Origin of the sequence: Oceanibaculum pacificum (genome assembly GCF_001618175.1) — a bacterium.
GTDB classification, from domain to species: domain Bacteria; phylum Pseudomonadota; class Alphaproteobacteria; order Oceanibaculales; family Oceanibaculaceae; genus Oceanibaculum; species Oceanibaculum pacificum.
The window spans coordinates 1-55,689 of record NZ_LPXN01000127.1 but is presented as its reverse complement, the minus strand read 5'-3'; the positions used below and the strand labels follow the sequence as shown (position 1 = coordinate 55,689).

The 55,689-nt window shown below is 65.5% G+C and carries 57 protein-coding genes, 1 tRNA gene and 1 riboswitch (1 of these 59 only partly in view); of the genes, 29 read left to right on the top strand and 29 right to left on the bottom strand.

Going from position 1 to position 55,689, the window contains the following annotated elements:
• Positions 1-148: the end of an ABC transporter substrate-binding protein gene (locus AUP43_RS13320; RefSeq protein WP_067557978.1), read on the top strand. It extends 800 nt beyond the left edge of the window; only the last 148 of its 948 coding nucleotides appear in the window; its start codon lies beyond the left edge, outside the window; it ends in the stop codon at positions 146-148.
• 78 nt (positions 149-226) lie between these two features.
• Here AUP43_RS13320 and AUP43_RS13315 read toward each other — a convergent pair whose 3' ends face one another.
• Positions 227-1,669 (bottom strand): sodium:proton antiporter, encoded by a 1,443-nt coding sequence (locus AUP43_RS13315; RefSeq protein ID WP_322096433.1) that lies wholly within the window; start codon positions 1,667-1,669, stop codon positions 227-229.
• A gap of 289 nt (positions 1,670-1,958) precedes the next feature.
• Here AUP43_RS13315 and AUP43_RS13310 point away from each other — a divergent pair, with 289 nt between their 5' ends.
• From AUP43_RS13310 to AUP43_RS13270, 9 genes are all read left to right on the top strand, one after another.
• Positions 1,959-2,666, top strand: a complete 708-nt coding sequence (locus AUP43_RS13310; protein ID WP_067557971.1) for an SRPBCC family protein — start codon at positions 1,959-1,961, stop codon at positions 2,664-2,666.
• A 181-nt stretch (positions 2,667-2,847) separates the two neighbouring features.
• Positions 2,848-3,321 carry a (2Fe-2S)-binding protein gene (locus AUP43_RS13305; protein ID WP_067557968.1) on the top strand — a complete coding sequence of 158 codons (474 nt, stop codon included), beginning with the start codon at positions 2,848-2,850 and terminating at the stop codon, positions 3,319-3,321.
• Between the two features lie 112 nt (positions 3,322-3,433).
• Positions 3,434-5,815, top strand: a complete 2,382-nt coding sequence (locus AUP43_RS13300; protein WP_084462800.1) for a xanthine dehydrogenase family protein molybdopterin-binding subunit — start codon at positions 3,434-3,436, stop codon at positions 5,813-5,815.
• Positions 5,816-5,843: 28 nt separating this feature from the next.
• On the top strand, positions 5,844-6,641 hold the full coding sequence (locus AUP43_RS13295) for an FAD binding domain-containing protein (RefSeq protein ID WP_067557962.1): 798 nt from the start codon (positions 5,844-5,846) through the stop codon (positions 6,639-6,641).
• 81 nt (positions 6,642-6,722) lie between these two features.
• Positions 6,723-7,646 carry an AAA family ATPase gene (locus AUP43_RS13290; RefSeq protein ID WP_067557959.1) on the top strand — a complete coding sequence of 308 codons (924 nt, stop codon included), beginning with the start codon at positions 6,723-6,725 and terminating at the stop codon, positions 7,644-7,646.
• 16 nt (positions 7,647-7,662) lie between these two features.
• Positions 7,663-8,910 carry a vWA domain-containing protein gene (locus AUP43_RS13285; protein ID WP_456093696.1) on the top strand — a complete coding sequence of 416 codons (1,248 nt, stop codon included), beginning with the start codon at positions 7,663-7,665 and terminating at the stop codon, positions 8,908-8,910.
• The gene (locus AUP43_RS13280; protein WP_067557953.1) at positions 8,907-9,230 is read left to right on the top strand and encodes an XdhC family protein; all 324 of its coding nucleotides are present in this window, start codon (positions 8,907-8,909) and stop codon (positions 9,228-9,230) included. Before AUP43_RS13285 ends, AUP43_RS13280 begins: the two co-directional genes overlap by 4 nt.
• Position 9,231: 1 nt before the next feature.
• A complete protein-coding gene (locus tag AUP43_RS13275; RefSeq protein WP_067557950.1) occupies positions 9,232-9,939 on the top strand; it encodes an XdhC family protein in 708 nt (235 codons plus the stop codon).
• The gene (locus AUP43_RS13270) at positions 9,936-11,534 is read left to right on the top strand and encodes an NTP transferase domain-containing protein (protein ID WP_067557947.1); all 1,599 of its coding nucleotides are present in this window, start codon (positions 9,936-9,938) and stop codon (positions 11,532-11,534) included. The genes AUP43_RS13275 and AUP43_RS13270 overlap by 4 nt, the downstream gene beginning before the upstream one ends.
• Here AUP43_RS13270 and AUP43_RS13265 read toward each other — a convergent pair.
• The 4 genes from AUP43_RS13265 to AUP43_RS13250 all read right to left on the bottom strand — a co-directional run bounded on the left by AUP43_RS13265 (position 11,531) and on the right by AUP43_RS13250 (position 14,143).
• The gene (locus AUP43_RS13265) at positions 11,531-12,037 is read right to left on the bottom strand and encodes a flagellar basal body rod C-terminal domain-containing protein (RefSeq protein WP_067557944.1); all 507 of its coding nucleotides are present in this window, start codon (positions 12,035-12,037) and stop codon (positions 11,531-11,533) included. The two genes, AUP43_RS13270 and AUP43_RS13265, sit on opposite strands and share 4 nt — an antisense overlap.
• Before the next feature lie 81 nt (positions 12,038-12,118).
• Positions 12,119-13,030 carry a DMT family transporter gene (locus AUP43_RS13260; RefSeq protein ID WP_067557941.1) on the bottom strand — a complete coding sequence of 304 codons (912 nt, stop codon included), beginning with the start codon at positions 13,028-13,030 and terminating at the stop codon, positions 12,119-12,121.
• A 111-nt stretch (positions 13,031-13,141) separates the two neighbouring features.
• Positions 13,142-13,837, bottom strand: coding sequence for a putative metalloprotease CJM1_0395 family protein (locus AUP43_RS13255; RefSeq protein WP_084462798.1), 696 nt, complete (start codon positions 13,835-13,837; stop codon positions 13,142-13,144).
• Positions 13,838-13,942: 105 nt separating this feature from the next.
• The gene (locus tag AUP43_RS13250; RefSeq protein WP_067557934.1) at positions 13,943-14,143 is read right to left on the bottom strand and encodes a hypothetical protein; all 201 of its coding nucleotides are present in this window, start codon (positions 14,141-14,143) and stop codon (positions 13,943-13,945) included.
• Between the two features lie 163 nt (positions 14,144-14,306).
• Here AUP43_RS13250 and AUP43_RS13245 point away from each other — a divergent pair, with 163 nt between their 5' ends.
• The 4 genes from AUP43_RS13245 (at position 14,307) to AUP43_RS13230 (ending at position 17,386) form a co-directional block, all read left to right on the top strand.
• Positions 14,307-15,761 (top strand): phospholipase D-like domain-containing protein, encoded by a 1,455-nt coding sequence (locus AUP43_RS13245; RefSeq protein WP_084462797.1) that lies wholly within the window; start codon positions 14,307-14,309, stop codon positions 15,759-15,761.
• A 43-nt stretch (positions 15,762-15,804) separates the two neighbouring features.
• Positions 15,805-16,092, top strand: coding sequence for a ferritin family protein (locus AUP43_RS13240; protein WP_067557928.1), 288 nt, complete (start codon positions 15,805-15,807; stop codon positions 16,090-16,092).
• Positions 16,093-16,268: 176 nt separating this feature from the next.
• Positions 16,269-16,808, top strand: coding sequence for a thiamine pyrophosphate-binding protein (locus tag AUP43_RS13235; protein WP_067557925.1), 540 nt, complete (start codon positions 16,269-16,271; stop codon positions 16,806-16,808).
• Positions 16,805-17,386, top strand: a complete 582-nt coding sequence (locus tag AUP43_RS13230; RefSeq protein WP_157089352.1) for a thiamine pyrophosphate-dependent enzyme — start codon at positions 16,805-16,807, stop codon at positions 17,384-17,386. Before AUP43_RS13235 ends, AUP43_RS13230 begins: the two co-directional genes overlap by 4 nt.
• 36 nt (positions 17,387-17,422) lie before the next feature.
• On the opposite strand, the gene AUP43_RS13225 is transcribed toward AUP43_RS13230, so the two are convergent.
• From AUP43_RS13225 to AUP43_RS19285, 3 genes are read right to left on the bottom strand one after another with little or no spacing between them, the layout of a single operon-like run.
• Entirely contained in the window at positions 17,423-18,319 is an 897-nt protein-coding gene (locus AUP43_RS13225; RefSeq protein ID WP_067557920.1) for a DMT family transporter, read from the bottom strand.
• Between the two features lie 54 nt (positions 18,320-18,373).
• On the bottom strand, positions 18,374-18,751 hold the full coding sequence (locus AUP43_RS13220) for a VOC family protein (RefSeq protein WP_067557917.1): 378 nt from the start codon (positions 18,749-18,751) through the stop codon (positions 18,374-18,376).
• Between the two features lie 11 nt (positions 18,752-18,762).
• Entirely contained in the window at positions 18,763-18,927 is a 165-nt protein-coding gene (locus AUP43_RS19285; RefSeq protein ID WP_198154908.1) for a DUF6726 family protein, read from the bottom strand.
• A 127-nt stretch (positions 18,928-19,054) separates the two neighbouring features.
• On the opposite strand from AUP43_RS19285, the gene AUP43_RS13215 reads away from it, so the two are divergent.
• From AUP43_RS13215 to AUP43_RS13205, 3 genes are read left to right on the top strand one after another with little or no spacing between them, the layout of a single operon-like run.
• The gene (locus tag AUP43_RS13215) at positions 19,055-19,588 is read left to right on the top strand and encodes a PAS domain-containing protein (protein ID WP_067557914.1); all 534 of its coding nucleotides are present in this window, start codon (positions 19,055-19,057) and stop codon (positions 19,586-19,588) included.
• Between the two features lie 50 nt (positions 19,589-19,638).
• Entirely contained in the window at positions 19,639-20,844 is a 1,206-nt protein-coding gene (locus tag AUP43_RS13210) for a TIGR03862 family flavoprotein (protein WP_067557911.1), read from the top strand.
• 45 nt (positions 20,845-20,889) lie between these two features.
• A complete protein-coding gene (locus tag AUP43_RS13205; RefSeq protein WP_067557908.1) occupies positions 20,890-21,582 on the top strand; it encodes an EthD domain-containing protein in 693 nt (230 codons plus the stop codon).
• Here AUP43_RS13205 and AUP43_RS13200 read toward each other — a convergent pair.
• From AUP43_RS13200 to AUP43_RS13160, 9 genes are all read right to left on the bottom strand, one after another.
• Positions 21,571-22,311, bottom strand: coding sequence for a sulfite exporter TauE/SafE family protein (locus tag AUP43_RS13200; protein ID WP_067557905.1), 741 nt, complete (start codon positions 22,309-22,311; stop codon positions 21,571-21,573). The two genes, AUP43_RS13205 and AUP43_RS13200, sit on opposite strands and share 12 nt — an antisense overlap.
• A 23-nt stretch (positions 22,312-22,334) precedes the next feature.
• Positions 22,335-23,822: an SLC13 family permease gene (locus tag AUP43_RS13195; RefSeq protein ID WP_067557902.1), complete on the bottom strand. Its 1,488-nt coding sequence runs from the start codon at positions 23,820-23,822 to the stop codon at positions 22,335-22,337.
• Between the two features lie 106 nt (positions 23,823-23,928).
• Positions 23,929-25,023 carry a ribonucleotide-diphosphate reductase subunit beta gene (locus tag AUP43_RS13190; protein ID WP_198154907.1) on the bottom strand — a complete coding sequence of 365 codons (1,095 nt, stop codon included), beginning with the start codon at positions 25,021-25,023 and terminating at the stop codon, positions 23,929-23,931.
• Positions 25,014-26,972, bottom strand: coding sequence for a ribonucleoside-diphosphate reductase subunit alpha (locus tag AUP43_RS13185; RefSeq protein WP_067557896.1), 1,959 nt, complete (start codon positions 26,970-26,972; stop codon positions 25,014-25,016). The genes AUP43_RS13190 and AUP43_RS13185 overlap by 10 nt, the downstream gene beginning before the upstream one ends.
• 101 nt (positions 26,973-27,073) lie before the next feature.
• Positions 27,074-27,283: riboswitch (cobalamin riboswitch) on the bottom strand.
• A gap of 54 nt (positions 27,284-27,337) precedes the next feature.
• Positions 27,338-27,490 (bottom strand): cbb3-type cytochrome oxidase assembly protein CcoS, encoded by a 153-nt coding sequence (ccoS, locus tag AUP43_RS13180; RefSeq protein WP_067557893.1) that lies wholly within the window; start codon positions 27,488-27,490, stop codon positions 27,338-27,340.
• A complete protein-coding gene (locus AUP43_RS13175) occupies positions 27,487-29,817 on the bottom strand; it encodes a copper-translocating P-type ATPase (protein WP_067558026.1) in 2,331 nt (776 codons plus the stop codon). Before AUP43_RS13175 ends, ccoS begins: the two co-directional genes overlap by 4 nt.
• Complete coding sequence (locus tag AUP43_RS13170; protein ID WP_067557890.1) at positions 29,814-30,305, bottom strand: FixH family protein; 492 nt, start codon at positions 30,303-30,305, stop codon at positions 29,814-29,816. The genes AUP43_RS13175 and AUP43_RS13170 overlap by 4 nt, the downstream gene beginning before the upstream one ends.
• Positions 30,302-31,750, bottom strand: a complete 1,449-nt coding sequence (gene ccoG / locus AUP43_RS13165; RefSeq protein ID WP_067557887.1) for a cytochrome c oxidase accessory protein CcoG — start codon at positions 31,748-31,750, stop codon at positions 30,302-30,304. Before ccoG ends, AUP43_RS13170 begins: the two co-directional genes overlap by 4 nt.
• Positions 31,747-32,535, bottom strand: coding sequence for a sulfite exporter TauE/SafE family protein (locus AUP43_RS13160; protein ID WP_067557884.1), 789 nt, complete (start codon positions 32,533-32,535; stop codon positions 31,747-31,749). The genes ccoG and AUP43_RS13160 overlap by 4 nt, the downstream gene beginning before the upstream one ends.
• Positions 32,536-32,663: 128 nt before the next feature.
• Here AUP43_RS13160 and AUP43_RS13155 point away from each other — a divergent pair, with 128 nt between their 5' ends.
• From AUP43_RS13155 to ccoP, 6 genes are read left to right on the top strand one after another with little or no spacing between them, the layout of a single operon-like run.
• Positions 32,664-33,449, top strand: a complete 786-nt coding sequence (locus AUP43_RS13155) for a DUF2189 domain-containing protein (protein WP_157089350.1) — start codon at positions 32,664-32,666, stop codon at positions 33,447-33,449.
• A 19-nt stretch (positions 33,450-33,468) separates the two neighbouring features.
• Complete coding sequence (locus AUP43_RS13150) at positions 33,469-33,660, top strand: hypothetical protein (protein ID WP_067557881.1); 192 nt, start codon at positions 33,469-33,471, stop codon at positions 33,658-33,660.
• Entirely contained in the window at positions 33,657-35,153 is a 1,497-nt protein-coding gene (gene ccoN / locus AUP43_RS13145; protein WP_067557878.1) for a cytochrome-c oxidase, cbb3-type subunit I, read from the top strand. The genes AUP43_RS13150 and ccoN overlap by 4 nt, the downstream gene beginning before the upstream one ends.
• Positions 35,154-35,164: 11 nt before the next feature.
• Positions 35,165-35,905, top strand: a complete 741-nt coding sequence (gene ccoO, locus AUP43_RS13140) for a cytochrome-c oxidase, cbb3-type subunit II (protein WP_067557875.1) — start codon at positions 35,165-35,167, stop codon at positions 35,903-35,905.
• 8 nt (positions 35,906-35,913) lie between these two features.
• On the top strand, positions 35,914-36,090 hold the full coding sequence (locus tag AUP43_RS13135; protein ID WP_067557871.1) for a cbb3-type cytochrome oxidase subunit 3: 177 nt from the start codon (positions 35,914-35,916) through the stop codon (positions 36,088-36,090).
• Positions 36,091-36,093: 3 nt separating this feature from the next.
• Positions 36,094-36,969 carry a cytochrome-c oxidase, cbb3-type subunit III gene (gene ccoP, locus AUP43_RS13130; RefSeq protein ID WP_067557868.1) on the top strand — a complete coding sequence of 292 codons (876 nt, stop codon included), beginning with the start codon at positions 36,094-36,096 and terminating at the stop codon, positions 36,967-36,969.
• Between the two features lie 3 nt (positions 36,970-36,972).
• Here the strand turns inward: ccoP and AUP43_RS13125 are convergent, their stop codons facing one another.
• A complete protein-coding gene (locus AUP43_RS13125; RefSeq protein ID WP_084462795.1) occupies positions 36,973-37,725 on the bottom strand; it encodes a helix-turn-helix domain-containing protein in 753 nt (250 codons plus the stop codon).
• Between the two features lie 141 nt (positions 37,726-37,866).
• Between AUP43_RS13125 and AUP43_RS13120 the strand changes: the two genes are divergently transcribed.
• From AUP43_RS13120 to AUP43_RS13100, 5 genes are all read left to right on the top strand, one after another.
• Positions 37,867-38,334, top strand: a complete 468-nt coding sequence (locus tag AUP43_RS13120) for a hypothetical protein (RefSeq protein WP_067557866.1) — start codon at positions 37,867-37,869, stop codon at positions 38,332-38,334.
• A gap of 533 nt (positions 38,335-38,867) precedes the next feature.
• Positions 38,868-40,484, top strand: a complete 1,617-nt coding sequence (locus tag AUP43_RS13115) for a BCCT family transporter (protein WP_067557863.1) — start codon at positions 38,868-38,870, stop codon at positions 40,482-40,484.
• Positions 40,485-40,620: 136 nt separating this feature from the next.
• Positions 40,621-41,079: a hypothetical protein gene (locus AUP43_RS13110; RefSeq protein WP_067557860.1), complete on the top strand. Its 459-nt coding sequence runs from the start codon at positions 40,621-40,623 to the stop codon at positions 41,077-41,079.
• Entirely contained in the window at positions 41,076-42,458 is a 1,383-nt protein-coding gene (locus tag AUP43_RS13105) for an FAD-containing oxidoreductase (RefSeq protein WP_067557857.1), read from the top strand. The genes AUP43_RS13110 and AUP43_RS13105 overlap by 4 nt, the downstream gene beginning before the upstream one ends.
• 93 nt (positions 42,459-42,551) lie before the next feature.
• Positions 42,552-43,634: a hypothetical protein gene (locus AUP43_RS13100; protein WP_067557854.1), complete on the top strand. Its 1,083-nt coding sequence runs from the start codon at positions 42,552-42,554 to the stop codon at positions 43,632-43,634.
• A gap of 10 nt (positions 43,635-43,644) precedes the next feature.
• On the opposite strand, the gene AUP43_RS13095 is transcribed toward AUP43_RS13100, so the two are convergent.
• The 5 genes from AUP43_RS13095 to AUP43_RS13075 all read right to left on the bottom strand — a co-directional run bounded on the left by AUP43_RS13095 (position 43,645) and on the right by AUP43_RS13075 (position 49,450).
• Positions 43,645-43,720: transfer RNA gene (locus AUP43_RS13095), tRNA-Glu, on the bottom strand.
• 75 nt (positions 43,721-43,795) lie between these two features.
• On the bottom strand, positions 43,796-45,592 hold the full coding sequence (gene recJ, locus AUP43_RS13090) for a single-stranded-DNA-specific exonuclease RecJ (RefSeq protein WP_067557851.1): 1,797 nt from the start codon (positions 45,590-45,592) through the stop codon (positions 43,796-43,798).
• A gap of 4 nt (positions 45,593-45,596) precedes the next feature.
• Complete coding sequence (gene glpX, locus AUP43_RS13085; protein ID WP_067557848.1) at positions 45,597-46,562, bottom strand: class II fructose-bisphosphatase; 966 nt, start codon at positions 46,560-46,562, stop codon at positions 45,597-45,599.
• A 61-nt stretch (positions 46,563-46,623) separates the two neighbouring features.
• Positions 46,624-47,958 (bottom strand): homoserine dehydrogenase, encoded by a 1,335-nt coding sequence (locus AUP43_RS13080; RefSeq protein ID WP_067557844.1) that lies wholly within the window; start codon positions 47,956-47,958, stop codon positions 46,624-46,626.
• Positions 47,959-48,076: 118 nt separating this feature from the next.
• Complete coding sequence (locus tag AUP43_RS13075) at positions 48,077-49,450, bottom strand: OmpA family protein (protein WP_067557841.1); 1,374 nt, start codon at positions 49,448-49,450, stop codon at positions 48,077-48,079.
• Between the two features lie 127 nt (positions 49,451-49,577).
• Here AUP43_RS13075 and AUP43_RS13070 point away from each other — a divergent pair, with 127 nt between their 5' ends.
• Positions 49,578-51,383 (top strand): PHA/PHB synthase family protein, encoded by a 1,806-nt coding sequence (locus AUP43_RS13070; RefSeq protein ID WP_067557837.1) that lies wholly within the window; start codon positions 49,578-49,580, stop codon positions 51,381-51,383.
• Between the two features lie 3 nt (positions 51,384-51,386).
• Here AUP43_RS13070 and AUP43_RS13065 read toward each other — a convergent pair whose 3' ends face one another.
• Genes AUP43_RS13065 through apbC form a run of 6 tightly spaced genes read right to left on the bottom strand, consistent with a single transcriptional unit; the run spans position 51,387 to position 55,546 of the window.
• A complete protein-coding gene (locus tag AUP43_RS13065) occupies positions 51,387-51,743 on the bottom strand; it encodes a hypothetical protein (RefSeq protein WP_067557834.1) in 357 nt (118 codons plus the stop codon).
• Positions 51,744-51,747: 4 nt separating this feature from the next.
• Positions 51,748-51,951, bottom strand: a complete 204-nt coding sequence (locus tag AUP43_RS13060; protein WP_067557831.1) for a DUF6494 family protein — start codon at positions 51,949-51,951, stop codon at positions 51,748-51,750.
• Positions 51,952-51,978: 27 nt separating this feature from the next.
• A complete protein-coding gene (locus tag AUP43_RS13055; protein WP_067557828.1) occupies positions 51,979-53,004 on the bottom strand; it encodes a DUF6352 family protein in 1,026 nt (341 codons plus the stop codon).
• 16 nt (positions 53,005-53,020) lie between these two features.
• Complete coding sequence (locus tag AUP43_RS13050) at positions 53,021-53,509, bottom strand: DUF6505 family protein (protein ID WP_067557825.1); 489 nt, start codon at positions 53,507-53,509, stop codon at positions 53,021-53,023.
• Positions 53,510-53,562: 53 nt separating this feature from the next.
• On the bottom strand, positions 53,563-54,333 hold the full coding sequence (locus AUP43_RS13045; protein WP_067557822.1) for a biotin/lipoate--protein ligase family protein: 771 nt from the start codon (positions 54,331-54,333) through the stop codon (positions 53,563-53,565).
• 16 nt (positions 54,334-54,349) lie between these two features.
• The gene (gene apbC / locus AUP43_RS13040) at positions 54,350-55,546 is read right to left on the bottom strand and encodes an iron-sulfur cluster carrier protein ApbC (RefSeq protein ID WP_067557818.1); all 1,197 of its coding nucleotides are present in this window, start codon (positions 55,544-55,546) and stop codon (positions 54,350-54,352) included.
• Between the last annotated feature and the right edge of the window lie 143 nt (positions 55,547-55,689).

Sequence of the window (55,689 nt, the reverse complement as noted above, 5' to 3'; positions counted from 1 at the left end):
CTGGTTCGACACGCTCTCGCGCTTCGCCCACCGCCCGGCGGCGATGGACAATGCGCGCTATGACCGCTTCGCCCGCTTCCTGCTCGACGCCAAGCTGATCAAGGAGATCAAGCCGGTTTCCAGCTATGCGGTGGAACTGCCCTACTGATCGCCCGACGGCGGGCACGCTGAAACGGAAAACCCCCGGCCCTGCGGCCGGGGGTTCTTTTTCGCCTGCCGGTTGGCCTTAAGCGAAGAACACCAGCGTGACCAGAATGAAGCACGGCACCAGGATGCCGACCGACCAGGCCATATAGCCGAAGAAGCTGGGCATCTTCACGCCGCGTTCCTCGGCAATCGCCTTCACCATGAAGTTCGGCGCGTTGCCGATATAGGTGTTGGCGCCCATGAACACCGCGCCGGCAGAGATCGCCAGCAGCGTCGAGGCCATCGGGCCGGTCAGGATCGCCGGATCGCCGCCAGCCGTGTTGAAGAACACCAGATAGGTCGGCGCATTGTCCAGGAAGCTGGAGAGGATGCCGGTGAGCCAGAAATACATCACGTTGTTCGGCTCGCCATTCTGGCTGACGGCATCGACCACGAAGCCCAGTGCGCCGCTGCTGCCGGCCTTCAGAATGGCGATGGCCGGCACGATGGTGATGAAGATGGCGGCGAACAGCTTCGCCACCTCGATAATCGGGAACCAGCTAAAGCCGTTGGCGTCGCGGCAATCCTGATCGGTCAGCTTGACCGACAGCAGGGCAATGCCGATCAGCAGCACGTCGCGGGCGATGTTCTGCAACTCGACCGGCACATGGAACACATCGATCGTAATGCCCGGCTTCCAGACGCCGCTCATCAGCACCGCGGCGACGATTCCGCCCAGCAGCAGGAAGTTCACCTTGCCTTCGAGGCCGAGCTTCTCGGCTTCCTTGAATTCGTCCTCGCCCATCGAGAAGGCCGGCTCGTCGCCGGTCGCCTTCTCGCGGCGCCACAGGAAATGATCCAGCGCGAGAAATACCGCCAGCAGGATCGCCGCCACCATGACCATTGGCAGGAACATATGCGTGGTCGGCCAGAAGAACGGCACGCCCTTCAGAAAGCCCAGGAACAGCGGCGGGTCGCCCAGCGGCGACAGCGAGCCGCCGACATTCGCCACCAGGAAGATGAAGAACACCACCACATGCACCTGATGGTCCCGCCCTTCATTGGCGCGCAGCAGCGGACGGATCAGCAGCATCGCCGCCCCGGTGGTGCCGGTAAAGCTGGCCAGGACCGTGCCCAGCGCCAGCATGCCGGTATTCACGATGGGCGTGCCGACCAGGCTGCCTTTCAGGCGGATGCCGCCAGCGACGGTGAACAGCGACAGCAGCAGGATGATGAAGGGAATATATTCCAGCAGGCTGACATGCAGCAGTTCATAGAGCGTCAGGTCGAAGCCGAATTGCAGGAAGAAGGGGACCAGAAAGGCCAGCGCCCAGAAGGCTGAAACCTTGCCGAAATGATGGTGCCAGAAATCCGGCGCGGCCAGCGGGAAAATCGCGATGGAAAGCAGGGCGCCGACAAACGGGATGATCCAGAGCAGATTGAGCGCCGACCCGTCCAGATGCGGCGCCCCCTCCGCCGCCGCCATGGCCACGCCGGGTACCGACACTGCCAGCGCGACCAGCAAAAACCGACACAAGCACACACTTACGCGAAGCATCCGAGCCTTCCTCCCCAAAGCCAAGAACGCCGGGGTATAGCCCGGCTCTGGCGCGCGGTAAAGCGATGGCAGTGTCGCAACCCATTAAAAAATACTGCAAGCAGACTGTGGAATCGCCTCATCACCACATTCTAACGTATTATTTTTACATATATTTCATGCCTAGCATGCGGGGCTGCCCGTGGCTGGTCGCTTGCCGCTGGGCGGTTATCGGGTCTAATCTGGCGATAACACCGTCGGCATCGGCGGCCACGACGGCATGGGAGGGGAAGACATGGAGCTCAAAGGCGAACAACATATTCCCGCACCGCGACAGAGGGTCTGGGAAGCGCTCAACGATCCCGAGGTGCTGAAACAGTGCATCCCCGGCTGTCAGACGCTGGAAAAGCAGGGCGACGACAAATTCACCGCCACGGTGAAGGCCAAGGTCGGCCCGGTGAGCGCCAGCTTCACCGGCGAGGTCACGCTGTCCGACCTTAACCCGCCGGAAAGCTACACCATCTCCGGCGAGGGCAAGGGGGGCGCTGCCGGTTTCGCCAAGGGCGGGGCTAATGTGCATCTGGCCGAGGACGGACCGTCGGCCACGCTGCTGACCTATACGGTGAACGCCAATGTCGGCGGCAAGCTGGCGCAGATTGGTTCGCGGCTGATCGATTCGACGGCCAAGAAGCTGTCCGGCGAGTTCTTCGCGAAATTCTCCGAGGTGGTGGCCAGCAGCGAGTCGACGCCTGCCGCCGCACCTGCCACTGCGCCCGCCGCAGCCATTCAGGAACCCGCGCCGCCGCCGTCGCCGGCTCCGAAGCCGCATCCGGCCGAGGATCACGCACATGCAGCGCCTGCCCCCGCAGCACCCGCACACGAAGCGCCGGTGCATCGGCGCGGGTCGAGCGAAGCACCGCCCTCCTACGACAAGGGCATCCCGCCGATGATCCTGGTCGCCCTGGTGGCCTGCGGAGCGGCGATAGCGCTTTTCTTCATCTAGCACACCAGCCGTCCATCGCGTTGACGCGCGCTTGACCTGCCGTCAGGCGCGCGGGAAACTAAAGGGCGACAGGGCTGGTTCCCACACCCACCTAGAGGCCGCGCGCGGCTTGAAGCGCCGTCCCCACGGTCCAGATCGATAGTGCTCCGGCGATGACGACCGGAATTCCAGGGAGGTAAGTATGACCATCTCCGTTTCCATGACAGTGAACGGCAAGACGGTTTCGGGCGATGTCGAGGGCCGCACCCTGCTGGTGCAGTTCCTGCGCGAACAGCTGCATCTGACCGGCACCCATGTCGGCTGCGACACCAGCCAGTGCGGCGCCTGCGTCGTGCATGTCGACGGCCAGTCGGTGAAGAGCTGCACCATTCTGGCCGCCCAGGCCAACGGGACGGAAGTCGTCACCATCGAGGGCTTGGCCGACGGCGCCACGCTGCACCCGATGCAGGAGGCGTTCCGCGAGCATCATGGCCTGCAATGCGGCTTCTGCACGCCCGGCATGCTGGCCACCGGCTACGACATCGTGCGCCGCCTGCCGGATGCCGACGAAGCCCGCATCCGGCGCGAGCTGTCGGGCAATATCTGCCGCTGCACCGGCTACCACAACATCGTGAAGGCAATCAAAGCCGGCGCCGAGAAGATGAGCGCCGCCTGATCGCATCCCAATCTTTTGGGGAAAGCAAGAACCGGCAATAAACGCCGGCGGACAAGTTCCTGAGCAACCCGCACCCTATTCCGGGGCGGGCAGCCAAATGGGAGGAATGAACATGTCTGCAACTGGCATCGGTGCCTCGGTCCGCCGCAAGGAGGACCTTCGTTTCCTGACCGGTCGGGGCAATTACACCGACGATATCAACCGCCCCGGCCAGACCCACGCCTATATTCTGCGCTCGCCGCACGCCCACGCGAAGATCGAGCGTCTCGACATTTCCAGCGCCCAAGCGGCGCCCGGCGTGATCGCCATCTTCACCGGCAAGGACATGGCGGCCGACGCGCTGGGCGGTCTGCCCTGCGGCTGGCAGATTCATTCGCGCGACGGCAGCCCGATGAAGGAGCCGGCGCATCCGCCGCTTGTCATCGACCGGGTGCGCCATGTCGGCGACCAAATCGCCGTGGTGATCGCCGAAACCCTAGGGCAGGCAAAGGATGCGGCGGAGCTGATCGAGGTCGACTACGCCCCCCTGCCCGCCATCGCCCATCCCGGCAAGGCGCTGGCCAGCGCCGCCCCGCAGGTGTGGGACGAAGCGCCCGGCAATCTCTGTTATGACTGGGTCATTGGCGACGAGGCCGAGGTGGATGCCGCCATCAAGGGCGCGCACCATGTCACACGGATTGAGCTGACCAACAACCGGCTGATCCCGAACGCGATGGAGCCGCGCGCCGCCGTCGGCGAATATGACCGCTCGACCGGCGACTATACGCTCTACACCACCAGCCAGAACCCGCATGTCATCCGGCTGCTGATGGGCGCGTTCGTGCTGCACATCCCGGAGCATCGGCTGCGCGTGGTCGCGCCGGATGTCGGCGGCGGTTTCGGCTCGAAAATCTATCATTATGCCGAGGAGGCCATTGTCACCTGGGCATCGGCCAAGGTGAACCGGCCGATCAAATGGACCGCCGAGCGTTCGGAAAGCTTCATAACCGACGCGCATGGCCGCGACCATGTGACGACCGCTCATCTGGCGATGGACAAGGACGGCAAGTTCCTGGCCTTCAAGGTCGAGACGATCGCCAATATGGGCGCGTATCTTTCCACCTTCGCGCCCTGCGTGCCGACTTATCTCTACGCCACGCTGCTGGCTGGCGTGTACACCACGCCGAAGGTGTTCGCCAATGTGAAGGCGGTGTTTACCCACACCGTGCCGGTCGACGCCTATCGCGGCGCGGGCCGGCCGGAGGCGACCTACCTGATTGAGCGCATCGTCAGCCAGGCGGCGCGCGAGATGGGCCTGGACCAGGCCGAGCTGCGTCGACGCAACTTCATCAAGCGCGAGCAGTTTCCCTACCAAACGCCGGTCGCGCTGGTCTACGATTCCGGCGATCCCGGCGGCTGCATGGAAAAGGCCCTGAAGCTGGCCGACTATTCCGGCTTCGAGGCGCGGCGCAAGGAGGCGGCCGCGCGCGGTAAATATCGCGGCATTGGCTTCTCCACCTATGTCGAGGCCTGCGGCATCGCCCCCTCCGCCGTTGTCGGCTCGCTGGGCGCGCGCGCCGGCCTCTATGAGTGCGGTCAGGTGCGCGTGCATCCCACTGGCAGCGTGACCGTGTTCACCGGCACGCACAGCCACGGCCAGGGGCACGAGACGACCTTCGCCCAGCTCGTCTCCGACAAGCTCGGCATTCCCATCGAGAACGTCGATGTGGTGCATGGCGACACCGCCAAGGTGCCGTTCGGCATGGGCACCTATGGTTCGCGTTCGCTGGCCGTCGGCGGCGTGGCCATCGACCGGGCGATGGACAAGGTGATCGCCAAGGCGAAGAAGATCGCGGCGCATCTGCTGGAAGCGGCCGAGGCCGACATCGTCTTCGAGAATGGCGAGTTCAGCGTGGCCGGCACCGACCGCAAGAAGGCGTTTGGCGAAATCTCGCTGGCCGCCTATGTGCCGCACAACTACCCGATCACCGAGCTGGAGCCGGGGCTGGAGGAGACCGCCTTCTTCGACCCGCTGAATTTCTCCTATCCCGGCGGCGCGCATCTCTGCGAGGTCGAGATCGACCCCGATACCGGCGTGACGCAGGTGATCAACTTCACCGCCGTGGACGATTTCGGCCGCGTCATCAACCCGATGATCGTCGAGGGCCAGGTGCATGGCGGCGTCGCCCAGGGCATCGGCCAGGCGCTGCTGGAAGCCTGCGTCTATGACGAGGAAGGCCAACTCATCACCGGCAGCTTCATGGATTACACCATGCCGCGCGCCGATAATCTGGTCAGCTTCACGCTGGATACGCATAATGTGCCCGCCCCGGATAATCCGCTGGGGGTGAAGGGCTGCGGCGAGGTCGGCGCCATCGGCTCGCCGCCGGCGGTTATCAACGCGGTGATCGATGCGCTCAGCCCGCTGGGCATCACCGATATTTCCATGCCGGCCACCCCGCCCAAGGTGTGGCAGGCGATCCGTTCCGCCCGCCCCCCGCTGGCGGCCGAGTAAAGCCCGCTCTCTGACGAGGAAGCATCCGATGTACAATTTCGAGTATAACCGCCCCGCTTCCCTGGACGACGCGCTGAAGGCGCTGTCCTCCGGCGACGAGGTGAAGCTGATGGCGGGCGGCATGACCCTGATCCCGACGCTGAAGCAGCGCCTGGCGCAGCCGAGCAAGCTGGTCGATCTGTCCGGCGTTGCCGAGTTGAAGGGCATCACGGTGGAAGGCAATGCAGTGGTCATCGGCGCGATGACCACCCACGCCACGGTCGCCGCATCGGCCGAGGTGGCCGCGAAGATCCCGGCGCTGACCAAGCTGGCGCACGGCATCGGCGATCCCCAGGTGCGCAATCGCGGCACGCTGGGCGGCTCGATCTCCAACAACGATCCGGCGGCGGATTATCCGGCGGCGCTGATGGCGCTGGGGGCGACGGTCACCACCAACAAGCGCCAGCTCGCGGCCGACGATTTCTTCGCCGGCATGTTCACCACGGCGCTGGAGGAGGATGAGATCGTCCTGAAGGTCTCCTTCCCGATCCCGGAGAAGGCGGCCTATGCCAAGTTCGCCCAGCCGGCCAGCCGCTACGCCCTGGTCGGCGTGTTCGTCGCCAAGACGGCCGGCGGCGCGCGCGTCGCGGTGACCGGGGCCGGCGAGGATGGCGTGTTCCGCGTCGCGGCCTTCGAGGACGCGCTGTCGAAGAACTTCTCAGCTGCCGCCCTCGATGGCATCGCCATCCCAGCGGAAGGGCTGAACAGCGACATCCACGGTGCCGCCGACTATCGCGCCCACCTGATTGGCGTCATGGCCAAACGCGCGCTTCAGGCCGCCGGCTGATCTCTGCGTTTGTTGCATGGGAGCGCTCTCCACCCGGAGAGTGCTCCTTTTTCTTTGCCCGATCGTGCTAGATAGGTCGACATGACACAGAACCTCCCCGCCTCCATCGACGAGACCGTGGCGCTGCTCGGTCAGGGCGATTACGTCGCCGACCGCAGCCTGTCCACGGCGCTGTTCCTGGCCCTGAAGCTGGGCCGGCCGCTGTTTCTGGAGGGCGAGGCCGGCGTCGGCAAGACCGAAATCGCCAAGGTGCTGGCGGCCACGCTGGGGCGCGACCTGATCCGCCTGCAATGCTATGAAGGGCTGGATGTCAGCTCCGCCGTCTATGAGTGGAATTATCCGCGCCAGATGGTGGAAATCCGCATCGCCGAGGCCGCCGGCGGCAGCGACCGCGACAGCCTGGCCGCCGATATCTTCGATGACAAATTCCTGATCCGCCGCCCCCTGCTACAAGCCTTGCAGCCGCATGCCGGCGGCGCGCCGGTGCTGCTGATCGACGAGCTGGACCGCACCGACGAGCCGTTCGAGGCCTATCTGCTGGAGGTGCTGTCCGACTTCCAGGTGACGATTCCGGAGCTGGGCACGATCAAGGCTGAGACGCCGCCCATCGTTATCGTCACCTCGAACCGCACGCGCGAGATTCACGACGCGCTGAAGCGCCGCTGCTTCTATTACTGGGTGGATTACCCGAACGCCCAGCGCGAGCTGGAAATCCTGCGCGTAAAGGCGCCGACCGCGCCGGAAGCCCTCAGCAGCCAGGTCGTCGGCTTCGTGCAGGAATTGCGCAAGCTGGATTTGTTCAAGCAGCCGGGCGTGGCCGAGACCATCGACTGGACGCATGCGCTGGTGCAGCTCGACCAGCTCAGCCTCGATCCGGAGATGGTGAACAACACGTTGGGCGTATTGCTGAAGTACCAGGACGATATCGCCAAGATCCAGGGTAGCGAGGCGAACCGCATCCTGACCCAGATCAAGAGCGAAATGGCCGCGCACGGCGCGGTCTGACGCGATGGACGGCAGCGTGCCAACGGAAGCCCCTGCCGACTCGCCCCGCGACGGCGGCAAGCTGGTCGCCAACATCATGCATTTCGCCCGTGCGCTGCGCATGGCCGGGCTGCCCGTGGGCCCCGGCAAGGTGTTGGACGCGATTGCCGCCGTGGAGGCCGTGGGCATCGGCCGCCGCGACGATTTCTATTGGGCGCTGCACGCCGTTTTCGTGAACCGGCAGGACCAGCGGGAGATTTTCAACCAGGCCTTCCATGTGTTCTGGCGTAACCCGCGCATCCTGGAACGCATGATGCAGATGGTGCTGCCGCAGATGCGCAGCGAGCCGCAGCCCGAGGGCGAAGAGATGAACCGCCGCCTCGCCGAGGCGCTGCTGCAAGGCCAGGAGGCGGTCCTGGGCGACCAGGCGGACGAGGAGAAGGTGGAGATCGACGCCGCCTTCACCACCTCGGACAAGGAATTGCTGCAGTCGATGGATTTCGAGAAGATGAGCGGGGCGGAAATGCGCGATGCCGAGCGCATGCTGCAACGCCTCGTCCTGCCCATCGCCCAGTTGCCGACGCGCCGCTTCGCCCCGTCCGGCGGCGGTAACCGCGTGGATCTGCGCGCCAGCCTGCGCGGGGCGCTGCGCAGCGGCGGCGACATCATCCCGCTGGCGCTGAAGAAGCGCCGGATGCGCCCGCCGCCGCTGGTGATCCTGTGCGATATCTCCGGCTCGATGAGCCGCTATTCCCGCATGCTGCTGCATTTCATGCATGCGCTGACCAATGATCGCGACCGCGTGCACACCTTCTTGTTCGGCACCCGGCTGACCAACGTCACCCGCCATCTGCGCCGCCGCGACGTGGACGAGGCGCTGGAGCGGGTTGGCACCGCCGTCGGCGACTGGTCGGGCGGCACGCGGATCGGGGCCTGCCTGGAGGATTTCAACCGGCTCTGGTCGCGCCGGGTTCTGGGCCAGGGGGCGGTGGTGCTGCTGATCACCGACGGACTGGACCGCGACGCCGGCGAGGGCCTGTCGGGCGAGATCGAGCGGCTGCGCAAATCCTGCCGCCGCTTGATCTGGCTGAACCCCTTGTTGCGCTTCGATGGCTTCGCGCCCAAATCTTTAGGTGTGCGGGCGATTCTGCCGCATGTGGACGAATTCCGCCCGGTGCATAATCTGGACAGCCTCGGCCAGCTCGCGGCGGCGCTCAGCCGTCCGCCGGCCCGTCGGGGCGAGGCCATGGCGCCCTGGCTGCGCAAGATGGAGGAAGTGGCATGATCAACCCGGCTGAAGACATTTTGGAACAGGCGGCGCGCTGGCGCACGGGCGGCAAGCAGGTCGCGGTGGCGACCGTCGTCAGCACCTGGGGCTCCTCCCCGCGCCCGGTCGGCAGCCAGCTCGCGGTCGATGAGGACAGACGCATGGTCGGCTCTGTCTCCGGCGGCTGCATCGAGGGCGCTGTCGTGCATGAGGCCCTGCAGGTGATGCAGGACGGCAAGCCGCGCCTGCTGGATTTCGGCGTCACCAACGAGCAGGCCTGGGAAGTGGGCCTGGCCTGCGGCGGCAAGGTGCAGGTCTTCGTCGAGCGGGTGGATTGATATGCAGCCCGCCATCCTGAAGCGCCTGCTGGACGAGCGGGCGGAAAAGCGCCCGGTGGCGCTGGTGACCCGCATCGCCGACGGCGTGCAATGCATCGTGACACCCGGCGACATGCTGGGCGAGCTGGTGCTGAACGATGCCGAGCAGGCGACCATCCGCCGGCATCTGGCCGACGATCGCAGCGGCATGGTCGAGGGCGGCTATTTCGTCCATGTGCATAATCCGCCGCTGCGGCTGGTCCTGGTCGGCGCGGTGCATATCGCCCAGGCGCTGGCTCCGATGGCGGCGATTGCCGGCTATCAGGTGGTGATCGTCGATCCGCGCCAGGCCTTCGCCACCGACGAACGTTTCCCTGGCGTCAGTCTGGATGATCGCTGGCCGGACGAGGCGCTGGAAGCGCTGAAGCCGAACCGCCGCACGGCCGTGGTCACCCTGACCCACGACCCGAAGCTGGACGATCCGGCGCTGATCGTGGCGCTGAAATCCGACGCCTTCTATATCGGTTGCCTCGGCAGTCGAAAGACGCATGCCAAGCGCCTGGAAAGGCTGGGAGAGGCCGGTTTCGGCGAGGCGGATTTCACGCGCATCCACGGGCCGCTCGGCCTGAATATCGGCGCGGTGACCCCGGCGGAGATCGCGATTTCCGCCCTGGCGCAGATTACGGAAGTGCTGCGCCGTGCGCCGGAGAGCGAGGCGAAAGCCGCATGATCTTCGGCGACACGCCGCTTGACCAGGCCGAGGGCGCAATCCTGGCGCATAGCCGCCGACTCGCCGGCAAGGCGCTGAAGAAGGGCCGGGTGCTGACGGCCGAGGATATCGCCGCCCTGCGCGCCGCCGGCATCGCCAGCGTGATCGCGGCCCGGCTGGAGCCGGACGACGTGCCGGAGGACAAGGCCGCCGCCCGCCTGGCCGCCGCCTTCGGCGGGGAGAATATCGATGTCGCCGCGCCCTTTACCGGCCGCTGCAATTTGATCGCCCGCGCGAATGGCCTGCTGGTCTACGATCCGGCGGCGCTGGATGCCGTCAATCTGGTTGACGAAGCGCTGACCGTTGCGCTGTTGCCGCTCTATGAGGTGGTGGAAGCCGGGCAGATGGTCGGCACGGTGAAGATCATCCCCTTCGCCGCCCCGGAGCCAGCGCTTGCGGCCTGCGAGAAGCTGGCCTCGGCCGTGCGCATCGCCGCTTTCCGCGCGATTCGCGCCGGGCTGGTGCAAACCGTTCTGCCCGCCACCAAGCCCGGCGTGCTGGATTCCACGGCCGCCACGACGGCGGCCCGGCTGGACCGCCTGGGCGCCGGCCTGGGCGAAGAGCAACGCTGCGCGCATGAGACGGCTTCTGTCGCCCAGGCGATCCGCGCACAGATCGCCGACGGCTGTGACATGGTGCTGCTGTTCGGCGCGTCCGCCGTGGTCGACCGACGCGACGTGCTGCCCGCCGCTATCGTCGAGGCCGGCGGGACAGTCGATCATTTCGGCATGCCGGTCGATCCTGGCAATCTGCTGTTGCTGGGCCATGTCAACGAAACTCCGGTGATCGGCATGCCGGGCTGCGCGCGCTCGCCCAAGCTGAACGGCTTCGACTGGGTGCTGCAACGCCTGGTCGCCGGCGTGCCGGTAAGTCGCGCCGACATCATGCGCATGGGCGTGGGCGGGCTGCTGAAGGAGATCGCCAGCCGCCCCCTGCCCCGGCAATCGGACCGCAAGGCCACCACCAGGAAGGCCCCGCGCATCGCCGCCCTTGTGCTGGCCGCCGGCCAGTCGCGCCGCATGGGGCCGGTGAACAAGCTGCTGGCGGAGATCGACGGCAGTCCGATGGTCGCCCGCGTGGTGGAGATCGTCCGCCAATCCAAGGCCGGGCCGATCACGATCGTCACCGGCCATGAGGCGGAGCGCGTGAAGGCCGCCCTGCCGGCGGAACTGACCTATATCCACAATCCGGATTACGCGGAGGGCCTCAGCACCTCGCTGAAGGCTGGCATCGCGGCCTTGCCGGAGGATATCGACGGCGTGCTGGTGTGCCTGGGCGACATGCCGCGCATCGATGCGGCGATGATCGATCGGCTGATCGCCGCCTTCGATCCGGTCGAGGGCCGGGAAATCTGCGTGCCGACTCATAATGGCAAGCGCGGCAACCCGGTGCTGTGGGGCAAGCGCTTCCTGGCGGAGATGGCGCGGCTGGCCGGCGATGTCGGCGCGCGCCATCTGATCGGCGAGCATGCCGATCTGGTGGTCGAGGTGGAGATGGCGGAGGATGGCGTGCTGATCGATATCGACACGCCGGACGCGCTACGACAGTTCGGCTAGCTGTCGATATCGAGCAGTGAGCGGGTGAGCTGGAAACCGGCCTGCACCGTGCGCAGATTGGCCTCGTACTGGCGCTGGCTGACGATCTGCTGCACCGCCTCGTTGGCCGGGTCGACATTCGGCAGGAAGCTCACATCCTGACCGACGGGGTTGGACGCCAGGCCCGCCTCTCCAGGGTTGCCCTGGAGCGTGCCGTTCTCGATCTGCGCCGCGCGATCCTGCTGGATGCGCGCGGTATCTTCCTGAAGCACCGGGATCGAGGCCGGCTCGATCGGCCGGGTGGTGCTGCGCACGCCGCCGCTGGCGACATTCTGGTCGATGGCCTGCTGTGGCTGGAAGCCCTGAACCTCGCGCTGGCCAGCGGGGTCGTCGCGCACCGCCTGCTGCTCGCGCGGATCGATGCCACGGCTCACAATATTGGCCGTGTTGTTGGCACTGACGGCGAAGCGATTGCTGGCGGCAATGGCCCCGGAAATCCCGTTCGAGATTCCGTCTATCGCCATGATCGGCTCCCGGTTTCACAGTTCATGAGCTTTCCTTATATACCCCTCGCCTGAAAAGCTCAATTCACCGTGGCGTGAGGCCTACCGACGCAGCATCACCACCGACAGGCCGGCCAGCACCAGCACAAGGGCGGCGATTTCGGCAAGGCCGATAGGCTCGCCGAGCACCAGGGCGCTGGAAAGCACGCCAACCACCGGGATCGCCAGCGTGCCGATGGCGGCGATGCTGGCGGGAAACAGCTCGACAATGCGGAACCAGGCCCAATGGCAGAAGATCATCGGAATCAGGGCGGCATAGATCGCCGCCCACAGCACCGTGCCGCTGAGGCCGGTGAAATCCGGCGCGGGGTCGATCAGCAGCGCTCCGATCAGAACCGGGATGCCGCCCAGCGTAAGCTGCCAGCCGGTCAACGCCGCCGTGCCCAGCCGCCAGGGCTGGCGCTTGGTGACGATGGTGCCCATCGCCCAGGTAACCGCCGCCCCCAGCATCAAAAGCGAGCCGATGGGGGCAGCGCCCAGCCCCGCCAGCTCCGGCCCGATCAGCACCGCCAGGCCACTGACGCCCAATATGAGGCCGATCAGCTTGCGCCCGGTAAAGGCCTCCTTTAGCACCAGGCTGGCCAGGATCGACGCCCAGATCGGCATGGTGAAGGCAATAATCGCCCCCCGCCCCGCCGGCACCAGCAACAGACCGTAGGCGGAGAAAATATGCCAGCCGGTGACATTTAGCAGGCTGGCCAGCAGCAGCGGTTTCAGATCGGCCGCTGTTATGCGCACGGACTCCCGCTTCGCCAGCGCGAAAGCCAGCAGCGACAGACCGCCGATGAACAGGCAGATGGTGCGGAAGGTGAACGGCGCGATGCCGGTCAGCGCCAGCTTCATCGCCGGCCAGTTGACGCCCCAGAACAGGGTCAGCAGTACCAGCAGCACCAGCCCGCTGGCCGGCAGCGGTGCGGCACCGGACGGGGCAGAGGTAACCCGCGTATTGGACAAGGAATTCTCCTGGCGGAAAAGGCCGGACGGAAACCAACGAAGCCTATCGGCCAGCAATAGAAATGTTACGCGCGCAGGACAAGTCGCCCGCTGCGCGCGGCTGCCATGTCGTCACGCCGCGATCTGGATCAGGATGGGGGCGATATCGCCGGTGCTTGCCGCCTGGCCGTAGGCGCCGGCCGCCTTGGCGGGATCGCTCTCTCCGCCGAGACCTTGAGCCTCTTCCCTGTCCTGCTGTTGTTTTTCGGCCTGGGCTTGCAGGCGGGCCTGGTCGGCGGCGGCGGCAACGGCGCGGTCCTGTGGCGAGGGTTCGCCGGGCGCCAGGGCCGCGCGCTTCACGATCTCCATTTTCTGGATAGTCGCTTCCGGATCGCCCGGGACTGGCGAGACATCGATCGAGACCGATCCGCCGACGGCATAGCGATTGCCGTCCGGTCCAGACTCATACTCATACACCGGGGAACCGGCATAAGCCCCGCCCACCGCGGCATGCGCCTGTTCGTGCGCGCGCACCTCGCGGTCGCGTTTCTTCAGCTCATCGACGATTTGCTGTTCTTCCTCGGTCAGGCCGAGGGCGCTTTCCTCCGCCTCGGCTTCGCTGGCGGCGGCCAAAGTCCCGCCGGCAAGCAACCCAGCGCGCACGCCACTCAGCCCTTCTTCGGCGGTGGCGGGCGAACTGGTTCGGATTCCGGTATCGGGGAGGTTCGGGAGGCCGGTTGCGGCGGGCGATAGCCACGGCCCCTCCGGCGAGGCAAGTCGCTGAACACCGCCCCCGCTGGAATATGAGCCGGCAATCGCTGCAATCATGCGCGCCACGCCCGTCCGTACAATCTCACTGGTTCTTAGATTCTAAGAACTCGCCGGACGGCTGTCAAAGCGCTCGACGTAAACTTTCCGTGAGGCGCGCCGCTATTAGACGGAGATATCAAGCAAAGAACCGCGGCCAGATTCCTGCGGCGCGGGCGGCGGCGTCTCCTGATTGGAGCGGGCCACCTGGGCGGCGCCCTCCGTAGCATTGCCGACGACTTGGGCCAGAGTCTGGGTCTGCTGCCGTTCGGATTGCAGACCGACAATTGCCAGATTCTGCGCGCCACCTACATTGCCGATCGCCATGTTGTCATCCTCTTCATGTTTCTTAGGGTCAAGGTAGCAGCGATACCCTTAAGGAAATATGAAGCCCGGGGCCAATTTCCACCCTCGAACCATATCTACGGGAACTCACCGGCGTGATGATCGGTTATGTAATGGCTGATACAGCCCCTGACGTGAAGCTCACATGATAACCCACCGACTTTGCTGGCGAAGCGAACGGGCGCGCCAGGCCCGTGTGCTGATCGATGGCGCGGAGTATTTTTCCGCCGTGCGCGAGGCGATGCTGCGCGCCGAGCACTCCATCCATATCGTCGGCTGGGATTTCGACCATCGCTCGCACCTGTTCCGCGACAGCAGCACGCGCGAGGGGCCGCGCCGGCTGGGCACGTTCCTGCGCCATCTGGCGAAGCGCAATCCGGCGCTGAGCATCCGTGTGCTGCGATGGGGTAATTCCGTTCTGCTCAATTTGGGCCGCGAGCTGAAGCATATGTTCCGCGTCGGCTGGAGTTCGCCGCGCAATATCCATTACCACCGCGATATCGGCCATCCGTCCGGCGCGACGCATCACCAGAAGCTGATCATCATCGACGATCAGGTGGCGTTCTGCGGCAGTATCGATCTGGTCGAGGATCGCTGGGATACGCCCGAGCATCTGGACGACGATCCGCGTCGCAAGCTGCGCCGGGGCGGCATCGCCACGCCGCGTCACGAGGTGGCCATGATGGTGCAGGGCCCAATTGCCCGGGCGCTGGGCGACCTGTTCCGCGAACGCTGGCTGATCGCCACGGATTACGACATCGCCGCCTATCACGGCGCGGGCGACCCCTGGCCGCATAGTTACAAGCCGACTTTCGAGAATGTGCCGGTGGGCATCGCCCGCACCAACCCCTCCTGGGGCAAGATGCAGGCGTGCCGGGAGATCGAGGCTTTTCACCTGGCCGCCATCGCTGGGGCGAAGCACTGCCTCTACATCGAGAACCAGTATCTCGCCGGCCGGCGCATCCTGGCGGCTTTGCTGGAACGGCTGGCGGAGCCGGAAGGGCCGGAAATCGTGATCCTGAATCCGGAATCCACCGAATCTTTCCTGGAGGCGGCCGCCATGGGCGTGGCGCGCCTCTATGCGGTGAAGCAACTGCGCGACGGCGACGCCCATGGCCGGCTGGCGATCTACAAGCCGGTGACAGCGAGCGGCCGGCAGATTTATGTGCATTCCAAGGTGGTGATCGTCGATGACCGGGTCCTGAAGATCGGCTCCAGTAACCTCAATAACCGCTCCATGGGGTTCGATACGGAATGCGACCTGATCGTCGAGAGCGAGACCGGCGAGGATGAGCTCGCGGCCGGCATCGCGCGCATCCGGGACACGCTGCTGGCCGAGCATCTGGACTGCCCGCCCGAGGCCGTCGCCGAGGCCATGCGGCGCGAAGGATCGCTGATCCGCGCTGTCGAGAGCCTGCGCACGGCGGAAGGCAAGCGCCTCGAACCGCTGGAGCCCGACTTGCCGAGCAACGCGGAAAGCCTGATGGTCGATCTGCAACTGCTTGATCCGGAGGCCCCGACCCGCCCATTTCGGCTTGCAAAGCTGCATCTGGCACGCAAGCTTGGTCTTCGCCGCGCGCGCTATGGGCGCAAGCGGTAAGGCGCAAAGAGTTACCCAGCCAGCCAACAAAGAGGAAGTATCTATGGCAAGCGATACCCTGCACGCCCCCCGGGAACGTCTCAGCAAGCGGACGCTGACGATGCATCACGCCATCGTCTCGGTCATCGAGGAGCTGGAAGCAGTCGATTGGTACCAGCAGCGCGCCGACGATTGCGAGGACGAGGAGCTGAAGGAAATCCTGCTGCACAACATGCGCGAAGAGATCGAACATGCCTGCATGGGCCTAGAATGGCTGCGCCGGAAAAACGAGCATTTCGCCAAGTACATGGACGAGTTCCTGTACAAGAAGGGCGAGATCGACGACCACTGATCGGGCAATGCCGCGTAACCTCACCGGCATGCATGCGGGCGCTCCCTCAACGGAGCGCCCGTTTTCGTTTGCTTCCCGCTGGCGTCATGCGGCCCTGCGTCCAGGCCGGTTGCGCGCCCGGCCTCGGCTGTTAAGCTCCGGGCGATCCTTGCAATCACGTCAGAGATATCCAGCCCATGACAGCATCCGACAGCAATCCGGTCTCGCCCTGGCCGGAACAGATATTCGACGTTCTGAAACGCGCCGAGGTCCGCCAGGTCGGCTATGTGCCGGATGCCGGGCATAGCCGATTGATCAAGGCATGCCAGGACGAGGGCAGTATGCACACCGTCTCGCTGACCACTGAGGAGGAAGGCATCGCCCTGGCCGCCGGCGCGTGGCTGGGCGGCCAACGCCCGGCCCTGCTGATGCAGAGCAGCGGGGTGGGCAATTGCGTGAACATGCTGTCGCTGATGAAAAGCTGCCGCTTCCCGCTGCTGACCTTGATCACGATGCGCGGCGAGTGGGCGGAGTTCAATCCCTGGCAGATCCCGATGGGCCACGCCACGCCGCAGGCGCTGGAGATGATGGGCGCGCTGGTCTATCGGGTGGACCAGCCCGAGGAGGTGGCGGACACCGTCGAAGCCGCCGCCGACCTCGCCTATAACGGCGACAGCGTGGTTGCCGTGCTGCTCTCGCAGCGTCTGATCGGCCGCAAGCAATGGGTGAAGAAATGAGCCGCGCTAACCTCCTCGACCGTCGCGCCGTCGCCAAGGCCCTGCTGGAGGGCCGCGACGACACTCTGCTGGTCGTCACAGGCCTGGGGTCCACCACCTATGACTGCTTCGCCGCCGGCGACCATGACCTGAATTTCTACCTCTGGGGCGCCATGGGCGGTGCGGCCGTGATGGGGCTCGGCATCGCGCTGGCCCAGCCGGATAAGAAGGTGCTGGTCATCACCGGCGATGGCGAGATGCTGATGGGCATGGGCGCGCTGGCCACCATCGCCCTCCAGAAGCCGGATAATCTGTCTGTGGTGATCTTCGATAATGGCCATTATGGCGAGACCGGCATGCAGCAGAGCCATACTGGGGGCGGCGTCGATCTGGTCGGCGTTGCGAAGGCCTGCGGCATCGGCGATACGCAGGAAATCAATACGATGGAAGGCGTTGCTAAATTGAAGGATCGGGTGCGCACCGGCAAGGGAACGCTGGTCGCCCGGGTCTCCATCGCCGCCGAGGAGACGCCGCGCGCCCTGCCGACCCGCGATGGCGTTGAACTGAAACTGCGCTTCCGCAAGGCGTTGGGGCTGTAATCGCGAATCGCCCCGGGTGGGGACCAGTCTCACCGGCTAGCCGGAAAGGCCGGCCCGCACCCGGGCGCGATAGATCGAATAGAGGCCGGCGGCGACGATCAGGCTGGCGCCGGCTACCGTCATGCTGTCCGGCAGGTCGCCGAATACCAGGAAGCCCAGGATCGTGACCGCCACGAGCTGTGTGTAGGTGTAGGGCTGCAAGGCCGAGGCCGGGGCCAGGGTGAAGGCCTTCATGAACACTGTGTGGCCCGCCGCCCCCAGAATGCCGATGGCCAGCAGCAGCACCCAGCCCAACGCGCTGGGCGGGTTCCAGTGGAACGGCACGACCGCGCTGGTCATGACCAGGCCGATCACCGCCGTCCACAGCGCCGTGGTGGGCGCCGGATCGTAGCGTCCGACGATGCGCAGCATGATCTGATAGACCGCCCACATGGCGGTGCCGATCAGCGTGAGGATGGTGCCCATGCCCATCGTCTCGAAGCCCGGCCGCACGATGATCAGCACGCCGACAAATCCGACCCCCACGGCGCTCCAGCGCCGCCAGCCTACCTTCTCGCCCAGGAACGGCACCGACAGCGCGACCACCATCAACGGCGCGCTGGCGGCAATGGCCTGCACATCAGCCAGCGGCAGATATTGCAGGGCGGCGACGAAAAACCCCATCTCGATCACCAGCAGCGCGGCGCGCACACCCTGCAGCAGCGGCTTCTGGCTGCGCCACACCACCCCGCCCTGTCGCCTGTAGGCCAGCGCCAGCGCGATCGGCACGAAGATCAGGAAGCGGACCCACAGGATCTGCACGATGGTCAGCGTCTGGCCGAGAATCTTGTTCAGCGTGTCGACGCAGGCGAACATCATCACCCCCATCAGCACGATGGCGATGCCGGTCTTCAGATTCGCTTCGGCGCTGCGGTCGGTGGGAAGAATGGACATGGATGCTTGTAGCCCGCCGGGCGTCATCGCGCCAGCGGCCGCGGCGCAAGCCCGCTATTCCCAACGGGTCGATTTTTTCTCGAAATCGCTGCCCCTGGCCTGCACGACGCAAAAACGATGACCGGTCGGCGCCGCCATCACCACCCAGCCCTTGATATCGGCGATGCGTTTCGCGCCCAGCTTCTCCAGCCGCGCAACCTCGGCCGGGATGTCGTCCGTGGCGATGTCGAGATGCACGCGGCTGGGATGATTGACATTTTGCACTTCGATGTTCAGATCGTCGCCGGCATCGAGCTTGATGTATCCCTGATTCTCGGTCCCGCTATCGCGCTTCATCGGCAGGCCGAGCGCAGCGCTCCAGAAGCCGGCGGCGGCGTCCAGATCGTCGCCCAGGCTGTCGATGATGAAACCGTCAAGACGGCTGTGATGCATGTCTTTACTCCTCACGGATCGATGGCTTCGGCGCAGGCATCGGTCGGGACGGCCGCGGCATGCCCCACCCAGGGAATCATCTTCAGCACCAGCGACACGCCCCGGCAAGGCGCGGCGGCCACGCCGCAGCCGCTGAGCGAAAACGCCAGAAGAAGAATGGTGAGGGTGGTGCGCATGCGGGGTTCCTTGCGGCAAAGCGACCGATAGCTGGCTCTATTCTTGGGGAATCGCGCCATTTTACCAATCCTTAAGTTCCCTCGGCATAGGCTGACCCAGCCTTAACGATGCATTGACGGACCAAGAATGACCTCCGACGACTGGTTTGAGGATTTTGGCGGCAAATTGCGCCATCCTCTGCATCTGGGCATCTATGATTATTGGCGGCGGCGCTGCCGGGACGGTCGTATCCCGCTGCGCGCCGACATCGACCCTATCGCCATCGGCGCGGCCATGTTGCCATGGATCATCCTGTATGACGTCGTCTGGGGCGGGGATGGGCCGCGCTTCCGGTTCCGGCTGGTCGGCACCGGCAATGTCGCGCGCTATGGTCGGGATGCGACCGGCCTGTGGTTCGAGGAACTTTATGACGGCGTCGTCCTGGACGAGCAAATCGCCGCTTATACCTGGGTCGCGCGAAAGGCCCTGCCCGACTATTCGGTGCGCCAGATGCCGGTGAAGGATAAGGAATTCATCCCCTATGAGCGGTTGCTTCTGCCGTTCCGCACCGAGCAGGGAACGGTGACTACCATCCTGGGGCTGATGGGCTTTCAGGATGTCTGCCCTGCCGGCCACGAGCATCCCTTCCATCGCCCGATATACCGCGCCCCCCGGCCATAACCTCTGGCGCGCCTCTTGCCCTGTCGGCCGGCGACCGCTATGAGGCGCGGATGACGGATGACACTTCCATGATCGCGATTGTCGGCGGCGGACCGGCCGGGCTGATGGCGGCTGAAACGCTGCTGTCGGCCGGCCTGCCGGTGCAGATCTACGAACGCATGCCTTCGGCCGGGCGCAAATTCCTCATGGCCGGCAAGAGCGGCCTGAATCTGACCCATTCTGAACCCCATGTCACCTTCCTCGGGCGCTACGATGCTGTCGATTGGCTGCGCCCGTTCCTGGATGAGTTTCCGCCGCAGGCGCTGCGCGACTGGGCGGCGGGGCTGGGCGTGGAAACCTTCGTCGGCAGTTCCGGGCGAGTGTTTCCAACCGAAATGAAGGCCGCGCCGTTATTGCGCGCCTGGATCAGGCGGTTGCGGGCGCAGGGCGCGGTTTTCCATATGCGGCATCGCTGGGACGGCTGGGACGATGCCGGGGCGCTGCGCTTCGAGACGCCGGCCGGCCCGGTCAGCATTCGCCCCAAGGCCACGGTGCTGGCGCTGGGCGGCGGCAGTTGGCCGCAGCTCGGCTCCGACGCGGCCTGGATCGGACCGCTGCAAAGCCGGGGCGTCGATTGCACGCCCTTGCGCCCTTCCAATTGCGGCTTCGAAGTTGCCTGGAGCCCGCATTTCCGGCAGCGATTCGCCGGCCAGCCGGTAAAGCCGGTCGCGTTGAGCGTCGACGGGCAGCGCGTGCGCGGTGAATTCGTCATCGCCGATTACGGTATCGAGGGCAGCGGGGTCTATGCGCAATCGGCCGCGCTGCTGCGAGACCCGGTGCTGCGACTGGACCTGGCGCCCGATACGCCGCTGGAGACCCTGCGCCAGGCGCTGGGCCGGCCGCGCGGCAGCCAGTCCTTCAGCAATCATCTGCGCAAGGCTGCCGGCATCGACGGGGTGAAGGCCGGGCTGGTGCATGAGTTCCTGCCGCCCGCCGACAAGGCGGACGCAGCGCGGCTGGCGGACGGCATCAAGGCTCTGCCGGTGCCGATCCTGCGGCCCCGCCCGCTGGCCGAGGCGATCAGCACCGCCGGGGGCATTGCCCGTCCGGCGTTGGATGGGCTGATGCTGCGCGCCCTGCCGGGCACTTTCTGCGCCGGCGAAATGCTGGATTGGGACGCGCCGACCGGCGGTTATCTGCTGACCGCGTGTTTCGCGCTGGGCCGGGCCGCCGGGCTGGAGGCGGTAAAGTGGCTGGCGTCACAAAGAGAACAATGAATCATCGTTCACTTCCGGTAAGATGCGGCAAACCGGAGGAAACTGATGCTCAAGATAATTCACCTCATCAAGCGCAAGCATCCCGGCCTTGAGGAAGGCCAGGTCGAGGCCTTTCAGAAGCGGTGGCGGCAGGGTCATGGTCCCATCGCCGCGCGGCTGCCGGGTTTGCGGCGCTATGTACAGTCGCACGCGCTGGTCCAGGGCTATCGCAAGGGCGAGTTACTATTCGACGGCATCTCGGAATTCTGGTTCGCGAACAAAGCCGACCTCGACGCCGCCAAATCCTCGCCGGCCTGGGATGAGATGGTCGCCGACCTGCATGGCTTCGTCGATACCGGGCGCTGTATCGAAATGCCGATCGAGCTGCATGTCATCAAGGACAATCCGGCGCCGCCGGGCGCGGTGAAGAATATCGAGTTCGTCAATCAGCGCCCTGGCATGGATCGCGCCGAATTCCGCCGCTACTGGCGCGAGGTGCATGGTCCGATCGCAGCGCGCATTCCCGTATTGCATCGCTACGAGCAGAATCATCTGGCGTTGACGGAATATGACCGCCCTTCCCCGCCGCCCTATGACGGGCTCGCGATCACCTGGTTCGCCTCCACCGCCGACATGAAGGCCGGCACCCGGACCGAGGAATATCGCCTCACCCGGGCCGACGAACCGCACTTCCTGCCGGACGGCCACCTGCCGATCATCATCACCCGGGAATATGAGATCGCGCCGTCAGCGGAATAGGCTGACCAGATTCACCAATGTCAGCGTGGCGATTACCGCGCCAACCAGCATGAGCAGCAGGCGCTGCGGCAGCTTCTTGACCAGATAGCCGGCCAGTGGCGCGGCCAGCGCGCCGCCCAGCACCAGACCGCCGATTACCGTCAGATGCTGCGACAGATCGAGTTGGCTGAGAAAGGTCAGCGAGATGGCGATGGTGATGACAAACTCCGCGGTGTTGACGGAGCCGATGGTCCAGCGCGGTTCGTCTCCCTTGGCCAGCAAGGTGGACGTCACGATAGGCCCCCACCCGCCGCCGCCGATCGCGTCGAGGAACGCACCGGCGCTGCCGAGGATGGGTATGGGAATTTCCCAGCGACGACGCAGCTTCGCCGCGATGCGCAGGAAAATCATCACCGCCATCGCCGCCAGATATAGCGTGACCAGCGGCTTGACGATCTCCTGCGGCAATTCCGTCAGCACATAGGCGCCGACCACGCCGCCGATCACGCCGGGTATGACCAGCCGCCGAAACAGCGCCCAATTCACATTGCGGTGCCAGATATGCGAGGCTCCGGAAATGCCGGTGGTGGCGATCTCCGCAGTATGCACGGCCGCGCTGGCGATGGCCGGCGGCGTGCCCAGCGCGATCAGGCTGGAGGTGGAAATGACGCCGAAGGCCATGCCCAGGGCGCCATCCACCAACTGGGCGAAAAAGCCGATGAAGACGAACAGGGCAAAGTCCAGCTCCATACGGCCTCCCGCGCGCGGTTAACTCAGCTGCCGAACAACCATCCAGCCGTGGCGAATGTTGCAATCACGATGACGATGCTGCCGATGATGTTCAAGCCCAGCCCGGCCATCGCCATCTGTTTGATGCTGACATGGCCGCTGGCATAGACGATGGCGTTGGGCGGCGTCGCCACCGGCAGCATGAAAGCGCAGGACGCCGCGAGCGCCAACGGCACGGCCAGAAGCATCGGGTCTAGCCCCATGCCGACGGCGACGGCCCCGCCCAGCGGCAGGAAAGTGGCGGCGCTGGCCGTGTTGCTGGTTATCTCGGTGAGGAAGATCATCGCCACGGCGGCCACCATGACGATCAGCACCACCGGCAGCGTGCCGAAATTCTCTAACAGCGTGCCTAGCCATTCCGCCAGGCCGCTGCCGCTGATCGCGCCAGCCAGGCTCAAGCCGCCGCCGAACAGCATCAGCACGCCCCAGGGCAGGCGCTTCAGATCGTCCCAATCGAGCAGGCGGCGATTGTCGCTCTCCCGCTCCGTCATGCCGGACGGCAGCATGAACAGCAGCAGGGCGCCGGCGATGGCGATCACCGTATCGTCGATGCCGGGAATATAGTCGCTGAACAGTGGCCGGGTGACCCAGGCCAGCGCGGTCAGCACGAAGACCGCCGCGACGCGCTTTTCCGCCGTGCTCATGCGGCCCAGCTTCCGCTTCTCGCCCTCGACCACGCTGCGCGCGCCGTCGCCGATATCGTTGGAGATCGGATAGAGCCGGGTCAGGATCATCCAGGCGGCCAGCAGCATGACGATGGTGACCGGCACGCCGACCGCCATCCATTGCGCAAAGCCGATCTCCACGCCGTGCTCGCGCGCCATATAGCCGGCCAGCAGGGCATTGGGCGGCGTGCCGACCAGCGTGGCGAGACCGCCGATGCTGGCGCCATAGGCGACCGCCAGCATCAGCCCGGTGCCGAAATTCCGTTCCTCGGCCGAGATGCTGTCGCGTGGGCCGGCGCGCTCGTTCAGCAGCGCGGTGACCGACAGCGCCACCGGCAGCATCATGACGGCCGTGGCGGTGTTGGACACCCACATGCTGAGAATCGCGGTGCCCAGCATGAACCCGCCGATCAACCGGCTGGGCCGCGTGCCAATGGTGCTGATCGCGGTCAGGCCGATGCGTTTATGCAGATCCCAGCGCTGAGTCGCTGCCCCGATGATGAAACCGCCCAGGAACAGGAAGATGATCGGGTCGGCATAGGGCGCCGCCGCTTCCTTGGTGTTGGACACGCCGAGCAGCGGCAGCAGGATCAGCGGCAGCAGCGCGGTGGCCGGAATCGGCAGCGCCTCGGTGATCCACCAGATCGCCATCAGAATGGTCAGCGCGGCGACGTTCTGCGCCGCCGGGGCCATCCCGTCCGGCGTCGGCAGCGCGAGGATAAGGGCAAAGGCGGCAAGGCCGGCGAAGAAACCCAGCCAGTTCCTGACGAAACCGGCGGGCTGCGTCGCCTCGTCTGATGCGGACATATTCCCTCTCGAACTTTTCAGGCGGCCCGATTCCACAATCCAGGCCTGTTTCCCTAGGTGAACGTATAGGGTGCTGAAAAGTTCTTACGCGCGCATAACTATTTGTTCAATGCGTGCCCAGCGCCGCCTTCTCGCGCTTTTCGAACATGGCCCACACGCCCTCCTCGCCGTCCCAGCTGCCGCGGCTGGCGCCCTTGGAATATTCGGTGGCGCGCTGCTCGAAGAAATTGGCGTGCTCGACGCCGTTCAGTATTTCCACCAGCCAGGGCAGCGGATGCGGGCGCAGTTGCTTGTAGCCGGTGTCGGTCTGCTCGAAATAGCCGAACACCGTCGGCAGCTTAAGCTGGGTCAGCCGCCAATCCGCGATATAGCGCACATAGGCCTTGATCGCATCGCCGGTCATGCCCTCGATCTGGCCGAGGCCGAAGGCCAGGTCGATGAAACGCTCCTCCAGCCTGACCATGGTCTTGGCGACGTCGATGATGTCGTCGCGCACGGCGGCGGTGACCGCGCCGGTTTCCCGGTGCCATTCATGGTACAGCCGGATGATGCCCTCGCAATGCAGGCTCTCGTCGCGCACCGACCAGGAGACGATCTGCCCCATGCCGTTCATCTTGTTATGGCGGGGGAAGTTCAGCAGCATGGCGAAGCTGGCGAACAGGCTCATCCCCTCAGTGAATGCGCCGAACATGGCCAGTGTGCGTGCCACGTCGGACACGGTGCCGACGCCGAACGTGTGCATGTAATCCGCCTTGGCGCGCATCTCGCCATAGTCGCGGAACGCCTCGAACTCGGATTGCGGCATGCCCAGGGTTTTCAGCAGCAGCGCATAGGCGTCGATATGAACCGTCTCCATGTTGGAGAAGGCGGCCATCATCATCTGCAGCTCAAGCGGCTGGAAGATCGGGATATAGCGCTTCAGGTAATTATCGCCGACCTCGACATCCGATTGGGTGAAAAAGCGGAAAATCTGCGTCAGCAGGGCCCGCTCCGCGTCGGTCACGCGATCTGACGCCCAATCCTTGATGTCGCCGCCCAGCGGCACTTCCTCGCCCATCCAGTGGGTCTGCTGCTGGCGCTTCCAATAATCGTAGGCCCAGCCATAGCGGTTGACGTCATAGGTGCCGGTTGCGGTCAACAGCCCGACCTTGCCGGTGCCGATCAGCGTGCGTGGGTCGAGATTGCCCAAATTCACTGACATGCCAGACACTCCTCGTAATCGGTCGGGTCGGTGTTGTCGAAGGCGGACGCCGCGCCCTCCTCCAGCTTGCCGGCGAAGGCGGCGCGGCTGATCGATTTGGAGCGGCAGTAATACAGGCTCTTCATGCCGCGCTTCCAGGCCGACCAGTGCAGCATGTGTAGGTCCCACTTGGCGATATCGGCCGGCAGGAACAGGTTCAGCGACTGGCTCTGGCAGATGAAGGGCGTGCGGTCGGCCGCCAGGTCGATGATCCAGCGCTGATCGATCTCGAAGGCGGTGCGATAGGTCGCCTTCTCATCCTCGCTCAAACAATCGAGATGCTGGACCGAGCCTTCCTTTTCCACAATGGATTGCCAGATTTCAGGGGTGTTTCGCCCCTTTTCCTCCAGTAATTTCTCAAGATGGCGATTGCGTACCGAGAACGCGCCGGACAGCGTCTTGTGGGTGTATATATTGGCCGGGACCGGCTCGATGCCGGCGCTGGTGCCGCCGCAGATGATGCTGATCGAGGCGGTCGGCGCGATGGCGATCTTATGGCTGAATCGCGCCTTCATGCCGGCCTCCTGCGCGTCCGGGCACGGCCCGCGCTCCTCCGCCAGCGCCACCGAGGCGGCATCGGCCTCGCGCCGGATCTTGCGGAAGATGCGGAAGTTCCAGGATTTCGCCAGCGCGCTCTCGAACGGGATGCCGTTGGCCTGCAGGAAGGAATGGAAGCCCATGACGCCGAGCCCGACCGAGCGCTCCCGCATGGCAGAGTATTTCGCCCGCTCCATGCCATCTGGCGCCACGTCGATGAAGTGGCTCAGCACATTATCCAGAAAGCGCAACACATCCTCGATGAAGCCCGGCGCTTCGTTCCACTCGTCCCAGGTCTCGACATTCAGAGAGGACAGGCAGCACACCGCGGTGCGTTCCTCGCCCTGATGGTCGGCCCCGGTGGCCAGCGTGATTTCGCTGCACAGGTTGGAGGTGGTGACCTTCAGCCCCAGCTTCTGCTGATGGCGCGGCAGCGCTCGGTTCACCGAATCGATGAACAGCAGATAGGGCTCGCCGGTCTGCAGCCGCGTCTCCAGGATGCGCTGCCAGAGCTGGCGGGCATTCACCTTGCGCAGCGTCTCGCCATTCTTCGGGCTTTTCAGATCGAACAGCGCGCCATCCTGCACCGCCTGCATGAATTCGTCGGTGATGTTGATGCCGTGATGCAGGTTCAGGCCCTTGCGGTTGAAATCGCCCGATGCCTTGCGGATTTCCAGGAATTCCTCGATCTCCGGATGATGAATGTCGAGATAGACCGCTGCCGAGCCGCGACGCAGCGAGCCCTGGCTGATCGCCAGCGTCAGCCCGTCCATGACATGGATGAAGGGGATGATGCCCGAGGTCTCGCCCGCCCCCTTCACCGATTCGCCGATGGAGCGCACCTGGCCCCAATAGGTGCCGATGCCGCCGCCATTGGAGGCCAGCGCCACATTCTCGTTCCAGGTGCGCACGATGCCGGTCAGCGAATCCGGCACGGAATTCAAAAAGCAGGAAATCGGCAGGCCGCGCGTCGTGCCGCCATTGGACAGCACCGGCGTCGCCGGCATGAACCAGAGTTTAGACATGGCGTCATACAGGCGTTGCGCATGCACCACATCGTCGGCAAAGGCGCAGGAGACGCGGGCGAACATGTCCTGGAAGCTTTCGCCGGCCAGCAGATAGCGGTCCATCAGCGTCGCCTTGCCGAAGGCGGTCAGCAGATCGTCACGGCTGCGGTCCAGCACCAGATCGGACGGCTTCGGGCGGATCGCCAACGGCCCGGTCAGCGGGGCCTTGCGCTCCAGCCGAAAAGCTTCCTGGCGGGGTTCCTCTCGCGGGGGCTGCGGCCGCGGTCTCGCCGACTGCGCCGGACCTGCCGGAGTCTGCGGGACCAGATGGCCGTCATGATCGAAATCAAAGGCGAGAGAGGACATCGTTACCCCGTCGGTTGGTCTGTTGGACGGGGAAAATGGGAGCACGCGCCGGACGCACGCAAAGCGCGTCGACTATGCCCCATCGGTGCACCCCGCCCGAGGATTACGCATGCGTTACGGCCGGTCTCCTGGCTCGCGGCTCCGCGCTTTGGTCCAGCCTTCCCAGCACGTGGCGCACCAGTGGCAAGAAAGGACGCAAAGCTAACCGCTTACAGTTGCGGGGGCAGCCCCGGCTTTACCGTCTTGGCGCGGCGCACCGGATTCCCGACCAAGATGCTGACACCTCGGATACCGTAACGTCTATATCTTGTGGGATAGGGCGAAAAGCGTCAAGCCGTTCCGACACATATTGTGCAAATGGCTGGCTATCGCTGGGCCTCATCCTCATCGAACAGGATGCGGATGGCGGCGCCGTCCATATCCTCGAACTGGCCCTGGCGCAGCGCCCACAGAAAGGCCACGAGGCCGGCAGCGCCAAGAGCGAGCGCGATGGGGATCAGGTAGAGCAGCACGCTCATGCCAGTTGCCCCCTATTCAGCCGCAGCGCGTTCAGGATTACCAGAACCGAGGAGGAAGACATGGCTATGGCGGCGATCAGCGGCGTCACCAGGCCGGCCATCGCCAAGGGTACGGCCAGCACATTATAGCCCAGCGCAATGGCGAAATTGCCGCGCACCAGGGCTTCCGCGCGCGCCGCCACCCCCATCGCCGTCAGCATGGGGGCCAGGCGCTCGCCCTGGAACACGATATCGGCGGCGTTCTGGCTGATATCGGCGGCGCTGGAGGGCGACAGGGAGATTGTGGCGGCTGCCAGCGCCGGTGCGTCGTTCAGGCCATCGCCGACCATGAGGACGCGTTCGCCCGCATCGATCCATTGCCGGATCGCCACGACCTTGTCATCCGGCAGGCATTCCGCGCGCCAATCGACAATGCCGACCGCCTCGGCCACGGCGGCGACCGCCGGCGACTGGTCGCCCGATAGTAGCGAGACCTTGATGCGCCGCGCCTGCAACCGGGCGACGATCTCCGTCGCGTCGACCCGCACTTCATCGCGAAATCGGAACCGAACCGGCTCCTGGCCCGGCCGGGCGAGCCACAGCTCCGGCCCGATAATTTGCGAATCTGAGCTGCCGAAACCAAGCCAGCGCCGGCTGCCGAGGCGGATATCGCCCCTTTCCAGCCCGCGGCCCGGCACTTCCTCGACACCGGACAGCGCCGGCACGCCGGGCATGGCGCGCGCCAACGCCTGAGCCAGCGGATGCCGGCTTGCCGCCGCCATGCCGGCCGCCAGGCGCAAGGCCTCCTCGGGCATGTCGCCGGGGATCAGCGCCGGCCGGCCGACCGTCAGCGTGCCGGTCTTGTCGAACACCACGCGGTCAATGCGGGTCAGCCGCTCCAGCGCGGTCGCTGATTTCAGCAGGATGCCCTGGCGCATCAGCCGGCCGCTGGCCAGCACCTGCACCGCCGGCACCGCCAGCGCCAGCGCGCAGGGGCAGGTGATGATCAGCACCGCGACAGCATTCATCAGCGCCGGCTGCCAGCCGATGCCACCCAGGCCGATCCAGCCCAGAAAGGTGAACAGCGCCAGCAGATGCACTACCGGGGCATAACGGCGCGACACGCGATCGGCCAGCGCCACATAGCGCGCCCTGCCCTGCTCCGCCAGCTCGGTCAGGCGCACGATCTCGGCCAGCAGCGTGCCCTCGCCGATGGCCGTCACCTCCACCGTCAGCGACGAGGACAGGTTCAGCGTGCCGGCATGAAGCGATGCGCCGGGGGCGGCCTGGCGCGGCAGGGTCTCGCCAGTGATCAGCGCGGTATCGATCTCGGAACTGCCGGCCCGCACGACGCCGTCCACGCCCAGGCGTTCGCCGGCGGCGACCAGGGCACGCATGCCTGGCTGCACCTGGCGGACGGGCAGCAGGCGGATCGAGCCATCCTCCTGCAACACCGAGACCGCCCCGGCCTGCAATGCCAGCAGATATTCGGCGGCCCCCCGCACCCGGCCCCGCGCGCGGGCGTCGAGATAGCGGCCGACCAGCAGGAAGAACAGCAGCGTAATCGCGCTGTCGAAATAGGCGTGCGGGCCGCCGGTCAGGGTCTCGAACAGGCTCATGCCGGCGGCCAGCGCGACGCCGATGGAGATCGGCACGTCCATATTGGTTCGCCGCGCCTTCAGCGCCGTCCAGGCGGACCGGAAAAAGGGCCGCCCGGCATAGGCGATGGCCGGCAGCGCGATCAGCGCGGATACCCAATGCAGCAGGTCGCGCGTCGCCGGCCCCATATCCTGCGCATGGCCGGCCCAGATGGCGACCGACAGCAGCATGACGTTGCCGGCGGCGAACCCGGCCACCGCCAGGCAGCGCAGCAATTCCCGCTCCGCCTGCTTGGCGACGTCGACCAGCATTGAGGGATCGTAGGGCGCCACCCGATAGCCCAGCGCCAGGACCGCGCCAACGAGATCGTTCGCCGTGTTGGCCTGGGCCTTCCATTCCAGTCGCAGCCGCCGGGTGGTCATGTTCAGCCGCGCGGTGACCACGCCCTGTTGCTTCGCCAACATGGCTTCGATCAGCCAGACGCAGGCCGCGCAATGCAGCCCCTCGATCATCAGATTGAGGCGCAGGAGCCCATCGCCGCAAGGTTCGGCCAGGGCGGTGAAATCCATCGCCGCGGCGTCCGGACGCGGCCGGTTCAGCCCAGGGTCGAGGCTGCGGCGGCGATAATAGAGGCCGAGTCCCAGCCGCTCGATGGTGGCATGGGCGGTCTCGCAGCCGGTGCAGCAGAAATCGCCAGCGATGACCGGCTCACGGCAATGCAGGCAGGCGGCCAGCGCATCGCCTCTCATGGCGCCACCCATAACCGGCGATTTTCCAGCATAGTGCCGGCGGCGTGGCGGATGACGATCCGGACGTCCCAATTGCCGGGCTCGGAGACAGGCGCCGCCGCCCGGTACAGCCCGCCGCCCATGCCGGTCAGCATCACGGTGACGTCGAGATCCCGGCGGCCGGGCCGGCGCAACATCGCCTCGACCGACGCATCGTCAAGCGGCTGGCCGGCTGCGTCCGTCACGCCGACGCTGAGGCCGCCGGCCGGCTTCAGACTGGCCTCGATTGTCCAGCCCAGGGCCGCCTGTCGCTCGGCCGCGCGTAAAACGCCGTTGTAGGCCACACCCTTGCGGAAATGATCGCTGGTCTCCAACCCGCTCCAGCTCGTCACCGCCAGGCTGACCATTACGACATTCACCAGCACGATCACGCCGAAGAAGCCGACGAAAATCCAGGGATACCAATAGCCGCGTGGGCGGATCGACAGGTTGGCGCTGCGCTGGATCATGGAACCGGTCCCAGGAAAAGGGTGGATGCGGCATGCCGCTCTGCCGCCTCGAACGGCGTGACGACGAGGTCTATCGGCGTGCTGCTCCCGGCGAGAACATCGCGCGGGACGCGGATATGGATGCGGAAACTGCCGACCGCGTCCGCCTTCACCGGCAGGGCGACCAGATCGCCCGCCTCGCCCTCATGGCCGACCACGGTAATCCGGGCCTGCGGCAGGCCGTCGACCGACAGGCGGTAATCCCGCTCCTCGCGGGTCTTGTTCAGGATTTTCACGGTATAGCTGTTGCGCACATCGCCATCGCTCAACGCCACGAACAAGGGCGCGCGGTCGCGTTGCACCGTTAGTTCCGTGTCGCTGCGGTTCATCAGGCTGAACAGCATGATGCCGGCGACGGCGACAAGCAGCGCGACATAAACCAGCACGCGCGGCCGGAAGAGACGCAAAGCGGACCGCTGGCCAACCATGCGCGCCGGCTGGTTCGCCTCGGTGTCGAAGGCGATCAGATCCCCCGGCCGCTCGATGCGGGCCATGATGTCGTTGCAGGCATCGATGCACAGGCCGCAGCCGATGCAGGCGAGCTGCTGGCCGTCGCGGATGTCGATGCCGGTGGGGCAGACCTGGACGCATTGCCGGCAATCGATGCAGTCGCCGCGCTGGTCCCAGCTTTCCGTCTTGCGCTTCGGACTGCGCGGCTCCCCGCGCCAGGCTTCATAGGTGACGATGGTGGAATGCTCGTCCAGCATCGCCGCCTGGAAACGCGGCCAGGGACACATATAGATGCACATCTGCTCGCGCACCCAGCCGGCCAGCAAATAGGTCGTCGCGGTGAACAGGGCGATGAAGAACAGCACGGTCGGCGAGGCCTGAAAGCGCGCGAGGCCGCGCATCAGCGTCGGCGCATCGTTGAAATAGAAGATCCAGGCGCCGCCGGTCGCCGCCGCGATCAGCAGCCAGGCGGCATGCTTGGCGAGCTTGCGGGCCAGCTTAGCGATGCTCCAGGGCGCATGGTCGAGGCGGATGCGTTCCGCCCGCTCCCCCTCGATCCAGCGTTCGACCTGGAGGTACAGGTCGCTCCACACCGTCTGCGGGCAGGCGAAACCGCACCAGATGCGGCCGAACAGGGCGGTCGCCAGGAACAGGCCGACCGCGCCCAGGATCAGCACGCCGGTCAGGTAATAGACCTCCTGCGGCCAGATCTCGATGAAGAAGAAATACAGCCGCGCACCCGGTATATCGGCCAAAATCGCCTGGTCCGGCGATCCTGGCCCGCGGTCCCAGCGCAGCCAGGGAGCCAGGTAATAGAGCCCCAGCAGCAGCGCCATCGCCGCCCATTTCAGGCGGCGAAAGCGGCCGGCCACGATCTTCGGATAGACTTTCGCCCGATTGGCGAACAGCGCCTTGCGCGGCGCCGGCTCGTCCAGCAGGGGCCGTTCCGCGTTCATGATAGGCTGCTCCAGGCGAGATAGCCCAGCACCCCGGCATTCGCCAGCAACAGCAGCGGCAGAACCGGCGCCAGATGCGGTTGCCAACGCCGCCAGGCCAGCCGTCCGACGATGCCGACGACCAGCAGCGCCGGCACGGTGCCCAGCGCGAAAGCGGCCATCGCCAGGCCGCCCAGCAGCGGATCGCCCGCCGCCCCGGCAGCCATCAGCGCGGCATAGAGCAGGCCGCAGGGAATGAAGCCCAGCATCAGCCCCAGTGCGAAACCGCGCCAGCCAACCGGATTGCTGAACAGCCGCGTCGCCCGCTCGGCGACCGGGCCGGCCCAGACAGGTGCCGCTGCCAGCAGCCGACGGCGCACCAGGCCGATCCGGCCCGCCGCCATCATCGCCAGCAGGAAGGCGGCGATGCCGAACAGCACGGCGGCAATCCAGCGCTGACCGCTCAAGCTGATGACGCTGCCGAACAATCCGCCGGCCAGCGCGCCCAGCGCCGCATAGGTGGCGATGCGGCCCAAATGATACGGGATCAGCAGCACGCCGGTCAGGCGATGCAGCTCCGTCATGTCGTGAGCCGGCACTTTCTCGCCGCGCAAGGCGGCCTGCTGCAGTACGAAGGGGCCGCACATGCCGACGCAATGGCTGGCGCTGCCGACGAGCCCGACCAGGAACAGCCCGGTCAGCAGCCCGGCATTATCCATGGTCGCCCCTGCCAGGGCATCGCCGCAGCGCGACAGGCCGGCCAATACAAAGTCCAGCAGCTCGGGGATCGGGTCGGCGGGAGGCATGACGCTAATCCGCTATCGGAAAAGATGCCCGATCCTGTCCCGGCCGGAACTTCCCGGCATTGATCCATATCAAGGCGCCGCGCAACGGTCCCCCGCATCATCGGCCAGCTTCGACGAGGAGGAGCGGCATGAGCGAGATACGACCCCTGCTGATCGACGATATACCCATTGTCATCCATCGCGTATCGCCGGACCGGCCCTGGGCCTGGCTGGCGGCGGGCTGGCGCGACTTTCGCCAGGCGCAGACGGCGGCGCTTACCTACGGGGCCATTGTCGCCCTCCTCAGCCTGGGGCTGACGCTGGGGCTTTATCAGGCGCAGATGGGCTATCTGCTGCTGCCGCTGGCCGCCGGCTTCATGCTGGTCGGGCCGATTCTGGCGACCGGCCTGTACCAGATCAGCCGGCTGCTCGATCGCGGGCGGATCGACAGCTTTTCGGGCAGCATCGACGCCTGGCGGCAGAACCCGCAGATTCTCGGCATGGGCGTCATCCTGATGCTGCTTCTGCTGGCCTGGGTGCGCATCGCCTTCCTGATCTTCGCCCTGTTCTTCGGCGCCACCCCGCCAAGCTGGGGGCTGCTGGTCACGGGCACGCTGCTGTCGGCCGACGGCATACCGTTTCTGATCGTCGGCTGCCTGGTCGGCGGCGCGCTGGCCTCGCTGGCCTTCGCGATCAGCGTGGTGTCGATCCCGATGCTGCTGGACCGCGACGTCAACGCCGTCACCGCCATCCTCACCAGCCTCGCCGTCGTGCGCGAAAACCTGCTGGTGATGATCGGCTGGGGGGCGCTGATCACCCTGTTCACCGCCGCCGGCATCGCCTTGGGATTCCTGGGACTGATGCTGACCTACCCGCTGCTCGGCTTCGCCAGCTGGCATGCCTATCGCGACCTCGTGACTCTCGAAGATGACTGACAATAAGGAGACGCAACCCATGATTCCCAACGGTGTCTGGCTGCTGGGCAGCGCGACCGGGTTGCTGGCGCTGATCGGCCTGTTCATGGCCGCCGGCGCGCGCGATGGCGCGGTCTATCTGTTCGGCCTGTCGCTGTTCGGCTTTGGCGTGCTGTTCATCTTCGGGCTGCTGAAATACGGCTTCGACGAGGATCAGGGAGGTCTGTCGTGACCATAGCCACGATTGACGCCGTCCCGGCCACCCGCCCTGTCGCCACCTATGACGAAGCGGTGGTGCGGCTGTTTGTCGTCGCCGCCATGTTCTGGGGCATCGTCGCCTTCGCGGCCGGGGTCTATATCGCCTTCCAGCTTGCCTTTCCGGCGCTCAATCTGGGGTTGGAATACACCAGCTTCGGCCGGCTGCGGCCGCTGCACACCTCGGCGGCGATCTTCGCCTTCGGCGGCAACGCGCTACTCGGCACCTCCTTCTATGTGGTGCAGCGCACCTGTCGCGCACCGTTGTTCGGCGGCTGGGCGCTTAGCCGGTTCGTGTTCTGGGGCTACCAGTTCTTTATCGTCATGGCGGCGCTGGGCTATGTGCTTGGCATCAGCCAGGGCCGGGAATATGCCGAGCCGGAATGGTATGTCGATCTCTGGCTGACGCTGGTATGGGTGGCCTATCTGGTGGTGTTCCTGGGAACCGTGCTGACCCGGCGGGAACCGCATATCTATGTGGCGAACTGGTTCTATCTCGCCTTCATCGTCACCATCGCGGTGCTGCATATCGTGAATAATTTGGCGATGCCGGTGTCGCTGGCGGGCGCCAAGAGCTATTCGGCGGCCTCTGGCGTGCAGGATGCGCTGATCCAGTGGTGGTACGGGCATAACGCGGTCGGCTTCTTCCTCACCGCCGGCTTCCTGGGGATGATGTATTACTTCGTTCCCAAGCGCGCCGACCGGCCGGTCTATTCCTACCGGCTGTCGATCATCCATTTCTGGGCGCTGATCTTCCTCTATATCTGGGCCGGGCCGCACCATCTGCACTATACGGCGCTGCCGGACTGGGCGCAGACGCTGGGCATGACCTTCTCGATCATGCTGTGGGTGCCGTCCTGGGGCGGCATGGTGAACGGAATCATGACCCTCTCGGGCGCGTGGGACAAGCTGCGGACCGACCCAGTGCTGCGCTTCCTGGTCACCTCGGTCGCCTTCTACGGCATGTCGACCTTCGAAGGGCCGGTCATGTCGATCAAGGCGGTGAACGCGCTGTCGCACTATACCGACTGGACCATCGGCCATGTGCATTCCGGCGCGCTGGGGTGGGTCGCCTTCATCAGCTTCGGCGCGGTCTACGATCTGGTGCCGAAGCTATGGGGCCGGAAGGAACTCTATTCGCTGCGGCTGGTCGGCTGGCATTACTGGATCGCGACGCTGGGCATCGTGCTCTACATCACCTCCATGTGGGTGTCGGGCATCATGCAGGGGCTGATGTGGCGGGCCTACGACCATCTGGGCTTCCTGCAATACAGCTTCGTCGAGACCGTGGCGGCGATGCATCCCTTCTACGTCATCCGCGGGCTGGGCGGCGTGCTGTTCCTGCTGGGCGCGCTGATCATGGTCTACAACCTCGTGCGCACCGTTCAGGGGCACGAGCGGGCGGAAGCCCCCCTCGCCCGCCCCCGCTCTCCTTCGGGCCGCACCGGCGCCCTCAATCCCGCTGAGTGACGGAGACAATCATGGCCATCCGAGAGCCTATTTTCAGCCATGCGCGTATCGAGAAGAACGGGTTGCTGATGCTCGTTCTGGTGCTGCTGACCATCTCCATCGGCGGCATCGTCGAGATCGTCCCGCTCTTCACCATCGAGACCACCATCGAGCGGGTGCAGGGCGTGCGCCCCTACACCCCGCTGGAGCAGATCGGCCGCAACATCTATGTGCGGGAAGGGTGCTATACCTGCCACAGCCAGCAGATTCGCCCGTTCCGCGACGAGGTGGAGCGCTACGGCCATTACAGCCTGGCGGCCGAGAGCCTGTACGACCATCCGTTCCAGTGGGGCTCCAAGCGCACCGGGCCGGATCTGGCGCGCGTCGGCGGCAAATATTCCAACGAATGGCATGTCGTGCATATGAGCGACCCACGCGCCGTGGTGCCGGAATCGATCATGCCGCCATACGCCTTCCTGGCGGCACGTGCGGTCAGCCAGTCGGATATCGCCGATCACCTGCGGGCCCTGCGCGCGGTGGGCGTGCCCTATAGCGACGAGATGATCGCCAACGCCCAGGCCGACCTGCGCGCCCAGGCCGACCCGGATGCCGACACCGGCGATCTGCAGAAACGCTATCCAAAAGCCATGGTTGCGAATTTCGACGGCAACCCGCAGCGGCTGACCGAGATGGATGCGCTGATCGCCTATATGCAGATGCTGGGCACGCTGGTCGATTTCAGCGCTCACGGCCTCGAAGACCTGAAGCAATAGAGGCAGCCATGGACATCTTCCAGGAGCTCGCCGGCGCGCTGCGCCACTATTGGGGCCTGTGGCTCATGCTGATCTTCCTTGGGATGATCCTGTGGACGGTCCGCCCCGGCGCCGGCAAGCGCTATCGCGACGCCAGCCGCATCCCGCTGAACGACGAAACGCCCCGGCAAGAGTCGAAGGACTGAGCCATGTCGAGCCATATCGAGAAAGACCCTGTAAGCGTAACCGAAACCACCGGCCATGAATGGGACGGCATCCGGGAGCTGGATAACCCCGCCCCGAAATGGCTGATGTATCTGTTCTACGCCACCATCGTCTGGGCGATCGGCTATTGGGTGCTCTATCCGGCCTGGCCAAGCCTGATGGGTGGCGGCTACACCAAGGGCGTGCTGGGCTATTCGCAACGCGCGGACATCGCCGGCCGCCTGACGGCGCATCGGGCCGACCAGGCCGGCCTGCGCGGGGCCATCGCCCAGGCCTCGCTGGAGGAAATCCGCGCCAATCCCGACCTGCTGTCCTTCGCGCTGGCCGGCGGCCGGGTGGCATTCGGCGATAATTGCGCCGCCTGCCATGGCGCGGGCGGCGCCGGAAATCCCGGCTTTCCGGCACTGGTCGACGATGAATGGCTGTGGGGCGGCGGCCTGGCGGAAATCGAGCGCACCATCCTGCACGGCATCCGCAACGCCGATCCTGACTCGCGCTACTCCGAAATGCCGAAATTCGGCGCCGACGGCATACTGAAGCGCGGCGAGATCGCCGACGTGGCCGAGTTCGTGCTGTCGCTATCCAGCCGGGCCACCGACCCGCTCGCCGCGGCACACGGCCAGCCGATATACGAGGCCCAGTGCGCCGCTTGCCATGGCGCGACTGGCGAAGGCATGCGGGAAATGGGCGCGCCCCGATTGAACGACCGCATCTGGCTCTATGGCGGCAGCAAGGAAAAGATCGTGGAATCGATAACCAACGCGCGCTTCGGCGTGATGCCGGCCTGGTCCGGCCGGCTGGACGACGCGACGATCAAGCAGCTGACCGTCTATGTCCATGCGCTGGGCGGCGGCGAGTGACGCTCAGAGCCCCTCGGCCAGCTCCGCCAGCCCGTCCGGATCGAGCAGCGTGACGCCGCTGATGCCTTCCAGCCGGATCAGCCCGTCATTGCGGAACTGGGTGAAGGTGCGGCTGACCGTCTCGATGGTGAGTCCCAGATAATCGGCGATGTCGCTGCGGCTCATCGGCAGGTGCACGGCATGCAGCGCAGCGCCCTTCGGTTGAGCCCCCCGCTTGTCCATCATCACCAGGAAGGAGGCGATTCGCTCGCGCGCGGTCTTGCGGCCCAGCAGCAGAATCTGATCCTGCGCCGCCGCCAGCTCGTTCTTCGCCATCAGGAACAGGCGCTTTTCCAGCGCCGGATAATCCTCCAGCACAGTCTTGAACTTGCTCTTGGCGAAGCGGCAGACGGTGACGGGCGTCACCGTCTCGGCGGAATAGAGATAACGGTCATTCACCGCGATGCCGATGAAATCGCCGGCCGAAAGAAACCCGACAATCTGCCGCCGCCCGTCCGCGAGCAGGCGGTACAGCTTCACCGTGCCGCTGGTGACGTTGAACAGATAGGTTGCCGGCTCGCCCTCGCTGACAAAATCCGTCTTGGCGGCATAGGGCACCGCAGCGGTAATCCGCGACAGCGCCGCCAGCCCCTGCTCGTCAAGCGAGCTGCACAGGCTGATCGACCGCGATTCGCAATGGCTGCAAGGATCGGACACACCGGCGAGCGCAAGCGGCAAGGCGGCGTGTGTGCACTGATGAACGGCTGTCTGGGACATGGCCGTCTCCCATTGAGAGAAGACGCCTTTATAATAGCGCTAAATATAACCGCGCGCTGTGTGGCAAATTGATCCAGCGCAATGTCTTTGGCTGATTTTCCAGAATAAGGTCGAGCATTCGAGCTTATATCGAGGTCGGCAGTGCGTAGCGTCTCGGTCGGACTGTTGCAGCCCCAGGATATCGACCAGGCTTTCCCCCTGATCGCGGCGGAATTGCCCTTTCTGAGTCGCCATCAATGGCGCGACCTGGCCAATAAACTCATCCCTCTCACAGCTGAGAATGACGGCGGAATCCTCATTGCCAGATCCGAAAACGGCTATCTGACTGGGCTTTGCCTGTATTGGCGCGTGCCCCATGGCTGGCCGAGCCAGGCGCTTCTGGCGGAGAATTTTGCCGCAATGGATATGATGGACCCGGCTATTGTCGTCGAAGCGATGACAGCCGCCCTGACACGCATCGCACAGCGTTCGGGATGCGAGACGATCCGCGCCTGGGTTCCATCAAGCAGGGGTGGATTGATGAATTCCCTCCTGGCAAACGGCTTTCGCGCCGAGGGCGCAATGATGAACCTGTCGGTCCAGCCGAGCGGCCTGCCGCCGCTCGGCTAGGGGACTGCCCTCAGGCGAAACCGAGGAACGAGAGAATAGCGATCACCACGACGACGAGGCCGACCAGATAGATGATGGAATGCATGAGAGGGTATCCTTTGTGATTGGCGACGGAACTATGGGTAAATAACCACCGGGGAGCGCCTGTTGTTCCCTTCCCGCCCCGCAACCGGGGATATCGCGCCAACCACGGGGATTCGCTCCCGTTGAATTCAGTCTTCTCAGTATAATATCATTTTTCTTCTGAAAGAAATAATTCTATATAAATAATTACACAACATATATTTCATACACACACGGTGAATATATTCACACCAAATAGCCAAATAGAATTTATTCAATAAAAACTTATTTTCCCTAAATTTGACGAATACGCTTGAATCCGATATGGAATGACTTCAAGCGCCACCCCAATCAAATATCTCTGTATTCCAAATTGATCCGAACAGAATAATGACATGGGGCGCAATCGCCATACCGCGCCACGTGAACTGTGTCGCGGCTAATTAAGAAACCCGAGCTAAAGGAACAATATGAGCCAGCAAGCGGAGGTGCCGCCTGACGGCGCCGTATCCCCCATCGATACCGATTACGAAATCGGCCAGGACAATATACAGCCCAAGCTGGGTGCGCTCGGCTTTGATATTCATAATCCGGTTTTCGTTGTCTCCGCCCTAACCATCGTCGCCTTTGTCGTCGTGACGCTGCTGTTGCCGACCCAGGCGGAGGATTTCTTCAGCTGGCTGCGGCCGACGCTGACCTCGAATTTCGATTGGCTCTTCCTGCTGGCCGGCAATGTTTTTGTGCTGGTCTGCATCGGCATCATGGTGTCGCCCTTGGGCCGGGTGCGCCTCGGCGGTATCGACGCCAAGCCGGATTATTCCTACAGCGCCTGGTTCGCGATGCTTTTCGCCGCTGGCATGGGCATCGGCTTGATGTTCTTCGGCGTGTCCGAGCCGATCTCGCACTATTCCGCCGCCATCGGCGCGGATGCCGGATCGGCCGATAGCTGGGCGCCGCTGATGGGGGCGGCCGGAAACGAGGCCGAGGCGCAGCGCATGGGCATGGCGGCGACCATCTTCCATTGGGCGCTGCATCCATGGGCGATCTATGCCGTGCTGGCCCTGGCGCTGGCGCTGTTCAGCTATAATAAGGGCCTGCCGCTCAGCGTGCGTTCGATCTTCTATCCGGTGTTCGGCGAGCGGGTGTGGGGCTGGACCGGCCATGTGATCGATATTCTGGCCGTCTTCGCCACGCTGTTCGGCCTTGCCACCTCGCTTGGCATTGGCGCCGAGCAGGCGAATGCCGGGCTGGAATATCTGTTCGGCGTACCGGTCACCGACACCTCCAAGGTATTGCTGATCGCCGGCATCACCGGCATTGCCCTGGTCTCCGTGCTGGCGGGTCTGGATGCCGGCGTGAAGCGGCTGTCGGAGGTCAATATGGTGCTGGCGGCGCTGCTTATGCTGTTCATCATCATTGCCGGCCCGACGCTCGCCATCCTCACCGGATTCTTCAAGAATCTCGGCGCTTACGCCGAATATCTGCCGGCCTTGTCGAACCCGTTCGGCCGCGAGGACGATAATTTCCGTCAGGGCTGGACCGCCTTTTACTGGGCCTGGTGGATCTCCTGGTCGCCGTTCGTCGGCATGTTCATCGCCCGGGTGAGCCGCGGCCGCACGGTGCGGGAGTTCCTGATCTGCGTGCTGCTGATCCCCTCGCTCGTCTCGGTGCTGTGGATGACGGCCTTCGGCGGCACGGCCATCGGCCAGATCGTGAATGACGGCTACCAGGCCGTCGCCGACGCCGATCTGGAGCTGAAGCTGTTCGTCATGCTGGAGGCGCTGCCGCTGAGCATGATCACCTCGCTGCTCGGCATCCTGCTGGTGATCGTGTTCTTCGTCACCTCCTCGGATTCAGGCTCGCTGGTGATCGACACCATCACCGCCGGCGGCAAGGTCGACGCGCCGAAACCGCAGCGCGTGTTCTGGGCGCTGTTTGAGGGGCTGGTGGCCATAGCCCTGCTGCTAGGCGGCGGGCTGGCGGCGTTGCAGGCTGCGGCGGTGTCGACCGGCCTGCCTTTCACGCTGGTATTGCTGCTCGGCTGCTACGCCCTGATCAAGGGGCTGCGCAGCGAGCCGCGCGGCTAGCGACTGATTGCGCTTGCGAAATGGGGGCGGACGGCCGCCCCCATTTCGTGCCTAATAGCGGCTGGGGCGTCGAACCGGCGGCGGATCAGCGGCGGTCGAGACTCGCCTGTGCTGGTCTGCCGGAAAGGGCCGTCCGATGCTTCTCCTCCTCGCCTTCCTGATCGGCGTGATCGCCGGCCTCCGCGCCATGATGGCGCCTGCTGTGGTCGCCTGGGCCGTCACCCTTCAGAATTGGAACCTGGGCGAGAGCTGGCTCTCCTTCATGGGTCATGTCTACACCCCCTGGATTTTCACCGCCTTGGCGCTGGCCGAGCTGGTGACCGACCAGCTTCCCTCCACGCCGAGCCGCAAGGTTCCGCCGCAATTCATCGCCCGCATCCTCACCGGCGGGCTATGCGGCGGAACCATCGCCGCCACAGCCGGCATGATGTGGCCCGGTCTTGCACTGGGCGCGCTGGGAGCCGTCGCCGGCACCTATGGCGGCGCCTGGGCGCGCGGCCGTCTCGCCGCCGCCTTCGGTCGCGACCGCCCGGCGGCGCTGATTGAGGACGCGATCGCCATCCTGGGCGCCATCGCGATTGTGAGCCTGCTATGACCGAAACATTCGATGCGATCATCGTCGGCGCCGGCCAGGCCGGTCCTTCCCTCGCCGGACGATTGACCGGGTCCGGCATGAAGGTGGCGCTGGTCGAGCGGCATCTGTTCGGCGGCACCTGCGTGAATACCGGCTGCATGCCGACCAAGGCGCTGGTCGCCAGCGCCTATGCCGCTCATCTGGCCCGGCGGGGGGAGGATTTCGGCGTTATGCTGGACGGCCCGGTGCGTGTCGACATGCAGCGGATTCGCCAGCGCGCGGCCACGGTGTCCGGCACGGCGCGCGGAAATGTCGAGGCATGGCTGCGCGGCATGGACAAGCTCACCGTGATCGAAGGCCATGCCCGGTTCACCGACTCACGCACGCTGCGCATTGGCGAGCGGACGATTACCGCGCCGCGCATCTTCCTGAATGTCGGCGGCCGGGCGCTGGTGCCGGAACTGCCGGGCATCGATAGCGTCAATTATCTGACCAACAGCACGATCCTGGAACTCGATCGCCTGCCCGAGCATCTGGTGGTCATCGGCGGCAGTTACATCGGGCTGGAATTCGCCCAGATGTATCGCCGCTTCGGCGCCCAGGTGACGGTGGTGGAGCGCGGCCCGCGCCTGATCGCCCGCGAGGATGAGGATATCTCCGAGGCGGTGCGCGGCATCCTCGAGGATGAGGGCATCGCCATCCGCACCGGGGCCGACTGCATCCACCTGGCCAGGCACCCCAAGGGCGTAGCCGTCGGCGTCGATTGTGCCGCCGGCGCACCGGAGATTATCGCCTCGGACCTGCTGCTGGCGGTCGGCCGGACGCCCAATACCGACGATCTGGGGCTGGAAGCGGCCGGTATCGCCGTCGACGAGCGCGGCTATATCCAGGTCGACGATTATCTGGCCACCAATGTGACGGGCGTCTGGGCGATGGGCGATTGCAACGGCAAGGGCGCTTTCACCCACACCGCCTATAATGATTTCGAGATCATCGCTGCCAATCTTCTGGAGGGCGGCGACCGGCGCGTCAGCGCTCGCATTCCCGGCTATGCGCTCTATATCGATCCGCCGCTGGGCCGCGTCGGCATGAGCGAGGCGCAGGCCCGCAAGACCGGCCGCAAGCTGCTGGTCGGCACCCGCCCGATGACGCGCGTCGGCCGGGCGGTGGAGAAAAGCGAGACCAAGGGCTTCATGAAGATCGTCGTCGATGCGGAGACACAAAAAATCCTGGGGGCCGCCATCCTGGGCACCAGCGGCGACGAGGCCATCCACGGCATCCTCGACATGATGAATGCCGATGCCCCCTACCCCGCCCTGCAATGGGCCGTGCCGATCCATCCCACTGTTTCCGAGCTGCTGCCGACGGTGCTGGGCGATCTGAAGCCGGCGGCAGGCTAACGCCGATTGGCCGCAATACGGCATCCGAAAACGACTTAACCAGTTCTTAAAGAATTCAGTGAAACGCTACGCGCCATCATAGCGGAGGCGAGCGTGGATACGACCAATATCGAAATACTCAAGCGCATGAAGCCACATATCGAACGGCTTGCGCGCGCGTTCCAGAATACCTGGATCAGGGACTACCTGATTACGCATCAGAAGGATTACTGGCCGCTCCATAGCACGGTAACTGCCGTAACCAACTCCGTAAACGGCTTGCAGAACATGGCGCGATCCATCCTGCGGGAGATCGACCAGTGCATCGAATTCGGCCAAACGAAGCCAGAAGGCTCGGCGCCGGACAAACCGGTCTCTGTCGTCAAGCGGGCGGCGAGTCTGTTCGGCGCCACGAGCAAGCTGGTACAAGAGCGGGGCTGGTTCTGCTTTGCCGGCATTCAGTCCGCGCTGCACGGCTTTGCGCAAATCGTCGCGGAGGCGGATTTTCCCAGCTATTTCCAGCCCTCGGCGGAAGTCTATTCCGTCCTCCCCTATCGCCTGCGCCAGTCCGGCCAGGGGCGCACCGTGACGATCACCTATTACATGCCCAAGGTGCGCCTGAATGGCCGCGCCAAGGCCAAGTATGGCGGCCGGACCCTGAAAGTCCTTTCCTACAATGCCTGGCAAGCGGTGATCGAGGTTCCCGACCAGCTGGACGTCGCGTCAGGCCCGACCGATTTCGTCTTCGAGATACCGACGAGCGATTTCTGGTCCTTCCTCCGCGATGCCTCGCAAGAGCTCTCCTTCAAGGTCGCCGTCGCGGGCGACACGCCGTTCTCCTTCCAACTGGAAATGTTCTGCAAGGGCGTGAAGAACTGGCCGCTGACCGACGCGGATGGCGAGAAAGCCATCTCCATCCATTACCCGGATGGCAGCGTCTATTCCAGCCAGCGCTTCCCCGGCAGCGGCGGCGACCGGCTGAAGCCAACCTGGACGCTCGGCCACGGCGACTCCAGGACGATCGAACTCGTCGAGGGCTGGGATCACATTAAGATTAACGTGGTTTTTTCCGACGGCATCGAAATCAACCGGAGCCAAGCCGTGCTCAGGGCCGCCCACCCGGACCATGCCGGCACGGGCTGGACCGCCAAGGCGAACGGAAAAACCCTGACCCTGGCGGGGCTACCGATCAACTGAAATCGGGAAATGGCGTCCCCAAGGGGATTCGAACCCCTGTCGCCGCCGTGAAAGGGCGGTGTCCTAGGCCTCTAGACGATGGGGACGTCGGAGGCGTCGTGCGCGGTGGAACATACTGGCTCGCGCTGGAAAATCAAGGCAGAAGAGGCGGCAAATCGTCTTTAAAATGCAATGGCGGCATCGTCGATCAGCAACTGCACCTTCTCCGCCCCCTGCCAGCGGTCGATGCGCAGATGGCCGGCGATATGGAGCGGGGCGGAGCGGGCCTGCAACAGGCCCTGGCCGAGCGGCGTCTCCAGCGCGCGAAAGGCGATGGCCTTGAGGCGGCGGCCGTCGGAATCGGCGATCTGGCAGCGTACATGGCTTTCGCCGACCACATCGGCGGCGACAATGCGGGCAGCCGGAAAGACGAAGCGCGGCTCCGGATTGCCGACGCCGAACGGCCCGACGCGGCCCAGCAGCTCCAGCAGATCCAGCGTCGCCCCGCCGGGCCGGAGCGCGCCGTCGATCGACAGGACCGGCACCGCCTGACCGCCATCGGCAAGCCACTGCGCCGCGCGCTCCGCGATAAAGTCGCGAAACGCGGGCAGCTTCTCGCGCTCGACCGTAAAGCCGGCCGCCATCGCATGGCCGCCGCCATTGATCAATAACCCCGCCTGATGCGCGGCGATCACCGCTGGCCCCAGGGCGAAACCGGCGATGGAGCGCCCGGATCCCTTGCCGATGCCCGCCTCGTCCAGCGCGATGACCAGGGCGGGGCGGTGAAACCGTTCCTTCAACCGCCCGGCGACGATGCCGATGACGCCGGGGTGCCACCCCTGCCCCACCGCGACCAGCAATGGCCCGTCGGCATGATGCTCGACCTGGGCCAGCGCCTGGTCCTGGACGGCCAGCTCGATCTGCTTGCGCTCGGTATTGTAGCGATCCAGCTCCTGCGCCAGCGCCGCGGCCTCGGCCGGATCGTCGGTGGAGAGCAGCCGCGTGCCGAGATCGGCGCGACCGACGCGGCCGCCGGCATTCACCCGCGGCCCCATCAGGAAGCCCAGATGATAGGCCGTCGGCGCCTCGTCGAGACGCGCTATATCGGCCAGCGCCGCCATGCCGGCATTGCGGCGCTGCGCCATGACCTTCAGCCCCTGGGCGACCAGGCAGCGGTTAAGCCCGGTCAGCGGCACCACATCGCAGACGGTGCCCAGGGCGACCATGTCGAGCCATTGCAGCAGATCGGGTTCCGGCCGGGCCGCATACCAGCCGGCCTGGCGCAGCGTCCGGTTCACCGCGACGACAAGCAGGAAGGCGACGCCGACGGCGGCCAGCGTGCCATGCGGGCTGCTTTCATCCAGCCGGTTCGGATTCACCACGGCGACGGCGCGCGGCAGCGTCGGCTCGGCCACGTGATGGTCGATCACCAGCATCTCCAACCCTGCCGCCATCGCCGCTTCCAGCGGGGCAAAGGCCGTGATGCCGCAATCGACGGTAATGCAGAGCGACGCCCCTTCACGCTTCAGCGCCAGCAGTGCCGGGGCGTTCGGGCCATAGCCCTCCACCATGCGGTCGGGAATATAGACGCGCGGCTTGCCGCCGACGGCGCCGAGGAAACGGTGCAGCAGCGCCGTGGAGGTGGCGCCGTCGACATCGTAATCGCCGAAAATGGCGATGGTCTCCCCGTCGCGCACGGCGCGGGCGATGCGGGCGGCGGCGGCATCCATGTCTTTCAGATGGCTGGGATCGGGCAAGGCGGCGCGCAGCGTCGGATTCAGAAACCCGTCCGCCGCGTCCAGATCGACGCCGCGCGAGGCCAGCACGCGGCACAGCACGTCCGGCAGGCCGAGGCGCTGGGCCAGCGCCAGACCGGCCCGATCCGTCTCTCCGTCCGCTACGCCCTGGCCTCTGCTGATCCAGCGTCGACCGGTGAGCGACCGGTCGACATTGAGAAAAGCGGCGGGGTCACCGGACATGGCGTCAATCGGCGGTGTCGAAGCCGCTCTTGCGGGTAAAATCGTGCTTCGCCTCGATGAAACGCACCGTGCCGGTCTTCGAGCGCATGACCATCGAATGGGTCGAACCGGCGTCGCGCGTGCGGCGCACGCCGCGCAGCATCGAGCCGTCGGTGACGCCGGTGGCGGCGAACATCACATCGCCGCTTGCGAGGTCCAGCATCGAATATTTGCGATTCAGGTCGGTGATTCCGATGCGGGTGGCGCGGCCCTTCTCATCCTCGTTGCGGAAGATAAGCCGGCCCTGCATCTGGCCGCCGATGCAGCGCAGCGCCGCCGCCGCCAGCACGCCTTCCGGCGCGCCGCCCTGGCCGATATAGATATCGATGCCGCTGTCGCGCTGCGAGGTGGCGATCACGCCCGACACGTCGCCATCGCCGATCAGCACGATGCGCGCGCCGGCCTCGCGAACCTTGGTGATGATGTCCTGATGCCGCGGCCGGTCCAGCACGCAGGCGACCAGGTCGGAGACATCGACATTTTTCGCCTTGGCGAGATTCTTCAAATTCTGCTCGACGCTGTTATCCAGGTCGACCACGCCTTCCGGCAGCCCGCCGCCGACGGCGATCTTGTCCATATAGACGTCCGGAGCGTGCAGGAAGCCGCCGGCCTCCGCCATGGCGATCACGGCCAGCGCGTTGGGGCCGCCCTTGGCGGTGATCGTGGTGCCTTCGAGCGGATCGAGCGCGATGTCGATCTTCGGGCCGCCCTGGCCGACCTTCTCGCCGATATAGAGCATCGGCGCCTCGTCGCGCTCGCCCTCGCCGATGACGACGGTGCCGTCGATATTCAGGCTGTTCAGCGCCCGGCGCATGGCGTCGACCGCCGCCTGGTCCGCCGCCTTCTCGTCGCCGCGCCCCATCAGCCGGGACGCCGCCAGGGCCGCCGCTTCGGTCACACGCACCACCTCAAGCGCGAGGTTGCGGTCCATGGGTCCACCCTCATTCATATTTTTCAAGCTCCTGGACTTGTTTCTTAAAGCCAATAACGATTCAAAGCGCTTCGATGCGGATAAGCCGCGGCGATTCCTGCACGGCCGGCAGCGCGGCGATGCGCGCAATCGCCCGCATCATACCCGCTTCTTCGGTCTCGTGCGTGGTGATCACCACCGGCACCGGTTCCGACGCATCGCGCGCCTGTTGCAGCACCGATTCCATCGACACCTCATTGTCGCGGAAGGCGGCGGCGACATCGGCGATGACGCCCGGCTGGTCATGCACCATCAGGCGGATGTAATAGGCGCCGCGATGCCGGCCCATCGGCGCGGTTTCACCCGGCGCCAGGCGCTCGGCGGGAATGCCCAGCACAGGCGCATGATGGCCGCGCGCGATGTCCATCAAATCCGCCACAACGGCCGAGGCGGTCGGTCCCGCGCCCGCGCCGCGCCCGGTCAGCAGCACATTGCCGACGGAATCGCCCTCGGCGAAGACCGCGTTGAACACGCCCTCGACATGGGCAATGGGGGCATCCAGCGGAATCATGCAGGGATGCACGCGCTGCTCAATCCCGTGATCGGTCCGCCCGGCGATGCCGAGCAGCTTGATGCGATAGCCCAACTGCTCGGCGAATTGCAGGTCGAGCGCCGAGATATGGCGGATGCCCTCGACGTGAATGCCCTGAAAGTCCAGCTCGCGACCGAAGGCGACGCTGGTGAGGATCGCCAGCTTGTGCGCGGCGTCGATGCCGTCCACATCGAAGCTGGGATCGGCCTCGGCATAGCCCATCTTCTGCGCGTCGGCGAGCACATCGGCGAATTCGCGACCGCTCTCGCGCATCGTCGACAGGATATAATTGCAGGTGCCGTTCAAAATGCCATAGACGCGGCGCACATCGTTGGCCGCCAGACCTTCGCGCAGCGCCTTGATAACCGGGATGCCCCCGGCAACCGCCGCTTCGTAGGCCAGGATCACCCCCGCCTGCTCCGCCGCCTTCGCCAAAGCCGTTCCATGCAGCGCCAGCAGCGCCTTGTTGGCGGTAACCACCGGCTTGCCGGCCTTTATCGCCTGCTCGATCAGCTCCTTCGCCACGCCGTCCGACCCGCCGATCAGCTCCAGCACCACATCGACCTCCGGGTCGGCGGCCAGGGCGCGCGCATCCTCGTGCCAGCGCACAGCGGAAAGATCGACACCGCGATCCTTGCCCCGGCTGCGGGCGGAAATGGCGGTCACCTGGATGCGACGGCCGCAGCGCGCCGCCAGCAGGTCGCCTTGCTGCTCCAGCAGCTTGGCGACGCCGCCCCCCACCGTACCAAGGCCGGCAATGCCGATACGCAACGGGGCCGCGGCGGATGAGTATGCGGATGAGTATAAGGTGTTGCTATTGCTCATGAAGCCGTGTCAGGACCAATCGAGGAAAAAGGCCGGCGGGCAGGCCGGCAGCCGCGCCTTTTTAGCCGCCGCCGACGCAGAAGTCGACAGCGCAGGTAGCGTTGCCTGTCCCGTCCGTTCAGTAATCGAAGAAAATCTCGACCCGGCGCTGGGCGGCCTCCGGATCGATGTTGGCCTGGCGATAAACCGGCTGATTGTCGCCGACGCCGCGCACCAGCATGGCGGTCGACGGCACGCCGGCATTCTGCAGCTCCTGCGCCACCGCCTCGGCCCGCTTGGCGGAGACTTCCAGATTGGCCAGCGCGTGCTCCACCGGCCGGACATCGGCGCTGCGGTCGCTGCTGGCATGGCCGACAATGCGCAGCGTGCCGCCGGTCTCCCGGTAGCGCAGCGCAATTGCCCGCAGGATTCGCCGATCCTCCGCCGACAGGCTGGCCGAATTATGCGCGAAGAAGATGGCCCCGGCCTGGCTCGACACGGCCCCGGTGCTGCCCGGGAGCGACGCCGAAGGCGCTTGCGCCGGCATCGGGCTGGCGGCGGGCGGCGGCGCGGACCGGGCAAATTGCTCGCGATAAATCTGCTCCACCGTCTGGGCCTGGCTTTGCAGCGAAATCGGCGCCGGGGATGGCGATGGCGCGGGGCGGCTCTCCGCGACCGGCTCCGGCGCGCGCGGGGCAGCCACGGCGGCTGGCGCCGGCATTGCAGGCATTGCGGAGGCAGGCGCAGAAGGCTGTGCCGGAGGCGGTGGCGGCGCGGGAGCCTGGATTTCGGCGCGGGGCGCGGCCGGCCTGGGTTCTGGCGCCGGGAGGGCTGCGGGCGGCTCGTTCTGCTCGGCGCTCGACCGGCCCGGCACGGCCGATTCGCGACTGGTGGTGGCCACCTGGCCGCTGGACCGCTCGCTGGTGAAGGGCTCCTGCGGGCGAACGGCCGGAGCGGACGGCGCGGGCGGCTGCGGCACGTCGCGGGCCAGGGGGGGATCGGCGGGCGGCGAATTCGCCGACATGCCGACGGGGGCTGCAACGGAAGGTGTTTCCGCCGGGGCCGCCATCGGCGCGGGGCTGGGTGTCGGCGGCGCGGCCAGCGGCGGCACCGCCGGGGGTGTCGCGCCAGCGGGAGCGGCCGCGCGGCTCGGGCGCGGCGCGGAAGGCTCGGCGACGCCCGGCTGCACGGCATTGGCCGGTTGCTCGTCGGTGTAGCGGGCGCGTTCCCGATCGGCCAGCAGGCCCTGGCGCAACTGCCGGCGCTGTTCGGCGGTGGTAATATCGGTCGGCCGCTCGGGCACGCTCGCCAGGTTCGGATAGGGTGCATCGTCCGATGGCCGGCGCTCGACCTGCGGCCTGTCGTCGAACCAGCTGACCGGGTTCGCCGCATCCGGCAGCGAAGAGCAGCCGGCCAGCAATACAGCCGCCATTCCGGTCGAGGCGAGGCCAGCCGCAAGGCGCGCCTTGCGGCCTCTCGGGCCGCCGCCTTTCCGGATGTTTTCCTGCCGCATCGCCTTTCCTCCCGGTTTCATGCCATTATGTAAGGGGATAAATTCTCCTGATGCATCTGGCAAGTTGCGCGAACCCGCCGGTGCATCAGCCGCTTTTAGAACGGTAACGAAGAATCGGGGCCCAAAAATGACCGATCAGCAAGCGCCGAACGCAAAACTTCCCGACCCCGTCGAAATGTCGAAGACCATGGCGGCGATCGCGGAGAAAAGCCAGAAGATCGTCGGCGAATTCCTGGCGCGTCAATCGCACCAGGATGGTAAGCCGCAACCGGCCGACCCGTTGAATATCGGCCATGCCTTCCTGGAAATGACCGCCCGGATGATGAGCGATCCGACGCGCCTGATGCAGGCGCAGATGGCGCTGTGGACCGACTATCTGAACCTTTGGCAGAACGCCACCCAGCGTTTCCTGGGCGGCGAGCAGAACGGGCCGGCGATCGAGCCCGACCGGGGCGACCGCCGCTTCAAGGACGAAGCCTGGCAGGAAAGTTATGTCTTCGACTTCATCAAGCAATCCTACCTGCTGACCGCCCGCTGGATGCAGTCCACCGTCAATGACGTCGAGGGGCTGGACCGGCAGACCGCGCAGAAGGTTGATTTCTATACCCGCCAGTTCGTCGATGCGATGGCGCCCTCCAACTTCGTCATGACCAATCCGGAGGTGCTGCGCGCCACGCTGGAGAGCGGCGGCGAGAATCTGGTCAAGGGCCTGGAGAATCTGCTGGAGGATCTGGAGCGCGGCAAGGGCAAGCTGTCGATCCGAATGACCGACATGGAGGCCTTCAAGATCGGCGAAAACATCGCCACCACGCCCGGCAAGGTAGTGTTTCAGAACGAGCTGATGCAGCTGATCCAGTACAGCCCGACGACCGAGGAAGTGTATCGCCGGCCGCTGCTGATCGTGCCGCCCTGGATCAACAAATTCTACATCCTCGATCTGCGCGAAAAGAATTCCTTCATCAAATGGGCCGTGGCGCAGGGGCTGACCGTGTTCGTCGTCTCCTGGGTGAACCCGGACGAGACGCTGGAGCAGAAGACCTTCGAGGATTACATGGTCGGCGGACCGCTGGCGGCGCTGGACGCGATCCAGAAGGCCACCGGCGAGAAGGAGATCAACGTCATCGGCTATTGCATCGGCGGCACGCTGATGGCGGCCACGCTGGCCTATATGACGGCCAAGAAGGACAAGCGGGTCCATTCCATCACCTACTTCACCACCATGGTGGATTTCGCCGAGGCGGGGGAATTGTCGGTCTTCATCGACGAGGAGCAGCTACAGGCGCTGGAAGCGCAGATGAACGAGAAGGGCTATCTGGAAGGCTCCGCCATGGCGACCACCTTCAATATGCTGCGGGCGAACGATCTGATCTGGTCCTTCGTTGTGAACAACTACCTGCTGGGCAAGGACCCCTTCCCGTTCGACCTGCTGTACTGGAACGCCGATTCGACCCGCATGCCGGCCCGCATGCACAGCTATTACCTGCGCAAATGCTATCAGGAGAACAAGCTGGTCGAGCCTGGCGGCATCACGCTGAAGGGCGTGCCGATCGACCTCACCACGATCAAGACCCCGGCCTTCATCCTGTCGACCAAGGAGGACCATATCGCCCCCTGGAAATCGACCTACGCAGCGACGCAGCTCTATAGCGGGCCGGTGACGTTCGTGCTGTCCGGCTCCGGCCATATCGCCGGGGTGATCAACCCGCCGGCGGCCGAGAAATACGGCTACTGGACCAGCGCCAAGAAGGCCAAGACCGCCGATAAATGGCTGGAAGGCGCGGAGCAGCACAAAGGCTCCTGGTGGCCGCATTGGGGCGCTTGGATCGCCCGTCAGGGCGGCGGCGAGGTCGCGGCCCGCGCGCCCGGCGACGGCAAGCTGAAAATCATCGAGGACGCGCCCGGAAGCTATGTGAAGGTCACGCTAAAGGCGTAACGCCTATTTGGGCGGCGGGCCGAACCCTGGCGGCGGACGCATGCCGGGCGCCCCGCCTGGGGGACCGCCGGCGCCGTCTTTGGTCTGCGCGCGGCACATCGCCTCGGCGCGGCCCTTGAACTGCTCCGCCTGTTCCGGCTTGACCATCCCGTCCTTCACCATCTGATCGATCTGGCCGGCCCGTTCGGCGAAGCAGCGGGCGAAGGGATCGTCCGCGTTCGCCGCGGCGACGGCGGCGGCAGAGGGGCCGAAGATCATATCGCGATATAGAAAGCCCAGCAGCCCGAAGGCGCCGATGAAGACGCAGCCGGCCAGCGCGCGCGCCGCCGGCCGGTCGAGAAAGCTGCGATGCGCCGCCATGGGGCTAGACGGTCTCGATATCGCCGTCGATCGTCACCTTCAGATCGACGCCGTTAAGGGTCAGCAGCACGGTCGCCTGCAACGGCCTGGCCGGCAGCTTCCCGGCGGCATCCGCATCGCGGATCGCCTGTTCGATCTCGCGCTGCGCGGTCACGCCGACCTTCTTCAGGAACTTGCGGACGCTCATATTCAACACATCTTCATTCATCGACGTATCCTCTTGTTTTTTTTATCTTTAAACCGTCTCGGCCATCGGCAGGTTGACAAGCAGATTCTGCGGCTTCACCCGCAGCAGATTGGCCTCATCCATGGCGAGGCCGAGATAGACCGGTTTGCCGGCCACTTGCGGCAGCATGACATTGGCGTCGCGGAATTCCAGCCGGAACAGCGACAGCACGGAGCGCAGCCGGTCCTCGCTGACCTCCTGCCCCTCATAGAGATCGTTCAGGATGGCGGTCGACACGCTGTCCAGCCCGACATGCCAGGCCCAGCGCTCGTCACGGATCGACTGCACCGGCGAGATGGCCACGTCGACGCCCAGGAAATGCCGAATCCACAGCTCCAGCACCCGGCTGAAAGCATCCAGTCCCGGCCGCGCGAAGCTGAGATCCAGCACCATGTCGAACCGGTCGGATCGCTCCCAATAGGCCGGGGCCGAGCCTTCATCCATCACATCGAGGTCGATCTGGCGCAACTGGGTCTGCGCCTCGACGATCAGCCGGCCGAGATCGCCGAAGCCACCGGTGGAGGCGTACATATCCACCACCTCCTCGTCGGCGACCATGATGTTGCCCTCCTGGATCGTCACCTTCTGGCTGCGGAACAGCAACTCGCCGGCCCGCAGGCGGAAGGTGTCTTCCGCCCCTTCCAGCAGGCTGCGCAAGATCACATGCACCATCTGGTCCAGGAACACGGGGGCCAGCAGCAGGGTCGGCGTTTCCTTGCTCTGCTTGAACAACGCGGCATAGGCCGCCTCGATGGTGCCGTGGGCCAGCAGGTGATCGCGAAACCCCAAAACGATCTCGTAATTCTCCCGCGCGTCGGCATCCTCGAAGCGCAGCAGATGGGCCGGCGTCACCGCCATGCGCGGCGTCTGCATCAGCGCGGCATGCAGCGCGCGCTCGGAATCGCAGGATTCCTCCACCGGCGCGATTTCCGGCCGCAGGAAATAGGCGCGCAGGTAATCATCGGTCACACCGAGCTGGTTGTCGACCGTCCGTTCGAGCAAATGATAGCCGGAGGACGCCCAAAAATCAGTCATTTACAATTCTTTCTTCTTATCGATTCTTATCGTCCGGCACGATATCCCAGATACGCGCATGCTGTTCCTCGCGCGGGGGTTCGAAGGCGCGGAAGCGTTCATGAATACCATCCGCCTCCATATCGCGCTCGACGCCCAGCAGCATGTTCACCCGGTGCTCTTCCGCCAGCCCAGCGGCGAATTCAGCCTCCGCCCGCGCCACCGGCAGCGCCGCCGCGATATCCGGCGCACCGTAGCGCTCAACGAAATGCGCTGCCAGCGCATTGACCACGCCCTCGAATTCCGCCGGTGCGATATCGGCCACGCTCACAAAGGTCGACCAGCCGAAACTGCCGATTCCCAGGAAGGCGCTGCGGAAGGCGACCCGACGCTTGCCGATCAGATCGCCCGGTCCGGCATCGGCGAAGGCGAAACTACCGCTGACCGCCCATTCGCCCGGCTCCGCCGCCCGGTCGAACACCTGCAAATCGGTCTGGTCGAGCCGTATGGTGCGGGGAAAACGCATGCGTCAGGCTCCCCCTATCCGCGCCAAGCAACGCCATTCGATGGACTTGATCATCACAGCGACCAACTCGGCCCGGCCAGCACGGTGGCAAGCGGCAGGGCCTGCACCGTTTCGGTTTTCAGCAGCATGCCGCCTTGGTCGTCCAGGCCGATGAAGGTGCCGGCATGGACGCTATCGCGCAGTGTCACGGCCGTGCTGCGGCTATAATCGGTGCCGCGCTCCAGCCAATGTTCCAGGCAGGGGCGCGGCCCCTCCTCCTCGAAGCGGTTCACCCAAAGCAGGAAATGCCGGCTGAAGGCTTCAAGGATATCCGGCACGGTCAGCTCGCCACAGCCTTCCTCATGCAGCGCGGTGCGGGTCGGGTCCATGCCCGGCTCCTCGCCGCCGATAAGCCGGCGCTGCACCAAAATCGTCAGCCCCAGCACCAGCCAGTCCGGCACGGCGTCCGGGGCGCAGCCCGCGGGCGCGGCCAGGCGCAGCCCGCCGACCAAGCCGCCATTCGCCTCCAGCCGGTCGGGCCAGCCGAAAGTGACCGCCATCTGCGGCGGCACCAGCGCGCCCAGCGCGTCGCCAATGCCGATCATCCCGACATGCAGGATCGGCAGCGCCTGCTCCAGCGCCTGCTCCGGCTGCAGCACGATGGCGGCCTCAAGGCGATCTTCCCGGTCGACCCAGAAGAAAGTCGCGGGATCGGCCCCGGCCTTAGCCGCCGTCACCGCCGCCTCAAGCGCATCCGCCGCCGCCGGCAGGCGCGCCGAGGCATAGACCGGTGGAAACAGCGGTTTGGCGGAAACCTCCAGGATCAGCTTGGTGTGATCGTCCATCGCTGCGCCAGATATCCTATTCGACGGTGATCTTCGGCGCGGCCTTGCGCGCGCCGGCCCCGCCGACCTTCGCCCAGACGGCCTCGGCTATCGCCTTGTAGGCCAGCGCGTGCGGGCTGTTCGGGGCCGAGACGACCAGCGGCTTGCCGCTGTCGGAGGTCTCGCGGATCTGGATATCCAGCGGAATCTCGCCCAGGAAGTCCGTCCCCAGCCGCTCCGCCTCCTTGCGCGCGCCGCCATGCGAGAAGATATCGCTGCGGCCCTGGCAATGCGGGCAGACGAAATAACTCATATTCTCGATGATGCCGAGCACCGGCACATCGACCTTGCGGAACATGTTCAGCCCCTTGCGGGCGTCCAGCAGGGCGATGTCCTGGGGCGTCGAGACGATCACCGCACCGGCCAGCGGCACCCGCTGCGCCATGGTCAGCTGGGCGTCGCCGGTGCCCGGCGGCATATCGACCACCAGCACGTCAAGATCGCCCCAATTCACGTCGCGCAGCATCTGCTCCAGGGCGCTCATCACCATCGGGCCGCGCCAGATCATCGGCGTGTCCTCGGCCACCATGAAGCCCATGGACATGCATTTGACGCCGTAATTCTCCATCGGCGTCAGCGTCTTGCCGTCGGGCGAGCCGGGCTTGCCGGAAATGCCCATCATGCGCGGCAGCGACGGGCCGTAGATATCGGCATCCAGCAGCCCGACCTTGCGGCCAATGGCGGCGAGCGCCAGCGCCAGATTGACCGAGGTGGTGGACTTGCCCACCCCGCCCTTGCCGGAGGCGACGGCGACGATGGCCCGCACGCCCGGCACCAGCGGTATGTTCGCCGTGGGCGCGGCGCCCGGCGCCGCATGGGAATGGCCGGCATGGCTGTGTCCGCCGGTACGGCTGCCGGCCGTGGGCGCGCCGCCCAGCGGGCGCGGCGCGGGCTTGGGCGCAGCCGGGCCAGGACCGGCCTTGGCGCTGTGCGCCGTCAGCGCGGCGCTGACGGCCTGGACGCCGGCAATGCCCTCGACCGCCTTCTGCGCTTCCTGGCGCAGCCCCTCAAGCTTCGGGCCGCGCGCTGGATCGACCTCGATGGCGAAGCTGACGCGCCCATCCTGGACGGAAACCCCGGTCACCATGCCGAGCGAGACGATGTCGCCGCCCCGGTCCGGGTCCTGCACGCGCCTCAGCGCGTCTAGGATCTGCTGCTCCGTCACCTGTGCCATGCTTCGATTCTTCCCCGTATCCTGCGGATTGTTTCGCTAGAGATATCACGAGCGATAGCGGGTTCGGCAAGGGCGGCTGTTCGAGAGGGGCCGCATTGTCCTTCGAGACGCCTGCTGACGCAGGCTCCTCAGGACGAGGTCAT

Coding starts and splice junctions, on each gene's coding strand:
- AUP43_RS13055 (WP_067557828.1), bottom strand. CDS start 53,004: ATGACTGATTTTTGGGCGTCCTCCGGCTATCATTTGCTCGAACGGACG.
- AUP43_RS13190 (WP_198154907.1), bottom strand. CDS start 25,023: ATGTCAGTGAATTTGGGCAATCTCGACCCACGCACGCTGATCGGCACC.
- glpX (WP_067557848.1), bottom strand. CDS start 46,562: ATGGACCGCAACCTCGCGCTTGAGGTGGTGCGTGTGACCGAAGCGGCG.
- AUP43_RS13050 (WP_067557825.1), bottom strand. CDS start 53,509: ATGCGTTTTCCCCGCACCATACGGCTCGACCAGACCGATTTGCAGGTG.
- AUP43_RS13080 (WP_067557844.1), bottom strand. CDS start 47,958: ATGAGCAATAGCAACACCTTATACTCATCCGCATACTCATCCGCCGCG.
- AUP43_RS13075 (WP_067557841.1), bottom strand. CDS start 49,450: ATGCGGCAGGAAAACATCCGGAAAGGCGGCGGCCCGAGAGGCCGCAAG.
- ccoO (WP_067557875.1), top strand. CDS start 35,165: ATGGCCATCCGAGAGCCTATTTTCAGCCATGCGCGTATCGAGAAGAAC.
- AUP43_RS13250 (WP_067557934.1), bottom strand. CDS start 14,143: ATGGCGATCGGCAATGTAGGTGGCGCGCAGAATCTGGCAATTGTCGGT.
- AUP43_RS13230 (WP_157089352.1), top strand. CDS start 16,805: ATGAGCCGCGCTAACCTCCTCGACCGTCGCGCCGTCGCCAAGGCCCTG.
- AUP43_RS13060 (WP_067557831.1), bottom strand. CDS start 51,951: ATGAATGAAGATGTGTTGAATATGAGCGTCCGCAAGTTCCTGAAGAAG.
- AUP43_RS13210 (WP_067557911.1), top strand. CDS start 19,639: ATGACGGATGACACTTCCATGATCGCGATTGTCGGCGGCGGACCGGCC.
- AUP43_RS13305 (WP_067557968.1), top strand. CDS start 2,848: ATGACCATCTCCGTTTCCATGACAGTGAACGGCAAGACGGTTTCGGGC.
- AUP43_RS13245 (WP_084462797.1), top strand. CDS start 14,307: ATGATAACCCACCGACTTTGCTGGCGAAGCGAACGGGCGCGCCAGGCC.
- AUP43_RS13170 (WP_067557890.1), bottom strand. CDS start 30,305: ATGATCCAGCGCAGCGCCAACCTGTCGATCCGCCCACGCGGCTATTGG.
- AUP43_RS13045 (WP_067557822.1), bottom strand. CDS start 54,333: ATGGACGATCACACCAAGCTGATCCTGGAGGTTTCCGCCAAACCGCTG.
- AUP43_RS13290 (WP_067557959.1), top strand. CDS start 6,723: ATGACACAGAACCTCCCCGCCTCCATCGACGAGACCGTGGCGCTGCTC.
- AUP43_RS13105 (WP_067557857.1), top strand. CDS start 41,076: ATGACCGAAACATTCGATGCGATCATCGTCGGCGCCGGCCAGGCCGGT.
- AUP43_RS13225 (WP_067557920.1), bottom strand. CDS start 18,319: ATGTCCATTCTTCCCACCGACCGCAGCGCCGAAGCGAATCTGAAGACC.
- AUP43_RS13255 (WP_084462798.1), bottom strand. CDS start 13,837: ATGATTGCAGCGATTGCCGGCTCATATTCCAGCGGGGGCGGTGTTCAG.
- AUP43_RS13150 (WP_067557881.1), top strand. CDS start 33,469: ATGATTCCCAACGGTGTCTGGCTGCTGGGCAGCGCGACCGGGTTGCTG.
- AUP43_RS13125 (WP_084462795.1), bottom strand. CDS start 37,725: ATGTCCCAGACAGCCGTTCATCAGTGCACACACGCCGCCTTGCCGCTT.
- AUP43_RS13220 (WP_067557917.1), bottom strand. CDS start 18,751: ATGCATCACAGCCGTCTTGACGGTTTCATCATCGACAGCCTGGGCGAC.
- AUP43_RS13265 (WP_067557944.1), bottom strand. CDS start 12,037: ATGGCGATAGACGGAATCTCGAACGGGATTTCCGGGGCCATTGCCGCC.
- AUP43_RS13310 (WP_067557971.1), top strand. CDS start 1,959: ATGGAGCTCAAAGGCGAACAACATATTCCCGCACCGCGACAGAGGGTC.
- AUP43_RS13110 (WP_067557860.1), top strand. CDS start 40,621: ATGCTTCTCCTCCTCGCCTTCCTGATCGGCGTGATCGCCGGCCTCCGC.
- ccoG (WP_067557887.1), bottom strand. CDS start 31,750: ATGAACGCGGAACGGCCCCTGCTGGACGAGCCGGCGCCGCGCAAGGCG.
- AUP43_RS13275 (WP_067557950.1), top strand. CDS start 9,232: ATGCAGCCCGCCATCCTGAAGCGCCTGCTGGACGAGCGGGCGGAAAAG.
- AUP43_RS13065 (WP_067557834.1), bottom strand. CDS start 51,743: ATGGCGGCGCATCGCAGCTTTCTCGACCGGCCGGCGGCGCGCGCGCTG.
- AUP43_RS19285 (WP_198154908.1), bottom strand. CDS start 18,927: ATGCGCACCACCCTCACCATTCTTCTTCTGGCGTTTTCGCTCAGCGGC.
- AUP43_RS13215 (WP_067557914.1), top strand. CDS start 19,055: ATGACCTCCGACGACTGGTTTGAGGATTTTGGCGGCAAATTGCGCCAT.
- AUP43_RS13240 (WP_067557928.1), top strand. CDS start 15,805: ATGGCAAGCGATACCCTGCACGCCCCCCGGGAACGTCTCAGCAAGCGG.
- AUP43_RS13070 (WP_067557837.1), top strand. CDS start 49,578: ATGACCGATCAGCAAGCGCCGAACGCAAAACTTCCCGACCCCGTCGAA.
- AUP43_RS13235 (WP_067557925.1), top strand. CDS start 16,269: ATGACAGCATCCGACAGCAATCCGGTCTCGCCCTGGCCGGAACAGATA.
- ccoP (WP_067557868.1), top strand. CDS start 36,094: ATGTCGAGCCATATCGAGAAAGACCCTGTAAGCGTAACCGAAACCACC.
- recJ (WP_067557851.1), bottom strand. CDS start 45,592: ATGTCCGGTGACCCCGCCGCTTTTCTCAATGTCGACCGGTCGCTCACC.
- AUP43_RS13135 (WP_067557871.1), top strand. CDS start 35,914: ATGGACATCTTCCAGGAGCTCGCCGGCGCGCTGCGCCACTATTGGGGC.
- AUP43_RS13280 (WP_067557953.1), top strand. CDS start 8,907: ATGATCAACCCGGCTGAAGACATTTTGGAACAGGCGGCGCGCTGGCGC.
- AUP43_RS13205 (WP_067557908.1), top strand. CDS start 20,890: ATGCTCAAGATAATTCACCTCATCAAGCGCAAGCATCCCGGCCTTGAG.
- AUP43_RS13270 (WP_067557947.1), top strand. CDS start 9,936: ATGATCTTCGGCGACACGCCGCTTGACCAGGCCGAGGGCGCAATCCTG.
- AUP43_RS13295 (WP_067557962.1), top strand. CDS start 5,844: ATGTACAATTTCGAGTATAACCGCCCCGCTTCCCTGGACGACGCGCTG.
- ccoS (WP_067557893.1), bottom strand. CDS start 27,490: ATGAGCGTGCTGCTCTACCTGATCCCCATCGCGCTCGCTCTTGGCGCT.
- AUP43_RS13175 (WP_067558026.1), bottom strand. CDS start 29,817: ATGAGAGGCGATGCGCTGGCCGCCTGCCTGCATTGCCGTGAGCCGGTC.
- AUP43_RS13200 (WP_067557905.1), bottom strand. CDS start 22,311: ATGGAGCTGGACTTTGCCCTGTTCGTCTTCATCGGCTTTTTCGCCCAG.
- apbC (WP_067557818.1), bottom strand. CDS start 55,546: ATGGCACAGGTGACGGAGCAGCAGATCCTAGACGCGCTGAGGCGCGTG.
- AUP43_RS13115 (WP_067557863.1), top strand. CDS start 38,868: ATGAGCCAGCAAGCGGAGGTGCCGCCTGACGGCGCCGTATCCCCCATC.
- AUP43_RS13155 (WP_157089350.1), top strand. CDS start 32,664: ATGAGCGAGATACGACCCCTGCTGATCGACGATATACCCATTGTCATC.
- AUP43_RS13160 (WP_067557884.1), bottom strand. CDS start 32,535: ATGCCTCCCGCCGACCCGATCCCCGAGCTGCTGGACTTTGTATTGGCC.
- AUP43_RS13185 (WP_067557896.1), bottom strand. CDS start 26,972: ATGTCCTCTCTCGCCTTTGATTTCGATCATGACGGCCATCTGGTCCCG.
- AUP43_RS13300 (WP_084462800.1), top strand. CDS start 3,434: ATGTCTGCAACTGGCATCGGTGCCTCGGTCCGCCGCAAGGAGGACCTT.
- AUP43_RS13195 (WP_067557902.1), bottom strand. CDS start 23,822: ATGTCCGCATCAGACGAGGCGACGCAGCCCGCCGGTTTCGTCAGGAAC.